The sequence below is a fragment of the Aeromonas salmonicida subsp. salmonicida genome (assembly GCF_001643305.1).
Lineage (GTDB): Bacteria > Pseudomonadota > Gammaproteobacteria > Enterobacterales > Aeromonadaceae > Aeromonas > Aeromonas salmonicida.
Genome location: NZ_LSGW01000042.1, coordinates 1 through 42,525, shown reverse-complemented (window position 1 = coordinate 42,525; position 42,525 = coordinate 1). Strand labels below are relative to the sequence as shown.

32 protein-coding genes, 2 tRNA genes and 1 pseudogene are annotated in these 42,525 nt (G+C 61.4%); 23 read left to right on the top strand and 12 right to left on the bottom strand.

The features are described from left to right. Positions 1-50: 50 nt before the first annotated feature. Positions 51-1,091: an IS481-like element ISAs19 family transposase gene (locus AXW79_RS03505; protein WP_005312270.1), complete on the bottom strand. Its 1,041-nt coding sequence runs from the start codon at positions 1,089-1,091 to the stop codon at positions 51-53. A 288-nt stretch (positions 1,092-1,379) separates the two neighbouring features. On the opposite strand from AXW79_RS03505, the gene AXW79_RS03500 reads away from it, so the two are divergent. Together AXW79_RS03500 and AXW79_RS03495 are read left to right on the top strand one after the other, a co-directional pair. Then, positions 1,380-2,237, top strand: coding sequence for a formate dehydrogenase accessory sulfurtransferase FdhD (locus AXW79_RS03500; RefSeq protein WP_005312267.1), 858 nt, complete (start codon positions 1,380-1,382; stop codon positions 2,235-2,237). A 15-nt stretch (positions 2,238-2,252) separates the two neighbouring features. Then, positions 2,253-3,119, top strand: coding sequence for a helix-turn-helix transcriptional regulator (locus tag AXW79_RS03495; RefSeq protein ID WP_005312265.1), 867 nt, complete (start codon positions 2,253-2,255; stop codon positions 3,117-3,119). 124 nt (positions 3,120-3,243) lie between these two features. Here AXW79_RS03495 and AXW79_RS03490 read toward each other — a convergent pair whose 3' ends face one another. Both AXW79_RS03490 and AXW79_RS03485 read right to left on the bottom strand, forming a co-directional pair. Further along, positions 3,244-5,403 carry a sensor histidine kinase gene (locus tag AXW79_RS03490; protein WP_005312263.1) on the bottom strand — a complete coding sequence of 720 codons (2,160 nt, stop codon included), beginning with the start codon at positions 5,401-5,403 and terminating at the stop codon, positions 3,244-3,246. A 31-nt stretch (positions 5,404-5,434) separates the two neighbouring features. After that, positions 5,435-6,794, bottom strand: a pseudogene (locus AXW79_RS03485) (sigma-54-dependent transcriptional regulator). 250 nt (positions 6,795-7,044) lie between these two features. Between AXW79_RS03485 and AXW79_RS03480 the strand changes: the two are divergent. The 6 genes from AXW79_RS03480 to AXW79_RS03455 all read left to right on the top strand — a co-directional run bounded on the left by AXW79_RS03480 (position 7,045) and on the right by AXW79_RS03455 (position 12,950). Continuing rightward, positions 7,045-7,890, top strand: a complete 846-nt coding sequence (locus AXW79_RS03480) for a substrate-binding domain-containing protein (RefSeq protein WP_011898980.1) — start codon at positions 7,045-7,047, stop codon at positions 7,888-7,890. 64 nt (positions 7,891-7,954) lie between these two features. After that, entirely contained in the window at positions 7,955-8,656 is a 702-nt protein-coding gene (locus AXW79_RS03475; protein ID WP_005312255.1) for an ABC transporter permease, read from the top strand. 115 nt (positions 8,657-8,771) lie between these two features. Next, positions 8,772-9,467 (top strand): energy-coupling factor ABC transporter ATP-binding protein, encoded by a 696-nt coding sequence (locus AXW79_RS03470; RefSeq protein WP_005312252.1) that lies wholly within the window; start codon positions 8,772-8,774, stop codon positions 9,465-9,467. Beyond that, positions 9,439-10,086, top strand: coding sequence for a molybdenum cofactor guanylyltransferase MobA (gene mobA / locus AXW79_RS03465; RefSeq protein ID WP_005312249.1), 648 nt, complete (start codon positions 9,439-9,441; stop codon positions 10,084-10,086). Before AXW79_RS03470 ends, mobA begins: the two co-directional genes overlap by 29 nt. Further along, on the top strand, positions 10,083-11,828 hold the full coding sequence (locus AXW79_RS03460) for a bifunctional molybdopterin-guanine dinucleotide biosynthesis adaptor protein MobB/molybdopterin molybdotransferase MoeA (protein ID WP_005312246.1): 1,746 nt from the start codon (positions 10,083-10,085) through the stop codon (positions 11,826-11,828). Before mobA ends, AXW79_RS03460 begins: the two co-directional genes overlap by 4 nt. Positions 11,829-11,891: 63 nt before the next feature. Beyond that, on the top strand, positions 11,892-12,950 hold the full coding sequence (locus AXW79_RS03455; RefSeq protein WP_005312244.1) for an FUSC family protein: 1,059 nt from the start codon (positions 11,892-11,894) through the stop codon (positions 12,948-12,950). Between the two features lie 68 nt (positions 12,951-13,018). Here the strand turns inward: AXW79_RS03455 and AXW79_RS03450 are convergent, their stop codons facing one another. From AXW79_RS03450 to AXW79_RS03435, 4 genes are all read right to left on the bottom strand, one after another. Continuing rightward, a complete protein-coding gene (locus tag AXW79_RS03450; RefSeq protein WP_005312241.1) occupies positions 13,019-14,392 on the bottom strand; it encodes an HD-GYP domain-containing protein in 1,374 nt (457 codons plus the stop codon). Between the two features lie 78 nt (positions 14,393-14,470). Next, positions 14,471-15,766 (bottom strand): methyl-accepting chemotaxis protein, encoded by a 1,296-nt coding sequence (locus AXW79_RS03445; RefSeq protein WP_005312238.1) that lies wholly within the window; start codon positions 15,764-15,766, stop codon positions 14,471-14,473. Between the two features lie 263 nt (positions 15,767-16,029). Next, positions 16,030-16,494, bottom strand: coding sequence for a GNAT family N-acetyltransferase (locus AXW79_RS03440; RefSeq protein ID WP_005312235.1), 465 nt, complete (start codon positions 16,492-16,494; stop codon positions 16,030-16,032). Positions 16,495-16,827: 333 nt separating this feature from the next. Then, positions 16,828-17,028 (bottom strand): YbfA family protein, encoded by a 201-nt coding sequence (locus tag AXW79_RS03435; protein ID WP_005312232.1) that lies wholly within the window; start codon positions 17,026-17,028, stop codon positions 16,828-16,830. 214 nt (positions 17,029-17,242) lie between these two features. Here AXW79_RS03435 and AXW79_RS03430 point away from each other — a divergent pair, with 214 nt between their 5' ends. Then, positions 17,243-17,536 (top strand): hypothetical protein, encoded by a 294-nt coding sequence (locus AXW79_RS03430; RefSeq protein WP_005312229.1) that lies wholly within the window; start codon positions 17,243-17,245, stop codon positions 17,534-17,536. Positions 17,537-17,602: 66 nt separating this feature from the next. Here the strand turns inward: AXW79_RS03430 and AXW79_RS03425 are convergent. Next, positions 17,603-17,676 (bottom strand) — tRNA-Cys (locus AXW79_RS03425). Between the two features lie 56 nt (positions 17,677-17,732). Next, positions 17,733-17,808 (bottom strand) — tRNA-Gly (locus AXW79_RS03420). 248 nt (positions 17,809-18,056) lie between these two features. Between AXW79_RS03420 and AXW79_RS03415 the strand changes: the two genes are divergently transcribed. The 11 genes from AXW79_RS03415 (at position 18,057) to AXW79_RS03365 (ending at position 34,633) form a co-directional block, all read left to right on the top strand. Beyond that, the gene (locus AXW79_RS03415; RefSeq protein ID WP_005312227.1) at positions 18,057-21,494 is read left to right on the top strand and encodes an ATP-binding protein; all 3,438 of its coding nucleotides are present in this window, start codon (positions 18,057-18,059) and stop codon (positions 21,492-21,494) included. 412 nt (positions 21,495-21,906) lie between these two features. After that, positions 21,907-23,592: an ABC transporter substrate-binding protein gene (locus AXW79_RS03410; protein ID WP_011898982.1), complete on the top strand. Its 1,686-nt coding sequence runs from the start codon at positions 21,907-21,909 to the stop codon at positions 23,590-23,592. Positions 23,593-23,709: 117 nt separating this feature from the next. Continuing rightward, on the top strand, positions 23,710-24,684 hold the full coding sequence (locus tag AXW79_RS03405; RefSeq protein WP_005312218.1) for an ABC transporter permease: 975 nt from the start codon (positions 23,710-23,712) through the stop codon (positions 24,682-24,684). Position 24,685: 1 nt separating this feature from the next. Beyond that, positions 24,686-25,594, top strand: coding sequence for an ABC transporter permease (locus tag AXW79_RS03400; RefSeq protein ID WP_005312215.1), 909 nt, complete (start codon positions 24,686-24,688; stop codon positions 25,592-25,594). Beyond that, positions 25,591-26,610 carry an ABC transporter ATP-binding protein gene (locus AXW79_RS03395; RefSeq protein WP_005312211.1) on the top strand — a complete coding sequence of 340 codons (1,020 nt, stop codon included), beginning with the start codon at positions 25,591-25,593 and terminating at the stop codon, positions 26,608-26,610. Before AXW79_RS03400 ends, AXW79_RS03395 begins: the two co-directional genes overlap by 4 nt. Before the next feature lie 11 nt (positions 26,611-26,621). After that, on the top strand, positions 26,622-27,602 hold the full coding sequence (locus AXW79_RS03390; protein ID WP_005312208.1) for an ABC transporter ATP-binding protein: 981 nt from the start codon (positions 26,622-26,624) through the stop codon (positions 27,600-27,602). 114 nt (positions 27,603-27,716) lie between these two features. Further along, positions 27,717-29,456: a glycoside hydrolase family 9 protein gene (locus AXW79_RS03385; RefSeq protein WP_005312204.1), complete on the top strand. Its 1,740-nt coding sequence runs from the start codon at positions 27,717-27,719 to the stop codon at positions 29,454-29,456. A 105-nt stretch (positions 29,457-29,561) separates the two neighbouring features. Then, entirely contained in the window at positions 29,562-30,434 is an 873-nt protein-coding gene (locus AXW79_RS03380) for a BadF/BadG/BcrA/BcrD ATPase family protein (RefSeq protein WP_005312200.1), read from the top strand. A gap of 160 nt (positions 30,435-30,594) precedes the next feature. After that, positions 30,595-32,460 carry a beta-N-acetylhexosaminidase gene (locus AXW79_RS03375; protein ID WP_011898983.1) on the top strand — a complete coding sequence of 622 codons (1,866 nt, stop codon included), beginning with the start codon at positions 30,595-30,597 and terminating at the stop codon, positions 32,458-32,460. A 214-nt stretch (positions 32,461-32,674) separates the two neighbouring features. Beyond that, positions 32,675-34,207, top strand: a complete 1,533-nt coding sequence (locus AXW79_RS03370) for a methyl-accepting chemotaxis protein (protein ID WP_005312194.1) — start codon at positions 32,675-32,677, stop codon at positions 34,205-34,207. A 69-nt stretch (positions 34,208-34,276) separates the two neighbouring features. Continuing rightward, entirely contained in the window at positions 34,277-34,633 is a 357-nt protein-coding gene (locus AXW79_RS03365; RefSeq protein ID WP_011898984.1) for an MGMT family protein, read from the top strand. A gap of 130 nt (positions 34,634-34,763) precedes the next feature. On the opposite strand, the gene AXW79_RS23275 is transcribed toward AXW79_RS03365, so the two are convergent. Beyond that, positions 34,764-34,931, bottom strand: a complete 168-nt coding sequence (locus AXW79_RS23275) for a hypothetical protein (RefSeq protein ID WP_005312189.1) — start codon at positions 34,929-34,931, stop codon at positions 34,764-34,766. Positions 34,932-35,045: 114 nt separating this feature from the next. Further along, complete coding sequence (gene topA / locus AXW79_RS03360) at positions 35,046-37,667, bottom strand: type I DNA topoisomerase (protein ID WP_005312182.1); 2,622 nt, start codon at positions 37,665-37,667, stop codon at positions 35,046-35,048. A 361-nt stretch (positions 37,668-38,028) separates the two neighbouring features. Here topA and astB point away from each other — a divergent pair, with 361 nt between their 5' ends. Continuing rightward, entirely contained in the window at positions 38,029-39,366 is a 1,338-nt protein-coding gene (gene astB / locus AXW79_RS03355; protein ID WP_005312179.1) for an N-succinylarginine dihydrolase, read from the top strand. A gap of 89 nt (positions 39,367-39,455) precedes the next feature. Here the strand turns inward: astB and sohB are convergent, their stop codons facing one another. Beyond that, a complete protein-coding gene (gene sohB / locus AXW79_RS03350; RefSeq protein ID WP_005312177.1) occupies positions 39,456-40,463 on the bottom strand; it encodes a protease SohB in 1,008 nt (335 codons plus the stop codon). A 223-nt stretch (positions 40,464-40,686) separates the two neighbouring features. Here sohB and AXW79_RS03345 point away from each other — a divergent pair, with 223 nt between their 5' ends. Next, complete coding sequence (locus tag AXW79_RS03345; protein WP_005312174.1) at positions 40,687-41,442, top strand: YciK family oxidoreductase; 756 nt, start codon at positions 40,687-40,689, stop codon at positions 41,440-41,442. Positions 41,443-41,551: 109 nt separating this feature from the next. Further along, positions 41,552-42,436, top strand: coding sequence for a LysR family transcriptional regulator (locus tag AXW79_RS03340; RefSeq protein WP_005312172.1), 885 nt, complete (start codon positions 41,552-41,554; stop codon positions 42,434-42,436). Positions 42,437-42,525 lie beyond the last annotated feature (89 nt).

Here is a 42,525-nt window from a genome sequence, read left to right as displayed (position 1 = left end):
GATCAGTTATTTAGTTATCACCTGACACCGGCCTCAAACCGGTGTCTTGTTTACGCTACTTTAGTGCGCACTTCCTTCGGTATCAATTTCAGACCCTTCTTGAACATGCGGTAGGGGGTCTGACCCTCCATCATCCTGCCCTGATGTGGCCGCTGGGTGTTGTAGTGTTCCAGATAGCTATCCAGGTCTGTCTGCATCTGCTCCACCGACTCATACCAAGTCGTTCTCCCCTTGATACGGAAGTGTTCATCCAGCAAGGTTCGATGTAGCCGCTCGATAAAGCCGTTGCTCTGCGGCCTGCGCACCTTGGTTGTCCGGTGCTCAATCCCCTCCAGTTGCAGGAACAGCTCGTAGGGATGATGGTCAGGGCGCCCGCAGAACTCGCGCCCGTTGTCCGACAGGATGGTATAGACCCGTGCCTCGTGGGTTTCAAAGAATGGCAGCACTGTTTCGTTGAGCACATGGACCGAGGTGATGGGCAGCTTGCTGGTGTAGAGCCGCCCCCAGGCGTGGCGGCTATAGCAGTCCAGCACGATTTGCAGATACACCTTACCGACCCCCTTGAGCGCGCCGACGAAGAAGGTGTCGACCGCCACCAGTTCCCCGGTGTAGTGGACCTCTATCTGACGTTCTCGGAACTCGGGACTGAAGCGCTCGAGCAGGCGAATTTGCTCGTCATTGAGCTCAATCGTTTGTTCCCGATGGGTTTTCTCGAGACGTAACAAGCGGTCGTGTTTGGAGAGCAAATCGTGACGTTGCCACACGCCACGCACCCCACCGGCACTGACGTTGATACCTTGCAGAGCTAGTTCTTGCGCGACCCGCAGCGGGCCGTGAGTAGGCCTGGTGAGGGAGTAATCGAGGATGGCCTGCTCAATCTCGGGAGCGACCCGGTTGGGATGAGCCCCTTTACAGCCGGGCAGTTTGTCGAGCAAGCCCTCGGCGCCATAGGTCTGGTAATTACGACGGATTTCGTAGAACTGCTGACGACTGTAGCCGATGAGCTTGCAGGCTTTGCTGACGTTATTGAGCTCTTTGGCGAGTTCTAGCAGGCTGAGTTTGCGACGTGCTACTTTCTCGTTGGTGGTCATACGGTGACTCCAGATAACACGGTAGGGGTACCGTTTTGTTATCCGGTTTGAAGCCGTATGACCACTCCCTTTTGTGGGCAACTGTCAGGTGAATACCATCTCCATACACGTAACCGTTCACCAAGGGAGAGGCTGTTTATAATTCTGTGTCAGGTGAATACCATCTCCATACATTCTAAGCGCCCCTCAAAATGGGGTGATTACCGAGAACCTCACCCAAAAGTAATCTGGAACAAAACTTGCTGTGTCCCTCCCCTTAGATCCCGGCAACCGGTCGCGAGGGGCCCCATGACACCGACCTTTATCAAAAGCAATGCCGCAGCCCAGCTCACCATGGCCGTCGAGGTGATGGATGAGCAGGGCACGCTGCAAACCCGCCAAATCGCCTGTGAGCGGCCACTGACTGTCTACCTCAACTGGAAGGAGATAGTAACCCTGATGACGCTGGGGGCCCGCCCCGAGGCGCTGGTGCTGGGTTACCTTAAAAATCAGGGCTTTATCGAGGATATTTCGGCCATCGAGTCGGTGATCGTCGACTGGGAGAGCGAGGCCGCCGCCGTGGTGAGCAGCCAGCAGGCCGCCGATCTCGACCAGTCACTGGAGAAGAAGACTGTCACCTCCGGCTGCGGTCAGGGCACCATGTATGGCAGCGTGATGAAGAAGCTCGAAGGTGTGGTATTGGCGGCGCCGGAACTGAAACAGAGCACCCTCTATGCCCTGCTCAAGGCGCTGTCGGCCCATAACGAAACCTACAAGATGGCGGGTGCCGTGCATGGCTGCGCCATCTGCCGTGGCGCGGAGATCCTCTCCTTTGTCGAGGATGTGGGGCGCCACAACGCGGTGGATACCCTGGCGGGCGAGCTCTGGATGCGCGGCGAGGCTGGCCACGACAAGATCTTCTACACCACAGGGCGGCTCACCTCGGAGATGGTGATCAAGGTGGCGCAGATGGGCATTCCGGTGCTGCTGTCGCGCTCCGGCGTCACCCAGATGGGGCTGGATCTCGCCCGCCAGCTCGGCATCACCATGATTGCCCGTGCCAAGGGGCGCCATTTCGAGGTCTTTAGCGGTCACGACCATATCGTGCTGGACGAGAAGCCGCCGGTGCTGGCGCCCAGTTCGGCTGGTCGCGGGATGCGGGACTAGGCAATGAACGAGTTTATGAATGTGAAGCAGGTGGCCGAATATCTCGATCTCAACGAGAAGAAGGTCTACCAGCTCGCCAACGAGGCGCGCATCCCCGCCACCAAGGCGACCGGCAAGTGGCTGTTTCCGCGCTCCCTGCTTGATCGCTGGTTGCTAGGCAGTTGCCACGAGGGGGTGATGAACGACCGGCTGCTGCTGGCGGGCTCTGACGACGTATTGCTGCACTACGCCAGCAGCCGTTTGGCCCAGCAGCTCGGCACCCAGGCACTGGTGGGTTACACCCCGTGCGGCACCCGTCAGGGGCTGGCGATGCTGGCACGCGGCCATGTGGATCTCTGCGCCATCCACTGGGGGCAGGCCGAGGAGGCCCATCTGCGCCACCCGGCGCTGGTACAGCAGTATCAGGGCCACAGGCAATGGGTGATCGTTCATGGATTTAGGCGGGTGCAGGGGCTGGTGCTGCGCCAGGGGCTGCAACCCAAGGAGGCGAAAGAGGCGCTCGACTGGCGCTGGGCCATGCGCCAGGAGGGGGCTGGCAGCCAGCGCGCCCTGCAGGAGTGGCTGCAAACCCAGGGGGAGTCGCTGACCCGGCTGGAGCGCACCATTGAGGTCAACAGCGAGCGGGAGCTGGCCGCCGCCATCAGCCGTGGCGATGCCGACGTGGGGCCCGGCGCCCAGAGCACTGCCACCGAGTTTGGCCTCGGCTTTATGCCGCTCTCCCAAGAGTGCTTCGATCTGGTGATGCCGCAGGGGGTCTTCTTTCGCACCCTGCTGCAACAGCTGATCGGCTGGCTGCAATCCCCCGAGGGGCGCGAGCTGGCGGCCCGCCTCGGCGGCTATGACCTGACCCAGAGCGGCAAGCTGGTGTGGAGCCCGCAGTAGCGAAAGCGGCTAGCCCTCTCTTTGTGCCGACAGCCCTGACCAGCACGGGCCTGCCATCCTGGCAGGCCCGTCTGTTTTATTGCCCATCTGTGCTATTCATCCGCTCTGATAAATGGGCAGGCACTTACCCTTTCCATGACTCACCCACTGCCGAGTCAGGCTCATGCACCACAGTGCCAGATTCACGCCCTTCGGCCCCCAGCGCAATGCGCCACCCCTCCAGCTGACGGGGCTCGCTGCCAGCGGGCAGGCGGGCGCGGCTGAGCAGCCGTATGGTAAAGCAGCTTCCTTTCCCCAGGGTGGAGGCCACCAACAGCTCCCCGCCCCAGCGGCTGATGATACGGTGGCTCAGGGCCAGCCCAAGGCCTGTGCCTGTGGCGCGGGTGGTGAAGAAGGGGTCGAAGATCTTGTCCATGATGGCGGCGTCTATGCCGCTGCCATTGTCGATGACCCGCACCTCTGCCCCTTGCAGCCCTCCCGCCTCGTCGAACCAGTCGCGACTCTCGACCCGGATCTCCCCCTGCTCCCCCAGCGCATGGCTGGCGTTGACCAACAGGTTTATCAGCACCTGCAGCAGTTGCTGGCGATCCGCCTCTATGGGTTGCTGGGCCTGCAGATCGGCCACCAGGTTCACCTGCTGCTGGCGCAGGGCGGAGCGCACCAGGGTCAGGCTCTCTTCGATGATGGGGGTGAGGTGCTGCCAGACGGGCGCCGTCTCGTAGTCGCCGGGGCGGGAGTATTGGAGCAGGCTGCGGGTGATGGCGCGAATGCGCTCGATCTGTGCCAGCACCAGCGCCAGCTCCTCGCTGACGGGGGCGGCGGCCTCCCCCAGCTCCAGTTTCATCAGCTCCACATTGCCGAGGATCACCGCCAGCGGGTTATTGATCACGTGGGCTACCCCGGCGCACAGCTCGCCGAGGGCCGCCAGTTTCTCGCTGATAAGCAGTTGCTGGCGCGCCTGGGTCAGCATATGGATGTGGTGTTCAAGCTCGGCAGTCTTCTGCTTGAGGCTCAAGGTGCGCTCGGCAGTCTTCTGCTTGAGGCTCAAGGTGCGCTCGGCCACCTTTTGCTCCAGCTCGTCGGCGCTGCGGGCCATCTGCTGGCGATGGGCATCCTGCCGGTCCAGCATGGCGTCAAACTGGCGACCCAGCTGGGCCAGCTCGTGGTCGGGATCCAGGGCCAACTGCCCTACCCTGGCCGATTGGCCATATTGCACCTGACGCACCACCTTGTGCATCCGCTCTATGGGGGTGAAGAGATCACGCGCGCCGCGATAGACCAGCAGGCCCGAGAGCAGCAAGAGCAGCACCACGCCTGAGCCCAGCTCCAGCAGGTTGGTGAGGTAGGTGCGAATGATGGGCCACTCCAGAAAGCCGACGTAGAGCATGCCGATGCGCTCGCCGCGGGCCCCAAGCAGAGGCTCGTAACCGGAGACATACCAGGCATCGTGGACGAAGGCGCGATCTATCCAGAGCTCCCCCCTCCCCAGCACCTGTTCCCGTACCGGCGCCGAGACCCGGGTACCCACGGCTCGGCCCACCTGACGGCTGCTGCTGACCGGCACATTGGTGCTCACCCGCAGATCATCGAGAAACAGGGTGACTGTGCCTATGCTCCCCTCTGGCAGGGTGTTTTTGGCAAACACCTGGCGCTTGAGCTCATCCACCAGTCGGGTGCTGCCGTTGATAAGCTCACCCCCTTCCAGAACGGCCCAGAGCGATCCATCCCGCCCCATGACAGGGGTCATGGAGAGGCTGACAAGCCCCCGTGTCTCCTGAACCGTGGCGGCTGTCTGTTCCCTGTCCAACACGGCGCGGCTGGCAAGGGCGGGCGAGAGGGCCTGCAATTCTTCACGAGACCAGACCACAAAATGGCTGATGCTGCGCCCGGCGCCGAGGGTGGCACGCTCCCGGGCCGTCAACTGATCCAGTTCGGCGCCACTGCGCAAGCGCAGAAAGTCGAGGTCATAGTTGGCCGCCAGTGGCTTCACCCACTGCTGCAACTCATCGGGCGTCTCGCGCAGTCGCAGCTGAAACGCCCAGGCATCGCGCAGGTGTTCCAGATGCTCGGCCTGACGCTGCTGCTGCACACTCACCGCATGGTGGGCCACCCCGAGGTCACCGCGCACATTGGTGAGCAGGTTCTGCCAGCTGTAGGTGAGGGTCCAGTAAAGCGTCAGCCCCATCATGCCCACCAGGGTCAGCATGATGGGCACAGAGGTGAGCAGCAGCAGGCGCCAACGGACTTTTGTTTTCAACCAGCGGGGCAGCAGGCTCAGCGTCATGGTCGCCGCCAGCGGCAGAGGATCAGCAGTTTCATTCGATGGCCCACTCCTTGAACTTGCGCTCCAGGGTCTTGCGCGCCACCCCCAGCACCCGGGAAGCGGCGGACTTGTTACCCTCGAAACGCTCAACCACTTGCAGGATATGGGCCTTCTCCACCTCTGCCAGCGCCCACTCCAGGGGATATCCCTCTCCCCCCTTGCTCTGATCGCTGGACTGGGCACTCTGCCAGTAGTCGGCGGGGGGCTTGCCCAGCAGCAGGCAGCGCTCGATCAGGTTGCGCAGCTCGCGCACGTTGCCGGGCCAGGGATAGGCCTGCATGGCCACCACGTCTTCGTGAGTCCAGCTTAACGAGCCCATCCCCATCTCGGAGGTGAGCTGGCGGGTGAAGTGGTGCACCAGGGCCGGGATGTCGTCGACGCGATCCCGCAGGGGCGCCACCGGCAGCGCCACTACGTTGAGCCGGTAGAAGAGATCTTCCCGAAAGCGGCCTGCCTCCACCTCGGCTTTGAGGTTGCGGTTGGTGGCGGCGACGATGCGCACATCCACCGACAGCTCGCGCTCGGCGCCGACCGGCCGGATGGCTTTTTGTTCCAGAGCCCGCAGCAGCGACGATTGCATGGCGAGCGGCATCTCGCCTATCTCGTCCAGAAAGAGGGTGCCCTGATAGGCGACCCGAAACAGGCCGTCACGCCCCTTGCGGGCACCGGTGAAAGCCCCCTGCACGTGGCCGAACAGTTCGCTTTCCAGCAGTTCGGGGGCGATGGAAGCACAGTTGAGCGGCACGAAGGCCCCCATGCGGCCGGAGAGCTGGTGCAGGGCGCGGGCCACCAGCTCCTTGCCGGTGCCGGACTCCCCCTCCACCAGCACGGCGGCATTGGAGGGCGCCACTCTTGCGATGAGGGTCTTGAGCTCGCGGGTCTTGGCGCTGTCGCCTATCAGGGTGGGCGGGAACAGCTTGCTCACCTCCCGGCGCAGCAGCAGGTTCTCCCGCTCCATCTGGCGGCGCTCAATTACCCTGTCCACCGCCTGGACCATCTGATCCAGGTTGAAGGGCTTGAGGATAAAGTCGCTGGCACCGAGTCGCAGCGCCTTGAGGGCGGTATCCATGTCACCGAAGCCGGTCATGAAGATGATGTCGCTGCGCCGGGTGGCGGGGTCTATGGCTTCGTGCCACTCGATGCCGGAGCGCCCCGGCAGCCGGATGTCGGCGATGATGAGATCGAAATGCAGGCGGCAGCGCAGGGCCTCCGCCTCCTCCACGCTGGCGGCCGTCTCTATCTGGGCGAAGCCCCTCCCTGGCCAGCGCCTTGGCCAGAAAGCTGCGCATGCCGGGCTCGTCATCGACGATGAGCAGAGAGAGGGCAGACCAGCGGCTGGTGGGTGCAGTCATGAAAAAAGTACCTCAGATTCGACAAGGTTCCGGGATTGTCCCACCGACCTTATAAACTGTGGGACATTTTGTCGCTAACCGGCCCCGAGTGCCAACCTCCTTTATTAAAAGCGACGAGGCCATCACGCAATTAACCCCGTTAACCGACTGTTTTAACATTAAAAACCGCACTGCTGGCAGTGTGCGGCCAGCTTGGCACCCTGCTTGCTTAGTCCTGCCCTCTCCCCATCACCCGGATACGATGAACATCATGATCACAGGAACCGTGCGCCAACGTCTTGCCCTTGCCCTCTCGACCGCCCTGCTGCTGAGCCTCCCCTTGCTGAGTACCGCCAGCCACGCCGAGAGCACCAAGGCGCCCATTCGCCTCGCCACCACCACCAGCACGGAGCAGTCCGGCCTGCTGGGCTGGCTGCTGCCCCAGTTCACCAGGGAGACCGGTTATCCGGTACAGGTGATGGCGGCCGGTACCGGCCAGAGCCTGAAGATGGGTGAGAACGGCGACGCGGATTTGGTGATGACCCACGCTCCGTCTGCCGAAAAAGCCTTTGTTGACGCGGGCTTTGGCATAGAGCCGGTGCACCTGATGTACAACGACTTCGTCATCGTCGGCCCGAGCCAGGATCCGGCGGGTCTGGGCAAGCTGCACGACGCGGCCAAGGGGCTGCAAGCCATTAAGGATCAGGGCCAGACCTTTATCTCCCGCGGGGACGAGTCCGGCACCCACATCAAGGAGAAGACACTGTGGCAGGCGGCCGACGTCAAACCCGAGTTTGCCGGTTACAAGTCCATCGGCCAGGGCATGGGCCCGACCCTGACCATGGCCTCCGAGCTTGGCGCCTATACCCTGACCGACCGCGGCACCTGGCTTGCCTACCAGAGCAAGCTGGATCTCGCCGTGCTGCTGGAGGGCGACAAACGTCTGTTCAACCCCTATCAGGTGATTCTGGTCAACCCCAAGCGCTACCCGGATCTCAATACCGAAGGGGCGCGCACCCTGAAGAACTGGCTGGTCTCCGAGCACGGCCAGACGCTTATCGGTGACTTCAAGGTGGCAGGCCAGTCGCTGTTTGTGGCCGATGCCAACGGGAAATAATGCCGACCCTGAACGAAACAAGGGCATGGGCGGCATTCGCCCTGCCCCCTGAGAGAGGCGCCTGATGCCGACTCTGCTGGATACAACACTGGCGGCGCTTGCCTTGCTGTTCGGGGGCGATACCGAGCTGTGGCAAGTGGTAGGGGTCTCCTTCTCCGTCTCCTGCATCGCGCTGCTGCTGGTGCTGGTGCCGGCGCTGCTGCTCGGCTTTGCGCTCGCCTATCTGCCAATCCCGGCGCGCTGGCTCTGGCTCTCCTGCATCAATACCCTGCAGTCGGTGCCGACCGTGGTAATCGGCCTCTTGCTCTACATGCTGCTCTCCCGGGCAGGCCCCTTCGGCGACTGGAAGATGCTCTTTACCCAGCAAGCCATGGTGGTGGGGCAGATGCTGATCGCCTTCCCCGTCATTGCCACCATGGCCCACGCCGCCTTTATCCAGAGCGACAGACGCGCCTGGGAGACGGCCCGCACCCTGGGGCTCTCCTGGCCGAGGGCGCTGCTCGGGCTGATGCGCGAGTGCCGCTTCGGCCTGCTGGCCGCCGTGATAGGCGCCTTCAGCCGTATCGTCACCGAGGTGGGCTGCTCCATGATGGTGGGGGGCAATATCTTGCATTTTACCCGCAACATCCCCACCGCCATCGCGCTGGAAACCCAGAAGGGTGCCTTTGCCCAGGGGGTTGCCCTTGGCATAGTGCTGCTGAGCCTGGCGCTGTTGCTCAACCTGCTGCTGACCGCGTGCCGTGGTCACAGCTATTTGAAAAACTGACCATGACGCTGCGCACTTTTACCCCTGACCGAATGCTGCTGACCCCATCTCTGTCGCGGCCACAGCTATCTGAAGAACTGACCATGCCCCCACTGTTTATCAACTGGAGTACCCCATGGCCCTGACCGCCCACCAGCTGATGATGCGCTTTGGCGAGCGCAACCTGTTCCAGATAGAGCGGCTCTCCATCGCGGCGGGCGACGCCATCTGGCTGCGCGGGGCCAACGGGGTGGGCAAGACGACCCTGCTCAAGATACTGGCCGGCCTGCTGACACCGACTCGGGGCCACACCAATCTCGCCTGCGGCTGGCGCGCCAGACTCGAGCAGTGGATCAAACGGGATCCCGGCCCGGGCCGAGTCACCTATCTGCACCAGACCCCCTATCTGTTCGATCGCAGCGTGCACGACAACGTGGCCTGGGCCCTCGGCCATCAGGCCGCCGACGAGGTGCGGGTGTTCGAGGCGCTGCGCCGGGTCGAGCTGGAGGGTCTGGCGCGGGAGCACATCAGCATACTGTCTGGTGGCGAGCGCCAGCGTCTGGCCATGGCCCGCGCCTGGGCGTTGCAGCCCGCCTTCCTGCTGATGGACGAACCCACCGCCAATCTGGATGCACATTCGGTTGCCCTGATGGCCGCCTTGGCGCAAGATCTGCAGGAACAGGGCAGCGGCCTGGTCATCATCAGCCACCAGAGCAACGATCTGACCGATCTGTGCGAGCGGCAATGGACCCTCGCCCGTGGCCAGCTGCACGAACCCACCCCTTTGAAAATCATCGAGCGACATGACCTCAAACAGCGAACCCAGAACTGATGCCTTCCCCGTCTCTGCCGTGATCCTGGCCGGTGGCCGCGCCACCCGCATGGGGGGCGAAGACAAGGGCTGGGTAGCACTGGCGGGCCGCCCGCTCATCGACCATGTGCTTGACCGGCTGCGTCCCCAGGTGGATGAGGTGCTGATCAACGCCAACCGCAGTCAGGCCCGCTATCAGGCGCTGGCCACCGTCATCAGCGACGACAACCCGGACTATCTGGGCCCGCTGGCGGGCATGCAAGCCGGCCTTGCCGCCGCCCGCCACGACTGGGTGCTGTTCGTCCCCTGCGATGGCCCCGCCCTGCCCCATGATCTGATGAGCCGCTTTCGCACCGCCCTCACCCCGGATACCGAACTGGTAGTGGCCCACGATGGTGACTGGCTGCAACCCGTGGTGGCCCTGCTGCACAAGTCTTTGCTGCCGTCGCTCACCCATGCCCTGGCCGAGGGTGAGCGCAAGATAGATATCTGGTTCGCCCGCCACAAGATGGCGGTGGTGAGCTTTGCCGACCAGCCGGATGCCTTCATCAACCTCAACACCCCGGCCGAGCTGGCCGCCTACGAGGCGCGCCTGCTGAACTCGTCTACCGACCCCCGACAAGGAGCCACAGCATCATGACACCGGCCCCCACTCTTCCCCTGCTCGGCTTTGCGGCCTGGAGCGGTACCGGCAAGACCACGCTGCTGGAACAACTCATCCCCATTCTGGTAAGCCGCGGTCTGCGCCTGGGTGTGCTCAAGCACGCCCATCACGACTTTGACACCGACCAGCCGGGCAAGGACAGCTACCGCCTGCGCAAGGCGGGAGCGGATCAGGTGATGGCGGCTTCGCGCCGTCGTCACGCCCGCATCGTCGAGACGCCCGACGCCGAGCCCCCGTTTCACGCCTTGCTGGCCAGCTTCGACCAGACCCGGCTCGACCTGCTGCTGGTGGAAGGGTTCAAGCACGAGCACTTCCCCAAGATAGAGCTACACCGCGCGGCGCTTGGCAAGCCGCTGCTGTTTCCGATTGATAGCGACATCATCGCCTTGGCAAGCGATCAGCCGGCAGATACTGCCCTGCCCCGGCTCGATATCAATGATCTGGCGGCCATCGCCGACTTCGTCTGCGCGTACCTCGAGCGCAGCCGGCAGCAAGAGCTGGCGCCGGGGGCCGGTTTTCTGTCGGTGGAAGGGGCCCGCAGCGCCATTCTGGACGCACTCACCCCCACCACTCGCAGCACGGACTCGCCACTGGCCCTGTGCCACAGCGCCGTGCTCGCACAGGACTTGGTGAGCCCCATCAATGTGCCCCCCCACGCCAATTCGGCGATGGACGGGATTGGCCTTCGCGGCGACGACCTCGCCGCCGGTCGCTGGCAACTGGTGGGTGAAGTGCTGGCGGGCCAGCAGCACCATGAGCCTGTGCTGGCTGGTCAGGCGGTGCAGATCATGACGGGGGCGCCGCTGCCCCCCGGCGTCGATACGGTCGTGATGCGCGAAGAGACCCAAGTTGAGGGCGAGTGGGTCACCATCAGCGCCCCCATCAAAGCGGGGCAGAACGTGCGTCTGGCCGGGGAAGATCTCGCCAAGGGCGCGGTCGCCATCCCGGCCGGTACTCGCCTTGGCGCCCCCCAGCTGGGACTGGCGGCCTCCTTGGGTCAGGCCAGCCTGTCGGTACGCACCCCGCTCAAGGTGGCACTGTTCAGCACCGGCGATGAGGTGCAGGCACCGGGCGAAACGCTGGCCCCGGGCCATATCTTCGACAGCAACCGCTTCACCCTGATGGCGCTCATCGCCGCCGCAGGCTGCGAGGTGATGGACTTGGGCATCATCCCCGATGATCCCGCCATACTACGCCAGCAGCTGGAACAGGCCGCGGCCAACGCCGATCTGGTGCTGAGCTCGGGCGGCGTCTCGGTGGGCAATGCCGACTTCATCAAGCAGGTGCTGGCGGAGCTTGGCCAGATAGCCTTCTGGCGCATTCAGATGCGGCCAGGTCGCCCGCTGGCGTTTGGCAAGCTGGGGACTACCCCCTTCTTCGGCCTGCCGGGCAATCCGGTGGCAGCCATGGTCTGCTTCTTGCAATTTGTCGAACCCGCCATCGCTCGCCTGCAAGGCCGGGTCTGGCAGCCGCTGCGCCTCTCGGCGCAGGCCGAGCAGGAGATGCAGAGCCGCCCTGGCCGCACCGAGTTTCTGCGCGGCGTCTTCCATCAGGATGCCAGCGGCGTGCTGCGGGTGCGCACTACCGGGCCGCAGGGCTCCGGCATTCTCAGCTCCATGGCCGAGGCCAACTGCCTGATTGAAATTGTCCCCGCCCAGCCGGCCATCGCGGTCGGCGAGCGGGTCTGGATCCACCCACTCCAGGGACGAGTGGCCTGATAAATCGCGATCACCCCGCCGGGCGTGGCGGGGTGCTTGCGCCCATGACCCGAGGCTTGTCCCTTGCGCCTGAATACCCCCCTCTCCCGGCTCGATCTGCTGATCTATGGCCGCTATCGCATCGTCCACGGCCTGCGCATCGCGCTCGCCTTCATGCTCACCTTTCTGCTAACCCGCGAACTCAAGCTGCCGGAAAGCACCTGGCCGCTGATCACGCTGGTGGTGGTGATGGGCCCTATCTCGTTCTGGGGAAACGTGCTGTCACGAGCCCTGCAACGTGTGGTCGGCACCATCTTCGGCGCCGGTTGCGGTGTGGTGGCCCTCTATCTGGAGCTCTACTCCCTGCCGCTGACCCTGGTGTGGTGCGGCTGCATCATGTTCCTGTGCGGCTATCTGGCACTCGGCAAGCGCCCCTACGTGGGGCTGCTCATAGGCATCACACTGGGGGTCACCATGGGTGCCATGCCGGGGGACATAGAGACGGCACTGTGGCGCAGTGCCGACGTGATCCTGGGCTCCCTGCTGGCGCTGCTGTTTTGCAGCATCTACCCCCAGCGCGCCTACAGCCACTGGCGGTTGCAGATGCACGACACCCTGCTGCAAGCGCACCGGCTCTACCATACCCACCTCTCTCCCAATATTCTGGAGCGACCCAGGCTGGCCCAGAGCCACTCTCGCCTGCTCTCCAAGATGGTGAGCCTGCGCCCCCTGCTGACCCCGGCGGTCAAGGAGACCCGCCTTGGCAGCGCCCTGTTCGAGGCCATCCAGACCACGATGCGCAACACCCTCTGCACCCTGGAGATGCTGGCCAACACCTACTGGAGTGATCGCCAAAGCCACTTTCTGATGCAGAGTACCCCCGAGCTGCGCGCCTGCCAGCAGGCGACCGAGGCCGTGATGATCCAGCTGGCGCTCATGCTCAAGAGCGGCGAATTGAAAGGGGCTGAGCAGGCCATCAGCGAGTTGCAGGAGGCCGCGACCCGGGTGCGACTCGATGCCAGGGGCGAGGCCGCCATCAGCGGCTATCTCTGGTTGAGTCTGCAGCTCACCGAACAGCTCACCCACTTGCGCCGCCTGCTGGGGCTGGTGATGTACCCGCCCCGCAGCCAGAGCCACACATAGCAAAACGCCCCGCAATACGGGGCGTTGTCATATCGCGCTGACCACTCAGGCCATGTACGCAACCAGCGTTAACTGGCATCCGCCAGCGGCTGCTCGGCCGTGAGGTAGATGGAGAAATCCTTGATCCCCGCCTCCAGCGCAGCAAAACAGTCGGGGTCTATGGCAGATCCCAGTTGCTCGGCCATCATCTCCAGCGCCTGGGGCACGGGAATGGCACCACGATAGGGACGCTTGGCGGTGATGGCATCGAAGATGTCGGCCGTGGTGATGATGCGGGTCTCAAGGGCAATCTCCTCTGCCTTGAGTCCCTTGGGATAGCCCTTGCCGTCAAGCCGCTCATGATGGGCCCCCGCCACCTGGGCCAGCTCCTTGAAGGCTCCGATCCGGCTCAGGATCTCTTCTGTGTAGGCGGCATGCATCTGCACCGCCACCCACTCATCGGCATCAAGCTTGCCCGGTTTGTCGAGGATGGCGTTGCTCACCCCGAGTTTGCCTACGTCGTGCAGCAGAGCGCCGCGCTTGAGCCAGCGCCGCCGTGGCTCCGGGATCCCCATCTGGGTGGCGAGGATATCGGTATAGAATGCCACCCGGCCGCTGTGACCGGCTGTGTAGGGGCTCTTGGAGTCCACCACCTGACCGAAGGCGGCGGCAATCTCATCCAGATAATCTTCATCGAGCGCCACTTCCCCCTGCCCGGCCGGATGGATAAATACCCACTCAGCCAACTGGGGATCCGCCAGCCCTTGCCAGAAGGGCTCATCGGCCATGGCTTCAAACTGCCTGACCAGCTCGGGATCAAACCAGCTGCCGCTGCGCTCGCGCAGCTCTTTGAGCGCCGCTTCCGGCCCTGCTGCGGCATGAAACACATCCACCACCTGACAGAGCAGGGCGATGCGGGAGAAAAGCGGGATCGCCTCACCGGCCAGCTGCAGCGGCCGCCCCTTGCCATTCCTGTGCTCGTCGAGAGAGAGGATGCCACCGGCCACCTCATCGCTGAAGCGCAGCTGGCGAGCGATATCGGCGCCGCGATGGCAGCGGGTCTGGATCAGCTCGTTGGCAATCTGATCACCGTTGCGAAAGATATGGAACAGGCTGCGAAAGCGCCCCAGCAGATCCGCCTGCAGGCCGGTGTGGCCCAGCACGAAGTTGACCACCTCGGAGAGGGAGCCATCCACCAGCTTGAAGTCGCGCTTGAAGTGCAGATCGTCGGTGAGATAGAGCTCGCAAATGCGGGCCGCATTGCTGCTGCAACCGAGATCCTTAAGCAAGAGGGTGTAATAGAGGTCGTGGCGCTGCCCGGCATCCAGGCCAAGCTGCTCCCCTAGCCGGGAACCCATCCAGCAACAGCGGATGCAGTGCCCTCTGGGTTGCCCCTCAGTCATGTCGAGGGCATGACTGAGGGAACCAATCAGTTCAGATAATCGCAGACCGCTGAAGGTCATGAGCTGCTCCATTAGCTATAACGGCGATCTTGCCTGCAGGAAATACTATACCCATTCAGGCCAGAACGAATCCCGATGTCAGATGGACAGACTGGATACGGTCGCCGAGACATTGTTGGCTTCCTGCCGGATCTCGACCATCACCTCATTGACCTTGTCGACCTGTTGCTTGCCCAGCTCGGCACTGCTGGCCACTCTGGCCATGTCGTCCGTCACCCTGGCCGTCAGCTCCCGGTTCTTCTGCACCACCTTGGCGATCTCGTCGGTGGAGAGGGAAGTGCGAGCGGCGAGCTGGCGCACTTCATCGGCCACCACGGCAAACCCGCGCCCCTGATCGCCGGCGCGAGCCGCTTCGATGGCCGCATTGAGCGCCAGCAGGTTGGTCTGGTCGGCGATGCTGCTGATGGTGGAGACGATGGCTTCGATGCTCTTGGATTGCTCGTTGAGTTGATTGACCAGCTGTATGGTCTTGTCTACCTGCTCACTGACAAGGGAGGAGGTCTCCACCACGGAACGCAGCAGATCGGCGCCCTGCTCCGCACTGCGCAATGTCTCCTGCGCCGTGGCATGAGCCACCTGGGCGGCATCCCGAATGGCATGACTCTTGGTCACCCGCTCGGTAATGTCAGTGGCCAGCTTGATCACCTTGGTCACCTTGCCGCTCTCGTCCCTGACCGGGTTGTAAGTGGCTTCCAGCCAGATGGCATCACCGTGGCTGTTGCGACGCAGAAAAAGCCCTGACTTGAACTGGCCCTGGGCCAGCTCTTCCCAGAAACGGGGCTGTTCGCGATAGAAGGCATCATCACAGAACATCCTGTGGTTATGCCCCTTGATCTGGGACAGGCTGTACCCCATGCAACTCAGGAAATTGGCATTGGCGGTCACTATCTCCCCCGTCGGGGTGAACTCTATCATGGCGAGGGAGCGATCAAGCGCCTTGGAGACGGCCTCCTGACTCAGCAGGCGCTGGTGATGCTCGGTCACATCGCTGGCGATCTTGATCACCTGGGTCACTCGCCCCTGTTGCTTCACCGGGAAGTAGCTCGCCTCCAGCCAGAGCGCCTCTCCCCGCTTGTTGATGCGCGGAAAAATGCCCGATTGGACCCTGCCTTGTTGTAGCTGGGTCCAGAGTTGCTGGTAATCAGACGACTGAGCCAGTGCCTTGCTGCAAAACATTCTGTGATGCTGACCCTGGAGTTCAGTTGCGCTGTATCCCATCAGGTTCAAGAAAGGCTCATTGGCCTCCAGAATACCGCCATCCGGAGTGAAGATGATGGTCGCCACCCCGCCTTTGACGGCATCGACAAAACCCTGCAGCTCACCGACTTGCATCTGGCAGGCCAGCAGTTGTGCCTTCAGCTTGTTATTGAACATGGATGTCATACCTCTGTACTGACGATGTGGGAACTCGCAAACGACACCCGCCATCAATGTGGGCGAGTACGAGCATGATGAGGCTGATCATAGTTGAGCGAAATCGCCGGATCAGACTTTGACCGACGTTTTACTGCCGGCGCTCGCCCGGTTATCTTCTTGCCATCCATAAAAAGAGACACAACGTAGAGAGCAGGCGCGCTTGCGCTGGACGCTTGGTACGAATATCTGCCCGTGTTGGATCAGTTTCGCATCGCTCGGAGTCACACCGCTGGTTGCCACTCCAGATAGGCCGAATTGGCCACAAAACCCATTCGTTCATACAGGGGACGCCCCTGCTCACTGGCATGCAGCCACACCTTGCCCAGTTGTTCGGCACGGGCATGGGCCACCATGGCATCGAGCAGGGCGCTGGCCATGCCCTGCTTGCGATGGGCTGGCAGTGTATACATATTGAGCAGGTAGGCCTCCCGCCCTGACAGGTTGCCGGGATAGGGCGGCCGCACAAACAGGGCCAGGGTGCCACTCGCCACCACTTCTCCCTCGACCTCCGCCACCCAGGAGCGCGCACTGCCATCGGCCTGCCCCGCACTGAAATAGGCACTGGTCGCCTGCCAGAGATCCAGATCGGCCAGCGGATCGGCCAACTCCCCCACCTCGCAAAACAGTCCCATGCGCAAACTCACCAAGGCGGGAATATCGGCCATATCTGCCTGACGAATAATCATCGCGTCTCCTTCAGTCTCATCAGTGCTTCATAGATGAAGAGGCACACCCGCAGGCCCCCTTGTGGATGGGGCAGTGTGCACACAAATAGGCCCACCTTGGCAAGGCATGCGGCCTTCTCGCCAGATCCCCCATACCCTGGACCGCCGGGATCCGCAGCACCCGGCGCCACGACTGGCGCCTTGTCAGATAAAGTGTGCAAGATATGGGGTTCACTTCACGAGAGGGATGACCAGATGATGAAGGAGGCCGATGCCAACAAATCCTGTTATTTCAGTCTCTTGATGACAATAAAAAAAGAGAGCCGAAGCTCTCTTTTTTGTCTGAAATCGAATTTAGTAGAAGATCCGCTCACCACGCTCGCTCATCTTGAGCCATACAGGCTTGGTACTGGTTTTGCTCCAGATACGATGCAAGTAGCTGTAGAAGCGGGCACGATCGCTGCGAAACAGCATAACGGGGAAGGCCAGAATACCCACCAGCAGCACATAGATGCGACGAAGAATTATCTGAGTCAGAGAAAAGGGATGAAACATGATAGCACTCCTTACTGGTAAGACCACTGAACAAAGATTACTCCACAAACTGTAGGATTACTACACCAATAACGCCATTTTTTCGCAAAAAAATCCACAAAAAGCCATATAGTGAAATCCAATTACATTAATTAACTTACAATTAACAAAAACTGGCAAAGGGATGTGCGTCGACCAGATTTAATAGGTTGGCAGTCAGGAGGGAGTTTGTGCGATGAAACCTGCGGAAATGGCGGTCTTAGGGGTACTGGGCCTCTTGCTCTGGTCGGAATGGCAGGATTGGCAACTCAATCAAGGCGACAGCATCACCCTGGCCTATCAGGGTGTGCCCACCGTCAGCCTGTGGCAGTGTGGCCTGCTGAAACAAAAGATGGCGGATCTGACCGAACATTCGGCCACAGTGCAATTTCAATTCCGGGGGCAGGATCTGGTGGAGGTAAATCGCTATCTGGAACGGGAGTGGCAACAGCAGGGCTGTGAACAGTTACTGGCTCAGCAGGGATATTGAGAAACAGAAAAGTACACCTGTGGTGTGTGATATTTATCGCTGGAATGGCATTGAACTGGAAGGATATGGAGGCACGTTCCGGAGTCGAACCGGACTAAACGGATTTGCAATCCGCTGCATAACCGCTTTGCTAACGCGCCATGCTGACAAGGCTGCTGCCTTGAAAGTGATACCCATAGTTGGTGCTATGAGAAATTGGAGCGGGAAACGAGACTCGAACTCGCGACCCCGACCTTGGCAAGGTCGTGCTCTACCAACTGAGCTATTCCCGCCTGACTGCCGTGTGCCAGTTACCTGACAACGAGGCGCATTATACGTACCCCGAGCGCGGGCACAACCCTTTTTTCGCACTTTTAGCCCTTGCCCGTACTGTTTGCTCAGGGTTTAGACGGCTTGACCAAAAAAACCACATCAGGCTGTGACCCCACAGGCGAATTTAAGATAAAGTCATTGAAATGATTAGTCTTTAGTCAGAGACCTGTGCCGCTTAGTAACTGGATTCTCAATTGAAAATCACACGATGAAATGGATCTTCAAGCCTCGTGGGCTCAGGCCGCAGCTAATGCTGGCTTTTTTCATGCTGGGTCTGGTGCCCTTCCTGGTCGTTACCCTGTTCTTCCTCTACAGCCATGGCAAAGATCTCACCACCCAGACGTCCAACCACCTGGTTTCCGTTCGCAACATCAAGAAGAGCCAGCTGGAGGATTACTTCGGCAACCTCAAAGAACAGATCATCAACTTCTCCCAGCAGGATTTTGCCGGCAACAGTATAGGTCGCTTCTACGGCTTTACCGGTGCGTTCGAGAAGCTCGGCACAACGCCGCAGGAGGCCCGCGCACGCGCCCAGGCACGCTACGTTCCCGGCTCCTGGGACAAGCTGCAAAAACCCGATCCCAAAGTCGAGATCGAACCGGCCATCAGTGCCCTGATCCTGGCAGACGAGATGTATGGCCGGGTGCACCAGCGCTTTCATCGCGGCTATGCCGACATGGTGCGCAAATCCAATTACAGCGACATCTTCCTCATCGATCTCAACGGTGACGTTGTCTATTCAGTCACCAAGCGCCCCAACTTTGCCACCAACCTGCTCTCCGGCCCCTATCAGGCCAGCGGCCTTGGCAGCACCTTCGCCAAGATCAAGCGCCGCCTCGACGGCGGCCAGAAACCGCAGCAGATCTTCGAATTCACCGACTTTGGCCGCAACGAGCTGACCGGCCAGGTGGTCGCCTACATGGCCGCCCCCGTCATGCAGTACGACTATGTGCGCGGCGTGGTGATCTTCGAGTTGCTGCCGGACAAGCTCAACCAGATCATGGCCGAGCGGGAGGGGCTGGGAGAAACTGGCGAGACCATCCTCATAGGGCCGGACAAGCGGATGCGTGCCAATGCCTGGCTGGCGCCGGAATTCAGTGTTGAGAACAGCTTCAGCCCCAATTTCAGGCCCTTGCAGACCCCATTGGTGGTCAAGGCCCTCTCCGGTGAACAGGGTGTCGGGCTGTTTCGTTCCTATCACGATGATGATGTGCTGGCCGCCTATACCCAGGTGAAGGTGTTCGACACCGAGTGGGCATTCATCGCCGAGATCTCCACCAGCGAGGCCTATCGCCCCATCCGTCAGCTGGAGACGCTGGTGAACCTGCTGGGAGCCGGATCCTTGCTGCTGCTGATCCTGTTTTCCCGCTGGCTCTCCCACTCCATCACGGCCCCGTTGCGATCCCTCACCGCCGCCGCCGAGCAGGTTGCCGATGGCGCCCTGGATCACCCCATCACAATCCCTCGCACCGACGATGACATAGACAGGCTGGCTCAAGCGTTTCGCCACATGCAGCGCTCGGTGAAAGACAAGATTGAGCTTATCGAGCGCCAGACCCAGGAGCTGCAACAGCAGGTCAAACTGACCCACAAGCAGAACCTCAGTCTGCAACAGGCGGACAAGCTCAAAGATGAGCTGCTGGCCAACACCTCCCACGAGCTGCGCACTCCCATCCATGGCATCAAGGGGATGGCGGAGTCCATGCTCGCCAGCCAGCAGGACTTGACCGAGGGGCAGCAAAATCAGCTCGGCCTCATCATCAAGAGCGCCGACGGTCTGGCCCGGCTGGTGGACGACCTGCTCGACTACCATCAGATGCGCTACGGCCAGCTGGAGATCCATCCCCAGCCCGTCGCCTCCAAGGGAGTCATACGGCTAGTGCTGGATCTCTGTCAGCACCTGGTGCAGGCCAAGCCCCTCACCCTGGTGGACATAAGCCCGGCCGAACTGCCGCCGGTACTGGCCGACGAGCAGCGCCTCGAACAGGTGATCTACAACCTGGTGGGCAACGCCATCAAGTACACGCCCCAGGGCAAGGTGGTACTCAGCGCCCTGGTGGAAGGCAACTTCCTGCGCATCAGGGTGACCGACACCGGCATCGGGATTGCCAAAGACCATCTGGAGCACATCTTCGAGCCACTAGTTCAGATGAGCCCCGAGGTGAGCAAGCAGGGGGCCGGCCTCGGCCTCTCCATCACCCGCCAACTGGTACACCTGATGGGAGGCGAGCTCTTCGTGGAGAGCGAGCCTAGCGTCGGTTCCACCTTCGCCTTCACCCTGCCGCTCGCCAGCGGCAAGGCGGGCAACCTGACGCTGGACAGCCGCCAGATTGAACACCAGCTGGTGCGCCAGCAGCCGCTCATCTTGCCGGACTGGGAGAGCGATGATCTGCCGCCCCCGCCACAGGATGCCCCCCTCATACTGGTGGTGGATGACGAGCCCATCAATCTGCATATCCTGCGCCATCTGCTGCAACCCTGCGGTTATCGCATCCTGCCCAGCAGCGATGGCCACGACGCCCTGGCCAAGCTGGCCCAGGAGCCGGTCGACCTGATCCTGCTCGATGTCATGATGCCGACCCTCTCGGGTTTTGATGTCTGCCGCCGCCTGCGCGAGCAGCACCCGAAAGACAAGCTGCCGGTGCTGCTGCTCACCGCCCTCAACCAGCCAAAGGATATAGAAGAGGGATTCAACGCCGGGGCCAACGATTACCTGGTCAAACCTTTCTGCAAGGAGGAGCTGTTTGCCCGGGTCAAGGCCCTGCTGGAAGCGAGTGCGGGCCGCGCCTCGCTGGTGGAGAACCGTCTGCTCAAGCAGGAGATAGAACATCGCCTCACCCTGCAGGAGCAACTGCATCAGGATCAGGAGCGGCTGCTGGCACTGCTCGGGGAAGGGGCCGATCCCATTGTCTTCATCGATGAGCAGGGCACTGTGCTGTTTGCCTCCCGGGTGCTGGCCCGCTTGCTGGGTCAGGAGCCGGAAGCCATGGAGGGCCAGCCTCTGGATGAGTGGCTGGCCCTCCCGCTGGCAACCCAGTGGCCCGACCTGAAGGCGCAGCAGGAGCAGCGACTGGCGTTTCTGGTGGCAGGCCAGCAGGACGAGCTCAATGCCCGCGCCCTCTCCATCAGCCTGGGGGGGCAGGCCGCCTTCGCCCTCACCCTCAGCACTGAGCTGCGCCAGGACGAGAACCGGGGGATGGCTCTGGAAAACGCCCTCAAGAGCCTGTCGCGTCAGGCCATCATAGAGGATGGTCAGCTGCTGGGTGAACTGAGCCGACTGGGGGGAGAATTCCGTTCACTGGCCGACGATCTGATTCGTCAGCAGGATGACGAACCCCTGCGCCGGGCCCTGGTGGATACCATGCGTCTCACCCTGGATGCCTGGCAGCAGAGCACCGGCAAGGGCAAGATAGTGCTGGCGGAGAAGAGCAAGCTTTGGCGCGTCTACATGGACAAATCCAGCCCCCAGACCCGTACCCTAGATAAATACCTGAGCCTGGATACTCTGCCCAAGGCACCGCGCTGGAAGACGGTCGTCGCCACCGCCGAGTATGTGCTCGCCCACAGTCCGCTGAGCGATCCCCTGCGTCAGCAGTTGCACCACAGCGCCCAGACCCTGCGCCAACTCGCCAACCGCAAATCCTGATCCCCCCGAACTGCGCCCTGGCTCACACTTGCCGGGGCGGTTTTTTTTTGTGCAGAATTAAGCGGGCAAAACGCGTCAAAACAAGAGCCGATCCAATTCACACAATTGTCATGAATGGCCTGCAGACAGGGACTTATTACGCCAAAGCAAATAACATAACCATATGATTTAAAATGGGTTAAAAACCATTTTGACGATATTGACGTCGGAGCTGTGATTTTTACGATATCGACGAACGGAACAGTTGTTGTTTTCCTGTTAACTCTGCTTTGCTAGGGACGTTGGAAAACAGAACGACAAAGGTTAGACACCTGACCAACACAAAGGGCCGACCTCCCCAGCATGCGAAGTCGGTGCTCACACAAAACAAGGCGAACCCTCGGGAATGCCAAAAAATAAGAAAGGACATAATATGCTTGCCAAAGTATCCAAAATCTCTATTGCTGTAATGCTGGGAACCATGATGCTTGCCGGGGCCGCCGGCAATGTCATGGCTGCTGAAAACAAGACTGTGCTGACCCTGGTCGCACAACAGGAGACCGCCTGGGTCAAAAACTTCAACCCCTTCCTGCAAGCGGGTTTGCTCCATACCACTCGTCACTTCATCTATGAACCTCTGGTGATCTTCAACGATATGCAGGGTGGCAAACCCGTCTATCGTCTGGCCACTCACTATGCGTTCAGCGATGACCTGAAATCCGTCACCTTCGATCTGCGTGAAGGGGTCAAGTGGTCCGACGGGGAAGGTTTTGATGCGGATGATATCCTCTTCTCCTTCAATCTGGTTAAAGCCAACAAGGCGCTGGATGAGCGCTCTATCTGGACCCAGATCAAGAACATAGAGAAATTAGGTCCCTACAAGATCAAGTTCGACCTGACCGACGTCAATACCAACGTGGTGAATGACCTGGTGCTGGTGCCCATAGTCCCCGAGCACCAGTGGAAGTCAGTGAAGGATCCGGTTGCCTTTACCAACGACAAGCCGGTCGGTACCGGTCCCTTCACCGAGGTGGACAACTTCTCCGCCCAGCTCTACACCCAGTGTCGCAACCCGCACTACTGGGACAACGCCAACCTCGCCATCGACTGCCTGCGCATGCCGCAGATGGCCACCAACGACCAGGTGTTGGCCGCTGTCATGAAGGGTGACGTTGACTGGTTCGGCTCCTTCGTACCGGACATAGAGCGCCTCTACGTTGGCAACGATCCGAAAAACAACAAGTACTGGTTCCCGGCCTCCGGCACAGTGGCATTCAACGTCAACTTCCAGACCAAGAACCCGGGCAACCACGAAGCCTTCAACGACATCACTTTCCGCCGCGCCTTCTCCATGGCGATGGACCGTCAGGCCATGGTGGATATTGCCGGTTACGGCTACCCGACCGTCAACGAGTACCCATCAGGGCTCGGCAAAGCCTTCGACTCCTGGAACAACCCGGAAGTCGACAAGAAGTACGGCAAATTCAACAAGTTCGACTTGGAAGGCGCCAAGGCCATGCTGAAAGAGGCGGGCTACAAGGATTGTGACGGCGACAAGTTCCTCGACACCCCGAGCTGCAAGAAGATCGAGTTCAAGGTGCTGGTACCGAACGGCTGGACCGACTGGGTCAATACCGCCCAGATCGGGGTCGAAGGCTTGCAGGCCCTGGGCCTGAACGCCAAGACCGCCACCCCGGAAGCCACCGTCTGGACCGAAAACCTGATCACCGGTGACTTCGACGTCGCGCTGCAGGGTTACTTTGCCGGTGCCAACCCGCACAAGTACTTCGAGACAGCCTTCCACTCCCGCAACATGGGTGAGCGTGGCAACCGCTTTGCGGCGCCCCGTTACAAGGACCCGGCCCTCGACCAGCTGATCGATGACTTCACCCAGACCGCCGATGCGGCCAAGCAGAAGGCCATCATGTTCGAGATCCAGGACAAGGTCGGTGCCAACCAGACCATCATCCCTGTGTTCAACAACCCGACCTGGTACGAATACAGCACCAAGCGCTTCAATGGCTGGTTCAGTGCCGACAACCCGGTTGCCAAGCCGCAGGTTCACCCGGATACCCCGGAACGTCTGCTGCACGTGTTGTCACTCAAGCCAAACAGCTAACCACCCCGGCCCCCTGCGGGGGGCCATTCTCCCCGCCATGTCTTCCATCCCCCTGATTGTTCGGGGTTGGGGGAGCTTTGCCCGGCGCGGGGCAGGCTTGCAGTAAAAGGGTTCACCATGGGATTTATACTGAGACGTTTCTCCTTCTATCTGGTCGCCTTTCTGGTGGCCGCCACCATCAACTTCCTGCTACCCAGAGCCATGCCGGGGGATCCTGTCTCCGTCATGTTTGCCCGGGCTGGCGCCATAATGGAACCCGCCGCGCTGGAGGCCCTCAAGGCCACCTTCGGTTTCGTGGACGGCCCCATAAGCACCCAATTTCTCACCTATGTGAAGAGTGTCTTCACCTGGGATCTCGGCACCTCGGTGCGCTACTACCCCCAACCTGTGGCCGACGTACTCGGACGCGCCATCGGCTGGACCCTGTTCCTGGTAGGTACCTCCACCATACTGAGTTTCTCCGTCGGATCCATCGTCGGCATCTTCGCCGCCTGGCACCGGGGGGGACGCATGGACAGCATACTCTCCCCGCTCACTCTGGTGATGCAGGCCATTCCGCCCGTGGTCATCTCGCTGCTCGCCCTCTTCCTATTCGGGGTCAGTCTGGAGTGGCTGCCCATCGGCTATGCCTACAGCCCGGAGATCACCGCCGATTTCGGCTGGGAACACATCAAGAGCATCATGCTGCACGCCGTCATGCCGGTGCTGACGCTGGCCATGGTGCAGGTGGGGGGCTTCCTCATCACCATGCGCAACAACATGATCAACCTGGATTACATCACCATGGCCAAGGCCAAGGGGCTCTCCAGCAACAGAGTCATCTTCAACTACGGTGCCCGCAACGCCATACTGCCGAGCGTCACCGCGCTCTCCATGGCGCTCGGTTTCGTCATCGGCGGCTCCCTCATCACAGAGGTGATCTTCAACTACCCGGGGCTGGGTCTGACTCTCTATCAGGGCATTCTGGCCCGTGACTACCCGCTCATTCAGGGGCAGCTGCTCATCATGACCATCACCATGCTCAGCTTCAACTTCCTGGCCGACGTGCTCTACGTCTTCCTGGATCCCCGTCTGCGTACAGGAGGCAAATAAGATGCGTATGCCGACTATTTTGAAAATCCTGCTGGGCAACAAGAAAGCCGCCTTCGGCCTCTTCATCGTGGTCAGCTTCGTGCTGATGGCACTGTTCGCCCCCCTGCTGGCCAGCAACGAACCGACCAAGCGAGTCTCCCGTCCGCACCAGCCCCCCAGCGCCGAGTACGTGATGGGCACCACCCGCATGGGCCACGACATCTGGTCCCAATTTGCCAACGGCGCCCGCATCTCCCTGATGGTAGGCTTCGGGGCCGGCATACTGGTGTGCGCCCTCGCCATCACCATCGGCATCACCGCCGGCTACTTTGGCGGCGTGATCGACGAGTGCCTCACCTTCCTGATGAACGTGGTGCTGGTGATCCCCAACCTCCCCCTGCTACTGGTGCTCGCAAGCTTTATCGGGGAGGCGTCACCGACGGTGATTGCGCTCATCATAGGCTTTACCTCCTGGGCCTATGGCGCGCGCGTCATCCGGGCCCAGACCCTGGCGCTGCGCGAGAAAGAGTTCGTCATCGCCGCCGAGGTGCTGGGGGAGCCGGCCTGGCGCATCATTCTGGTGGAGATACTGCCGAACCTCATCTCCATCATAGGGGTGAGCTTCATCGGCTCCATCATCTACGCCATCGTCACCGAGGCGACCCTGGAGTTCCTGGGGCTTGGCGATCCGACCGTGGTCAGCTGGGGCATCATGCTCTACAACGCCCAGACCTCCAGCGCCATCCTGGTGGGTGCCTGGTGGGAGATCCTGGCCCCCTGCTTCGCCATCGCCACCCTGGGCGCAGGTCTGGCCCTGCTCAACTTCGCCATCGACGAGATAGCCAACCCTCAGCTGCGATCCCATAAAGGGCTCAACCGCTGGAAAAAACTCGCCGCGCCCGTCGCAGCACCACAGGAGAGGACAGCATGAAGACCCCACCCCTGCTGTCGGTACGCAACCTCTGCGTCGACTACATCACCGAGAGCGGCGACGTGCGCGCCGTCAACTCGGTCAGCTTTGACATAGCCCCCGGCGAGGTATTCGGCCTCGCCGGCGAGTCCGGCTGCGGCAAGTCCACCATCGCCTTCTCGGTGGCCCGGCTGCACAAGCCGCCCGCCTACATCAGTGGCGGCGAAATCCTGTTCAAGGGAGAAAACATACTCCACTACGGCGAAGAGCGGTTGCGCTCCTATCGCTGGCAACAGGTCTCTGTGGTGTTCCAGTCCGCCATGAACGCGCTCAACCCAGTGCTGCGCATGGAGGAGCAGTTCTGCGACGTGCTGCTGGCCCACAATCCCGGCATGACCCGTTATGAGGCGATCAAGCGCGCCCAGGTGCTGCTCGAGATAGTCGACATCCATCCGAGCCGGCTCAAGGATTATCCGCACCAGTTTTCCGGCGGCATGCGCCAGCGGCTGGTGATCGCCATCGCCATGGCACTCAACCCCGAGCTCTTGATCATGGACGAGCCGACCACGGCGCTGGATGTGGTGGTGCAGCGGGAGATACTGCAGAAGGTCTACGCCCTGAAAGAGCAGTTCAACTTCTCCATTCTGTTCATCACCCACGATCTCTCCTTGATGGTCGAATTCTGCGATCGCATCGGCATCATGTACGCCGGTGAGCTGATCGAGGTAGCGCCGTCCAAGGCGATCCTGACCTCGCCCCTGCACCCCTATACCCGCGGGCTCGGCAACTCGTTCCCGCCCCTGCACGGCCCGAAAACCGTGCTGGAGGGGATCCCGGGCACCCCGCTCAACCTGCTGGAGGTGCCGGTCGGCTGCCGCTTCCAGGCCCGCTGTGGCAAGGTGCACGATCGCTGCCGCCAGGAGTACACCCGCCTGGTCGAGATCCGCCCGGGGCAACAAACCGCCTGCCACCTTTATGAGGTGCAGGATGAGCAACCGGATCCCGTTTTCTATCTGGACAAGGCCGCTGGCTGTTAAGGATGTCTGTCATGCAAATCGCCCAAACCGACGCGCCCATCATCGAAGTCCAGCACCTTTACAAGGACTTCCCCGTCAACTCCAATGCCATCAAGAGCGGCAAGATGCGGGCCCTCTCCGACATCACCTTCAACCTGCACCGGGGCCGCGCCCTGGCGGTGGTGGGGGAGTCAGGCTCCGGCAAGAGCACCATCGCCAAGATGTACAAGCTCTCCAGCGGCCGCATCCTCTATCGCGGCCGGGATCTGGAGGAGTTCAACAAGGGCACGGCACTGCTCGACTACCGCCAGAGCGTGCAGATGGTGTGGCAAGATCCGTTCGGTTCGCTCAACCCGACCCACACCATCTATCACCATATCGCCCGCCCCCTGCTGCTGCACAGCAAGGTGATCGACAAGAAAGAGCTGCCCGAGATGGTCTATACCCTGCTCGAAAAGGTGGGGCTCACCCCGGCCAAGGCCACGGCGGCCAAGTACCCCCACCAGCTCTCCGGCGGCCAGCGCCAGCGGGTCAACATAGCCCGCAACCTGGCGGTGGAGGCGGAGGTGGTGCTGGCGGACGAACCCACCTCCATGCTCGACGTCTCCATTCGCATCGGCATCCTCAACCTGATGGAGCAGATGAAAAACGAGCTGGGGGTCTCCATGCTCTACATCACCCACGACATCGCCACCGCACGCTATGTGGCGGAAGACTTGGCGGTGATGTACGTGGGTCACATGGTGGAGTGGGGCGAGGTGGACGAGATACTGCACCACCCGCAGCACCCCTACACCCAGCTGCTCATCTCGGCGGTGCCCGACCCCGAGAAGAGCATCCACGCCGCGCTGGAGGGGGGCCGCAAGGGGGAGATACCGCTCTGGACGCCGGACTCCTGTGGCTGCCCCTTCGCCGGGCGCTGCAACCAGGCGATGGCCCGCTGCAATGATGAGCTGCCCCCCATCACCAAACTCGCCGACAACCACTTCGTGCGCTGCTATCTCTACGAGTGATACTCGCCACTAAAACGGCCGGACAAGCCAGTCCGGCCATGCCTCGATGCGGGGCCACCACGGCCCCGCTATGTGCCTCACAGCAATGGGGTGAACCACAGGAGCAATACCTTGATGGAACTCTTGATCAATCAGGTGGGTTACGAGTGCGACGGGCACAAGGTCGCCCTGCTGCAAACCTCCCCCGCCCATGATCTCGGCGGCTATGTCAGGCTGCAACGCTTAAGCGATGGCCAGACGCTGTTTGAAACCCAACTGCAAGCGGCCGGTGAAGTCCCTGGCTGGCAGGGCCGAGCCTACTGGCGCGCCGACTTCTCCGCCTTCAAGGAGCCCGGCCACTACCGGCTGGAGGCGATCACTGCCCCCACAGGCGCAGCCACCACGGAGCAGCGCATTGTCCGCTCTACCCGCTTCACCATCGGCCAGGATCTGCTGGCCAGCCGCTGCCTCTCCGACGTCATCCACTACTTCAAAGGGCAGCGCGCCAGCGGCGCCTTCGATCGAGCCGACCGCACGGCCCGCCTGTTTGGCACCGATCAACGCAAAGACGTACACGGCGGCTGGTTCGATGCCAGCGGCGACATGAGCAAGTACCTGAGCCACCTCTCCTACGCCAACTACCTCAACCCCCAGCAGACCCCCATGGTGGTGTGGGCCCTGCTCAAGTGCCGGGAACTGCTGGCCCCGCGCCGCGACATAGACGGGGTGAACCTCTGCAAGCGGCTCAATGACGAGGCGCAGCACGGGGCGGATTTTCTCTGCCGGATGCAGGATGAGTCGGGCTTTTTCTTCATGACCCTGTTCGACAAGTGGAGCAAGGATCCCGCCCAGCGCGAGCTGTGCGCCTACGCTACCCAGCAGGGGATCAAATCCGCCAACTGGCAAGCCGGTTTCCGCCAAGGGGGCGGCATGGCCATCGCCGCGCTGGCCCGCGCCGCCCGCGAGAGCGTCAGTGGCGACGTCGATGCCAGCCGCTACGCCGAGGCGGCCAGACGCGGCTATCTGCACCTGCGCGAACACAACCTCGCCTATCTCGATGACGGGGTCGAAAACATCATCGACGACTACTGCGCCCTGCTGGCAGCGGTGGAGCTGACCCGTACTCTGGGCACAGAGTGGCTGGCTGAAGCGCGGGACAAGGCTGGCAAGCTTTGCGCCCGCCAGCGCATCCATCCGGAGCTGGGTCACTACTGGTCAGCCAACGAGGATGGCTCGCGCCCCTACTACCACGCCGCCGAAGCGGGTCTGCCGGTGCTGGCGCTGCTGGAATATTTAGGCGTAGAGCCGGATCAGGGGCGCAGGGCTCAGGTGCAAACCGTGGTGCAGCAGGCTCTGGCCGCCGAGCTGGCACTTTGCACCCAAGCAGGCAACCCCTTCTCCCTCGCCCGCCAGTATGTGAAAGGGGTGGATGAAGCGCCTCGCGTCAGCTTCTTTATGCCCCACCACAACGAATCCGGTTACTGGTGGCAGGGGGAGAATGCCCGGCTGGCCTCCCTGGCCGCCATGGCCTTTGCCGCCGCCGAACAGCTCCCGCAGCAATCCGGGCCGCTGCTCGGCTTCGGCCAGCACCAGCTCGACTGGATCCTGGGGCAGAACCCGTTCAACGCCTGCATGCTGGCGGGCCACGGCATCAACAATCCGGGCTACACAGCCGGTTATCCCAATGCCCTCGGTGGCATCTGCAACGGCATCACCGCCGGGTTCGATGATGAAAACAACCTTGCCTTCATTCCTGAGCAGTACAAGGATCGGCTGGATCAGAACTGGCGCTGGGGGGAGCAGTGGATCCCGCACGCCGCCTGGTTTGCCCTCGCCATCACTTGGCAGAGCGCGCAGGGAGGCCGCCATGATTGAGAGCGGCTCGGACATCATTAGCACTGGGGGAGAGCAGTGGATCCTCCATACATTCCGCCTGGTTTGCCCTGGTCATCAGCTGGCAGAGCGCACAGGGAGGACAGCATGATTGAGTACTGGGTCGGTGTGGATGGCGGCGGCACTCACACCCGCGCCCGCATTCGGGACAAGGCGGGCAAGCTCTTGGGTGAGGGGCGCGCCGCCGGATCCAACCTGGAGCTCGGCATAGAGATCGCCCACACCAACGTGCTGGCCGCCATCGATCTGGCCAGGGTTGAAGCCGGATTAGGTAACGATTCACAGCAACGGATGGGAGTCGGTCTGGCACTGGCCTCCGCCGAGCTGGCGGAGTGCTATTACGCCATGCTCGAGATGCCCTTTCCCTTTGCCAGCGTCAGGCTCACCTCCGATGCCTTCGGTGCCTGCCTCGGTGCCTTTGGCGGCGAGGAGGGGGCCATCCTCATCGCCGGCACCGGCTCGGCCGGGCTCATCTATCGCCACGGTCAGCTGCACACCTGTTCCGGTCGCGGTTTTCCCATTTCGGATCTGGGCAGCGGTGCCTGGCTGGGGCTGCGCGCTATCCAGCAATCCCTGCTCTGCCACGACGGCATCCTGCCCCCCAGCACGCTGGCCATCCGCTTGCTCGATCACTTCAAACGGGATCAGACCGAAGTGGTGCGCTGGGCCGCCCGCGCCATTCCCGCCGACTACGGCCGCTTCGCCCCCTGGGTGTTCGATGCCGCCAGCGACGGCGACGAGCTTGCCTGCCAGCTGCTTGACGAGACCTGCGCCCAGCTGAATACCCTGCTGGAGGGGATGCAGCAGCTGGGAGCCAGCCAGATTGCCCTGCTCGGCGGCATCGGCATGCGCCTCGCTCCCCGGCTGGCGCACCTCAACCTGGTCAACCCCAAGGCCGATGCACTGGAGGGGGCCATACTGTTTGCCCAGTCGGAGTCGTTCCCATGTCTGCACTGCTGAGCCTTGTCCAATTTGATCTGCCCGCCGGCGGGGACAGGATCCCCCTCTGCCCGCTTCGGGGAATACCCATGCCTGCACTTTGGATCCCTCCCCGGGTTGACCAGTACCACAAGGAGATGATCGCCCTGTTTGTTCCCTTAACTCCATCAGAGGAATTTTCATGTCTACACCCCTGATCCACACCCAGGTTGACCGACGCGATGGCGAGGACGTCTGGTTCCGATTCAGCCTGAGCCAGTTGCCGGCAGCCCCCTGGAAACTTCACTTCTGCCTGGCACGCCACATAGATCCCGCCTCCCTCGAAGGTGCCAGACTGGAGCGCCAGAGCGGCAGCTACAAGGTGCTGATCCCGGCCGAGGGGCAAAGCGAGCTGCGTTTTTGCTGTCGCAACACCCCCATCAAGCGATTGTCTGACATGCCGCAGGGCTTCTTCCTGAGCCTGCCCGAGGCGAGCACGGGCACCCAGCTGATGCCGGTCACCTTGGTGGAACAAGAGCTGGGCCTGCCGCCAAGCGGGCCCGGCGCCCCGGATCTGCCAGAGGTCGAGCCCCTCACCGGCATAGTGCCCCAGCCAGATCAGCTGGTGCTGCTGGAGGGCAACTTCCGGCTGGCGGAGCGGGCTCATGTCAGCGGGCCCGGGTCGCTGACCGGCCTGCTGGCCCATTTCAACGAGCTGACTGGGCTAGCGCTGGAGCAGGATCATGATGCCGAGATCCGGCTGTTCGAGGCCCCCCTGGCTGCCGAAGCCTATCGCCTCACCATCACGCCTGAGGGGGTGACCATAGCCGCAGCTGGCGAGGCTGGCTGGCGCCACGGCCTGACAAGCCTGGCCCAGTGGGCTCTGCAGCACGGAGAGAGCCTGCCCTGCATCGAGCTGGTCGATGCCCCCCGCTTCGGTTTTCGCGGCATCTTCCTCGACTGCGCCCGCCACTTTCACCCCGTCGCTAACCTCAAGCGCCTGCTCAAACTGATGAGCCTCTACAAGTTCAACCGCTTCCACTGGCATCTGACCGATGACGAGGGGTGGCGGCTCGAGATCAAGGCTTTCCCGCAACTGACAGAAATCGCCGCCTGGCGTGGCCACGATCTGCCAGTGGGGCCCCAGCTCAGTGGCGGCCCCGAACCCTATGGCGGCTACTACACCCAAAGCGAGGTACGCGAGCTGGTGGCTTATGCCAGCGAGCTCGGTATTACCGTCATCCCCGAGATCGACATCCCGGGCCACTGCCACGCCGCCATCAAGGCGCTGCCCGGGCTACTGATCGAGGAAGCGGATCGCTCCCGCTACCTGTCGGTGCAATATTTCGACGACAACGTGCTCAACCCGGCCCTGCCCGGCACCTATCAGTTCCTGGAGGCGGTAATCGACGAGGTGTGCGAGCTGTTCCCGGGCCCCTTGGTACACATGGGGGGGGACGAGGTACCGACCGGAGTATGGACCGACAGCCCGGCCTGCCAGCAGTTGATGCAACGGCAGGGATATCAGGATTACCGCGAGCTGCAGGGCCACCTGCTGCGCCACTGCCAACAGTATCTGGCCAGCAAGGGCAAGCAGATGCTGGGTTGGGAGGAGATATTGCACGGCGACAAGGTAAGCCGGGATGCCACCATCTTCGCCTGGACCAGCTTCCAGGCAGGGCTGGATGCCGCGGCTGCGGGCTATCCCGTTGTGATGGCACCGGCCCAGCACCTCTATCTGGATCTGGCCTGGAGCCAGGATCCCCGAGAACCCGGCCTCTACTGGGCGGGCACCCTCAATCTGGAGCAGGTCTATCGATGTGATCCTGCCCCGGCCGATTTCCATGCCAACGATAACATCCTGGGGGTGCTGAGCCCCTTATGGTCGGAACTGGTTACCTCTCGTGACCGTCTCGACTATATGTTGTTCCCGCGCATGCTGGCCACCGCCGAGGTGGCCTGGAGCGACGCCACCCGCAAGGCGTGGGATCACTTCGCCGCCCGCCTGCCGGGCCAGCTGCAGATCCTCGACCAGCTACAGGTGCGTTATCGGGTGCCACAGAGGTAGTGTTATCTTTCTGTCTGGCGACCTTTGGGTCGCCTTTTTTTACCATCCACCAACAAAAAACCAACTTTCCCCTACCATTCATCCGCCATTGTTGGCAAAATTCAGCCCCCTATGAAGCCGACTCGGCGCGCCTTGGCAATCACCTGCAACCACGCCCGGATCTGCCACAATAACAACGACAAAACTATCAACAAGAACATCGGAGCCTATTCCTATGGCTCGCAGAGACGTCCATACCCTGGACAGCGAAGTGGAGTTTCCTGCCGACGAACAACTCGTTTCCACCACCGACCTGCGCGGAGTGATCACCTACGCCAACCCCGCCTTCTGCCGCATCGCCGGCTACCCCGTTGAAGAGCTGGTCGGTCACAACCACAACCTGGTGCGCCACCCCGACATGCCCAAGGCCGCCTTTGCCGATCTGTGGGCCCGCCTCAAGGAGGGCAAGCCCTGGCGCGGCATGGTGAAGAACCGCTGCAAGGATGGCCGTTACTACTGGGTCGACGCCTATGTGACCCCCATCTACGAGGGGGGCAGGATCAGCGGCTACCAGTCAGTGCGCTGCAAACCGGAACCTCAGCTCAAGCGCGTCGCCAGCCAGACCTATCAGGCCCTGCTCAAGGCTGAGCGGGGCTCGGCCAGCAGCCTTCCCTCTTTCAACCGCGTGCGCCTGCCGGTGCTGGGCTTGCTGTTGCTCGGCCTGCTCGGCTGGGCCTTTCTCAGCAAGGGCGCCATGACAGCCCTGCTGATGCTGCTGCCCCTGGTGCTCATCGGTGGCGCCTACTGGCGGGAAATATTCTCCCTGCCCCTCTACCTGCAGCAGCTCGGCCGGGAGTATGACAGCCTGACCCGGCTGGTTTATTCGGGTGACGGCCCGGGCGCCATCGCCGATTTTCACATCAAGATGCTGCAGGCCCGCATCCGTACCGTGCTGGGCCGGATCAACGATGCGACCCATCCCCTGCAAACCCTGGCCACCAACCTGAAACAGGCGTCCCATCAGGCCTGTCTCGACATCAACGAGCAGGATGCACAGACCCAGCAGATGGCTGCCGCCATGACCCAGATGGCCAGCACGGCTCATGAGATTGCCCATAACATTCAGGACTCCAACGGTCAGGTCAACGAGGCACGCAGCCGCTGCGAGCACACCAACAAACAGCTGAGCCAGACCGAACAGCGCATCGAGCAGCTCGCTAAACAGGCTGAACTGGCGTTCAACTCTGCGGTAGAACTTGCCAGCGAGTCGGAGCGGATCGGCAGCGTCATGGGCGAAATTCAGGGCATAGCCGATCAGACCAACCTGCTGGCCCTCAACGCCGCCATCGAGGCGGCGCGGGCCGGTGAGCAGGGCCGCGGCTTTGCGGTGGTGGCCGACGAGGTGCGTACCCTGTCGACCCGCACCCACAAGGCGACCGAGCAGATCCAGGGCAGCATACAGCAGATCCAGCACACACTGGGACGCTGGAAGGGGATGATGCAGGAGAACCTGCAACAGACCCGCCAGGGCGCCAGCAGCCTGCATTCCGTACTGGAAGAGATAGAGCTGGTCACTGAGCACTCCACCCAGATCGCCGCCGCCGCCGAGCAGCAACAGGCGGTGGTGGAGGAGATCAGCCGCAGCATCAACCAGATATCCCAGTACTCCCAGGCCAATAGCCAGAAGATGCAGGAGGTCGACGACTCGAGTCAGGAGCTGCTGGAGCGCGCCAGGCAACTCAAGGGGCTCAGTCAGACCTTTGGTTGACACAGGTTGCCACCCCCACGACAGAAGCGCCACAATGGCGCTTCTGTCGTTTCTGGAGAGTCATGACCCATGAGAATGGAGCCAGCCCCTGCCCCCCTGAACAAGGTCGCCCGCATCGAGGCGATCCTCGCCCTGATCCCGCCCGGCAAGGTGGTCAGCTATGGTCAGGTGGCCGATCTGGCTGGGCTGCCCGGTCGAGCCCGACTGGTGGGCAAGGTGCTGCGGGAAACGGACAAGGTGCTGCCCTGGCATCGCGTGCTGGGCGCAGGTGGCACCATTTCACTGCCAAAAGGGTCGACAGGCTTCATGGAACAGACGGGGCGATTGCAGCAGGAGGGGGTGCCTGTGATAGGCGGGAGGGTAAAGATGCGGGAGTGGCAATGGCAGCCCGACCTCGCCGAGCTGCTATTCCTCATCCCTTTTTAAAACGCTGCTATTTTTTGTTAAACCAGAGCGCTGCGGTTTCTCATGATGTTCTGTTGAGTCACAACGCGGCTATCTGTCTTGGTTTCCTTTCGAATCAAAGAGCTGTCATGCCTCCTTGTTCCCTTTCAAGTCACAGTGTGAGGGGAGCCAGGATCTCGTCGCTGCGCACCTGCACGGGTATGGTTTCATACTCCCGTTGCAGCAACACCAGCAGACTCTGCCTGTCCACTTCCAGCACATAGGCAGTTCCTTCCCGGGTCAAGCAGGTCATTCCCGGCCGGATCTCGTTAATCTCCATCACAACCTCCGTGTACAGCGCTGCCATCCTTGCAGCCGTTTCAGTATACCGTCATCTCCCAACAAAAAGGCCCCTGCAAGGGGCCTCTTTCATCATAGTGTGAACTGCGCGCCATCACGCCTTCTTCGACTTGGCCAGGCTCTCCTGCCACTTGCCGTTGTCGTAGTGCGCCGTCCAGCCCGTTGCCTTGCCGTTGACCTCCGTCATCACGTACTGCTCCTTGGTCTTGCGACTGAAGCGAACGATGGAGGCGTTACCGTCAGGATCTGACGCCGGGGCGTCAGCCAGGTACTGGTGCTTGGGCGAGAGGCGTTCCTTGAAGCGCTTGAGCTCTTCCACCAGAGGTGCACGGGTCTCGCGGGATTTCGGGAAGTTGCTGGCGGCCAGGAACAGGCCCGCCGCCCCGTCACGCAGCACGAAGTATGCATCGGATTGGGTGCACTTGAGCTCGGGCAGCGGTACAGGATCTTCTTTCGGCGGCGCTATGTCGCCGTTTTTCAGGATCTTGCGGGTGTTCTTGCAAGTCTCGTTGGTACAGCCCATGTACTTGCCGAAACGGCCGTTCTTGAGCTGCATCTCGGAACCGCAGCGATCGCACTCTATGCTGGGGCCTTCATAACCCTTGAGCTTGAACTGGCCCTTCTCGATTTCGTAACCGTCGCAATCAGGGTTGCGACCACAGACGTGCAGCTTGCGGCTGTCGTCTATGATGTAGGCGTCCATGGCGGTGCCGCAGACGCCGCAGCGATGCTTGGCACGCAGCGCCTCGGTTTCGGCCTCGTCACCGTCGGTGGCGGAGACAAATTCGTCGGCGGAGACCAGGTTGATGGTCTTCTTGCAGCGCTCTTTCGGCGGCAAGGCGTAACCTGAGCAACCGAGGAAAACGCCGGTGGTGGCGGTACGAATGCCCATCTTGCGGCCGCAATCCGGGCAGTCGATGTCGGTCAGCACCATCTGGTTGGCACGCATGCCACCCTCTTCCGCATCCCGATCCGCTTTTGCCAGCTCCTGGGTAAATTCTTCGTAGAAGGCGTCCAGCACCTTCTTCCACTCCAGGCTGCCTTCGGCGATGCCATCAAGCTTGTCTTCCATCTTGGCGGTGAACTCGTAGTTCATCAGCTCGACGAAGTTCTCCACCAGACGGTCGGTGACGATTTCACCCATCTTCTCGGCGAAGAAACGGCGGCTCTCGACCCGCACATAACCACGATCCACGATAGTGGAGATGATGGAGGCGTAGGTAGACGGACGGCCAATGCCGCGCTTTTCCAGCTCGCGCACCAGGGCCGCTTCGGTGAAGCGCGCGGGCGGCTTGGTGAAGTGCTGGCGCGGATCCAGCTTGATCAGTTTGAGTACCTCACCCACTGTCACCGCAGGCAGCTGGCTGTCTTCGCCCTTGCGCCCCATGGGCGGCAGTGCCTTGGTCCAACCGGCGAAGCGCAGGGTACGACCACGGGCCTTGAGCTCGAACTCACCGGCCTTGACGGTCAGGGTGGAGGAGTCGTACTGGGCAGGCGTCATCTGGCAGGCCACGAACTGGCGCCATATGAGGTCATAAAGCCGCATTGCATCCGGCTCCATGCCTTCCAGCATCTCGGCAGTCACCAGCACGCTGGAGGGACGGATCGCCTCGTGAGCCTCCTGGGCACCGGCCTTGGAACCATAAAGGTTCGGCTCGGCCGGCAGATAGGCTGCGCCATACTGCTCACCGATATATTCCCGCAGTGCCTCGACCGCCTCTTTGCTGAGGTTGGTGGAGTCGGTACGCATGTAGGTGATGTAACCCGCTTCATACAGACGCTGGGCCATCATCATGGTCTTCTTCACCCCGAAGCTCAGACGGGTCGATGCCGCCTGTTGCAGGGTGGAAGTAATGAAGGGGGCGGACGGCTTGGAGCCGGTCGGCTTGTCTTCCCGGTTCACCACCTTGTAGTCGACCCCTTCGAGGGCGGCCACGGCGGCAAAGGTCTCGGCCTGGGTGACCGGCTTGAAGTCGGCGCCGTTGCGGCTGACCACTTCCATGCGCAGATCGCTCTTGTCACCGGTCAGCAGATCGGCGTTGAGATCCCAGAACTCGACCGGTACGAACGCCTTGATCTCGCGCTCTTTATCGACGATGAGACGCACGGCAACAGACTGCACCCGGCCGGCAGAGAGGCCACGTGCCAGCTTCTTCCAGAGCAGGGGGGAAACCATGTAGCCCACCACCCGGTCGAGGAAACGACGGGCCTGCTGAGCGTTGACACGGTGGATGTTCAGCTCGGATGGCTGGGCAAACGCTTCCTGAATCGCAGTCTTGGTGATCTCGTTGAACACCACCCGCTTGTAGCGGCTGTCGTCACCACCGATGATCTCGCGCAAGTGCCAGGCGATGGCTTCTCCCTCTCTATCCAAGTCGGTTGCGAGATAGATGGTATCGGCCTTGGCGGCCAGACTTTGCAACTCACTGACCACTTTCTCTTTGCCGGGCAAAATCTGGTAGTTGGCCTGCCAGCCTGCGGTCGGATTGATCCCCATCCGTGAGAACAGGGCATTGCGATCCTTGGCAGCCTTCTCTGATTCGCTCAGCTTGATACCGCGAATGACAGGTTTTTTGGGCTCGTTGCTGCCGCTGCCACTGGTGGGCAGATCGCGAACATGACCGACGCTGGATTTCACCACGTAGTCTTTGCCCAAATATTTATTGATGGTCTTGGCCTTGGCCGGAGACTCCACTATGACCAGTGATTTGCCCATGCTGTAACTATTATCCTCATTGCACCCGACGGGGTTGGTGTGCGGTTTTGTGGGGCTGTATAAGAGATTTGACGCGAAAAAGCAATCTTGTGAGCAAATTAGCTCACCAGCCCGAACCACCTGACCTCTTTATTTATTAATGCGAAGCCGAGCCTTGGGAAGCAACCGCTTTTTTATTTTTATGCCATATCAACCCCTTTTTTATATTTGAAACGACATAACAAACCGCTCTTGCAACATAACAAACCACTTTAGTTATCAGCTTGTTACAAAAGACAAAATCTCCTTATAATGGCTGCATCCCGCAGCTTTGTGCGCGGAAGGAACCGCTACCCATATAAAAATCGAAAGGATGTACTCAATGAAGCACTTCGAGGTCAATTTCGACGGCCTGGTCGGCCCGACCCACAACTATGCGGGCTTGTCCTACGGCAACGTTGCCTCCCAGAGCAATGCCAAGGAAGCGTCCAATCCCAAGGAGGCGGCCAAGCAGGGGCTGCGCAAGATGAAGGCGCTGACCGAGCTTGGCATGACCCAGGGGGTGCTGGCACCGCAGGAGCGGCCGGATCTGGCTACCCTGCGCCGCCTCGGCTTCACCGGCAATGATGCAAGCGTGCTGGCCCAGGCCGCGAAACAGGCGCCCGCCGTGCTGGCCGCCTGTTATTCAGCTTCCAGCATGTGGACTGCCAACGCCGCCACCGTCTCCCCGAGTGCCGATACCCAGGATGGCCGGATTCACTTCACCCCCGCCAACCTGACCAACAAGTTCCACCGCTCCCTCGAACCCGAGGTGACGGGCCGCATACTGCGCGCCGTGTTCAACAACGACCGTCACTTCTATCACCACCAGCACCTGCCGGAAAACGATCACTTTGGTGACGAGGGCGCCGCCAACCACACCCGACTGTGTCGTGCCTACGGCGAATCCGGGGTCGAGCTTTTCGTCTATGGCCGCAGCGCGTTTGATGTCTCCCAGCCCGCCCCCAAGCGCTATCCGGCCCGCCAGACCCTGGAAGCCAGCCAGGCCATCGCCCGTCTGCACGGGTTGAGTGAAGAGAGTGCCGTCTTCATCCAGCAGAATCCGGACGTGATCGATCAGGGGGTGTTTCACAATGACGTGATAGCGGTAGGCAACCAGAACGTGCTCTTCTTCCACCAGCAGGCGTTTCTCAATACCGAGTCGGCGCTGATCGAGGTGCGCAACAAGTTCGGCGAAGGCGAACTGCACTTCATCGAGGTACCGACTGCCGAGGTGTCGGTGCAAGATGCGGTGAAATCCTATCTGTTCAATACCCAGATCCTGACCCTGCCGTCCGGCGAGATGGCGATCATCGCCCCCACAGAGTGTCGTGACAATCCGGCGGTATCGGCCTACCTCGGCAAGCTCATCGCCCAGGGCACCCCCATCAAGCAGATACACTACATGGACGTGAAGCAGAGCATGCGCAACGGCGGTGGCCCCGCCTGTCTGCGGCTGCGGGTCGCCATGAACGATCAGGAGCTGGCGGCGGTCAATCCGGCCTGCCTCATCAACAACAGCCAGTTCGCCCGGCTGGATCAGTGGGTGGAGCGCCACTACCGCGACAGTCTGGCGCTGGATGATCTGCGCGACCCGGCACTGGTACAGGAGTCCCGTACCGCACTGGACGAGCTGACCCAGATCCTCAAACTCGGCTCCGTCTACCCCTTCCAGCGCTGAGAACCTGTTCACGATCTTGCTGCGACAGAATGATAAACAGAGAGCCGGGCAATGCCCGGCTCTCTTGTTTCAACCCATTGAACTGTGCCTCAGCGCCAGGGGCTCTGTTGCCACAGCCGGCCGAGACTCGATTCCAGCGCCAGGGCCGCCTGCTGGCCCAGCTTCTGGGTCAGGCTTTTTGGCTTGCGATAGCTGATGCCGACCACCTTGTGGTGGTTGGCCTGGGCCAGCAGGTAGTCGTCGCTGGTGCAGAGGGTATCCACCAGCCCCAGCCCCTTGGCCTGGCTCGCCAGCCAGTGTTCCCCGGTGGTGACACTGTCTATGTCGAGGTGGGGTCTGTGCTCGGCCACGAACGCCTTGAACCGCTCGTGGATGGCGCCCAGCTCCTCACGAAACTTTTCCCGCCCCAGGTCGTCGTTCTCACCGAACATGGTGATGGTGCGCTTGTACTGGCCAGCGGTGTGCATCTCGAATTCGATGTCGTGCTTTTTCAAGAGCTTGTTGAAGTTAGGCAACTGGGCAATCACTCCGATGGAGCCGACGATGGCAAAGGGCGCCGCCAGTATCTGATCTGCCACGCAGGCCATCATGTAGCCGCCGCTCGCCGCCACCTTGTCGATGGCTACGGTGAGCTTGATGCCCTTGTCCCGCAGTCGCTGCAGCTGGGAAGCTGCCAGGCCATAGCCATGGACCACACCGCCGCCGGACTCAAGACGCAGCAACACCTCATCACCAGACTGGGCGACCCCTATCACGGCGCTCACCTCTTCTCGCAAGGACGCCACCTCTTTGGCATCCATGCTGCCGTTGAAATCGAGCACAAACAGGCGGCTGCGTTCGTCTTCCGTCTTGGCGCGCGCCTTGTGTTCGGCCTTGCGCGCCTTCTCCAGCTGCTTGCGCTCGGTCTTGCCGGCCAGCGCCGCCTGCAACTGGTAACGCCCTGCTTCCAGCTCGCTGGAGAGATCGGTCACCACCAGCTCACCCTTGCGGGATTTCGGCTGACGGCTGCTGATCACCATCAGGATGACGGCAGCTACGGCCAGTAGTAAGGTGAGGGTCTTGGCCAGGAACAGCCCATATTCGGTCAAAAATGCCACTTGATGCTCCGCTCAGTGTTCGAGTTTTTCACATTCTAGGGAGTTTGCAGGGCTCGCGCAAAAACTCTGCGACAGTGGCTCAAAAAACAGACTCGACAATCACAACCCCTCTATTTTCTTCACATTTTTGCCGTCTCATACTGGTCAAATGCCGTGCGGGATCAGTACACTTGCCCCTCTATTGCCGCGCGCATCTGCCACGAATTTGTTAACAGGAGTTGTCATGCTCGATTATCAGGCACCCCGGGATCTGCTCAAGGACAAGGTCATTCTGGTCACAGGTGCCGGTGACGGCATAGGCCGCGAAGCGGCGATCACCTATGCAGCCCACGGCGCGACCGTGATCCTGCTCGGCCGCACCAGTGCCAAACTCGAGGCTGTTTATGACCAGATTGAGGCCGCCGGTTATCCACTTCCCGCCATAGTTCCGGTGGACCTGAAAGGAGCAACCGCCGCTCACTATCGCGGCATGGCCGAGACCTTCGCCCAGCAGTTTGGTCGCCTCGACGGCGTGCTGTTCAACGCGGGCCTGCTCGGCACCCTTTCTCCCTTCGAACATATTCAGGAGAAAGAGTGGGACGAGGTGATGCAGGTCAACGTGAAATCTGAATTCCTGCTGACCCAGGCGCTGCTGCCGCTGATCCGCCAGACAGCCAAGGAGCATGGTGATGCCTCCATTGTCTACACCTCCTCCAGCGTGGGGCGCAAAGGCCGCGCCTACTGGGGCACCTACGCTATCTCCAAGTTCGCCATCGAAGGCATGATGGAAGTGCTGGCCGACGAACTGGAAAACACGGCTGTGCGAGTCAACACCCTCAACCCGGGCGGTACCCGCACCAAGATGCGCGCCAGCGCCTTCCCGGCGGAAGATCCCCAGCAGCTAAAGACGCCGGCCGACCTGATGCCGCTCTATCTCTACCTGATGGGACAGGACAGCCGTGGCAAAACCGGTCAGACCTTTGTGGCCCAGCCCAAATAAATCAACAAAATAACCGGAACCCTGCACCGCATGGGGTTAAATTCAATAGGGTGTCGTCGGCACCCTGTCGAAGGCCTTTATCAGATCCGATCCCTTATCAGGTTGAGATATGTTTCGTCCCAAGAGCACGTTTGAGCAATGGCGGATCTTTCAGGCCGTGGTGGACTGCGGCGGTTATGCCCAGGCCGCCGAGGCGCTGAACAAGAGCCAATCCTCTCTCAATCATGCGGTGGCCAAGCTGCAGCAGAGTCTGGGAGTCCCCCTGCTGGAAGTGAGGGGGCGCAAGGCGGTATTGACGCCGGCAGGGGAGATCTTCCTCAAGCGGGCCCGTCAGCTCAGCCAGCAGGTGGAAGAGCTGGAAAATCTGGCCAACAACCTGGAGCGGCAGTGGGAGCCGCAGATCAATCTCTATGTTTCCGTGCTGCAACCGCGGGAGCGTCTCTATCGGGCACTGGCCAACTTCTATCCCCGCAGCCGGGGCTGCCGCGTCAATCTGCACGAACGCATTCACTGCCACTTCAATGCATTGCAGGTAGGGGATCTCATGCTGTCCGAACACCTGCCCCAGGATCGCACCGGCCTGCCGCTGGACGAAGTGTGCCTGCTGCCGCTCTGCTCGGCCGAACATCCCCTCGCTGCCCTGACGGGAGCCGTCTCAACCGAGGAGCTCGCCAGCCATAACCAGATAAGCTTGCATCCCCCCATCCACCGCTCGGTGGACTGGAACGATGCGGACGACACCGGCTGGAAGGCGACCCACTATCACGAAGCCATCGCCATGCTCAAACTCGGCCTTGGCTATGCCTGGTTGCCCCGCCATCTGGTGCAGGAGGAGCTGGGCAGCGGCGCCCTGGTGCCACTGGATCTGGAGAGCGGCAACGAGCGCCATCTCTATACCTATCTGCTCACCCCGTCAGCCGATACCCTGGGTCCGGCCACCGAACTGCTGCTGCGCTGTCTTCGCAACGAATATCAGACCGATAACGACAAGTAACCTCGGTAAGCGACAGCGATACTGATATCTCAGCTCACGCCATCAACGGCCGATACCCTGGGTCCGGCCACCGAACTGCTGCTGCGCTG

Excerpts from the sequence above, each read along its gene's own strand:
- AXW79_RS03505 (WP_005312270.1), bottom strand. The coding sequence starts at position 1,091 with ATGACCACCAACGAGAAAGTAGCACGTCGCAAACTCAGCCTGCTAGAA.
- AXW79_RS03500 (WP_005312267.1), top strand. The coding sequence starts at position 1,380 with ATGACACCGACCTTTATCAAAAGCAATGCCGCAGCCCAGCTCACCATG.
- AXW79_RS03495 (WP_005312265.1), top strand. The coding sequence starts at position 2,253 with ATGAATGTGAAGCAGGTGGCCGAATATCTCGATCTCAACGAGAAGAAG.
- AXW79_RS03490 (WP_005312263.1), bottom strand. The coding sequence starts at position 5,403 with ATGACGCTGAGCCTGCTGCCCCGCTGGTTGAAAACAAAAGTCCGTTGG.
- AXW79_RS03480 (WP_011898980.1), top strand. The coding sequence starts at position 7,045 with ATGATCACAGGAACCGTGCGCCAACGTCTTGCCCTTGCCCTCTCGACC.
- AXW79_RS03475 (WP_005312255.1), top strand. The coding sequence starts at position 7,955 with ATGCCGACTCTGCTGGATACAACACTGGCGGCGCTTGCCTTGCTGTTC.
- AXW79_RS03470 (WP_005312252.1), top strand. The coding sequence starts at position 8,772 with ATGGCCCTGACCGCCCACCAGCTGATGATGCGCTTTGGCGAGCGCAAC.
- mobA (WP_005312249.1), top strand. The coding sequence starts at position 9,439 with ATGACCTCAAACAGCGAACCCAGAACTGATGCCTTCCCCGTCTCTGCC.
- AXW79_RS03460 (WP_005312246.1), top strand. The coding sequence starts at position 10,083 with ATGACACCGGCCCCCACTCTTCCCCTGCTCGGCTTTGCGGCCTGGAGC.
- AXW79_RS03450 (WP_005312241.1), bottom strand. The coding sequence starts at position 14,392 with ATGACCTTCAGCGGTCTGCGATTATCTGAACTGATTGGTTCCCTCAGT.
- AXW79_RS03445 (WP_005312238.1), bottom strand. The coding sequence starts at position 15,766 with ATGTTCAATAACAAGCTGAAGGCACAACTGCTGGCCTGCCAGATGCAA.
- AXW79_RS03440 (WP_005312235.1), bottom strand. The coding sequence starts at position 16,494 with ATGATTATTCGTCAGGCAGATATGGCCGATATTCCCGCCTTGGTGAGT.
- AXW79_RS03435 (WP_005312232.1), bottom strand. The coding sequence starts at position 17,028 with ATGTTTCATCCCTTTTCTCTGACTCAGATAATTCTTCGTCGCATCTAT.
- AXW79_RS03430 (WP_005312229.1), top strand. The coding sequence starts at position 17,243 with ATGAAACCTGCGGAAATGGCGGTCTTAGGGGTACTGGGCCTCTTGCTC.
- AXW79_RS03415 (WP_005312227.1), top strand. The coding sequence starts at position 18,057 with ATGAAATGGATCTTCAAGCCTCGTGGGCTCAGGCCGCAGCTAATGCTG.
- AXW79_RS03410 (WP_011898982.1), top strand. The coding sequence starts at position 21,907 with ATGCTTGCCAAAGTATCCAAAATCTCTATTGCTGTAATGCTGGGAACC.
- AXW79_RS03405 (WP_005312218.1), top strand. The coding sequence starts at position 23,710 with ATGGGATTTATACTGAGACGTTTCTCCTTCTATCTGGTCGCCTTTCTG.
- AXW79_RS03400 (WP_005312215.1), top strand. The coding sequence starts at position 24,686 with ATGCGTATGCCGACTATTTTGAAAATCCTGCTGGGCAACAAGAAAGCC.
- AXW79_RS03395 (WP_005312211.1), top strand. The coding sequence starts at position 25,591 with ATGAAGACCCCACCCCTGCTGTCGGTACGCAACCTCTGCGTCGACTAC.
- AXW79_RS03390 (WP_005312208.1), top strand. The coding sequence starts at position 26,622 with ATGCAAATCGCCCAAACCGACGCGCCCATCATCGAAGTCCAGCACCTT.
- AXW79_RS03385 (WP_005312204.1), top strand. The coding sequence starts at position 27,717 with ATGGAACTCTTGATCAATCAGGTGGGTTACGAGTGCGACGGGCACAAG.
- AXW79_RS03380 (WP_005312200.1), top strand. The coding sequence starts at position 29,562 with ATGATTGAGTACTGGGTCGGTGTGGATGGCGGCGGCACTCACACCCGC.
- AXW79_RS03375 (WP_011898983.1), top strand. The coding sequence starts at position 30,595 with ATGTCTACACCCCTGATCCACACCCAGGTTGACCGACGCGATGGCGAG.
- AXW79_RS03370 (WP_005312194.1), top strand. The coding sequence starts at position 32,675 with ATGGCTCGCAGAGACGTCCATACCCTGGACAGCGAAGTGGAGTTTCCT.
- AXW79_RS03365 (WP_011898984.1), top strand. The coding sequence starts at position 34,277 with ATGAGAATGGAGCCAGCCCCTGCCCCCCTGAACAAGGTCGCCCGCATC.
- AXW79_RS23275 (WP_005312189.1), bottom strand. The coding sequence starts at position 34,931 with ATGGAGATTAACGAGATCCGGCCGGGAATGACCTGCTTGACCCGGGAA.
- topA (WP_005312182.1), bottom strand. The coding sequence starts at position 37,667 with ATGGGCAAATCACTGGTCATAGTGGAGTCTCCGGCCAAGGCCAAGACC.
- astB (WP_005312179.1), top strand. The coding sequence starts at position 38,029 with ATGAAGCACTTCGAGGTCAATTTCGACGGCCTGGTCGGCCCGACCCAC.
- AXW79_RS03345 (WP_005312174.1), top strand. The coding sequence starts at position 40,687 with ATGCTCGATTATCAGGCACCCCGGGATCTGCTCAAGGACAAGGTCATT.
- AXW79_RS03340 (WP_005312172.1), top strand. The coding sequence starts at position 41,552 with ATGTTTCGTCCCAAGAGCACGTTTGAGCAATGGCGGATCTTTCAGGCC.